This is a genomic window from Methylobacterium sp. NFXW15 (assembly GCF_049887755.1).
Classification (GTDB): Bacteria; Pseudomonadota; Alphaproteobacteria; order Rhizobiales; family Beijerinckiaceae; genus Methylobacterium.
In genome coordinates this window covers 56,989-112,097 of the sequence record NZ_JAGEKG010000007.1, presented here as the reverse complement: position 1 = coordinate 112,097, position 55,109 = coordinate 56,989, and the positions used below count along the sequence as shown (strand labels likewise).

At 67.3% G+C, this 55,109-nt stretch carries 54 protein-coding genes and 1 tRNA gene (2 of these 55 only partly in view); 28 read left to right on the top strand and 27 right to left on the bottom strand.

The window, feature by feature from the left end; translation table 11 throughout:
* Positions 1-237, bottom strand: the 5' end (the start) of a protein-coding gene (locus tag J4O73_RS16870; protein ID WP_426219151.1) for a sigma-70 family RNA polymerase sigma factor. The gene continues 324 nt to the left of window position 1, outside the view; 237 of the gene's 561 nt are visible here — the first part of the coding sequence; the start codon lies at positions 235-237; the stop codon falls past the left edge of the window.
* 477 nt (positions 238-714) lie between these two features.
* On the opposite strand from J4O73_RS16870, the gene J4O73_RS16865 reads away from it, so the two are divergent.
* On the top strand, positions 715-1,524 hold the full coding sequence (locus tag J4O73_RS16865) for a glycosyltransferase family 2 protein (RefSeq protein WP_426219150.1): 810 nt from the start codon (positions 715-717) through the stop codon (positions 1,522-1,524).
* Here the strand turns inward: J4O73_RS16865 and J4O73_RS16860 are convergent.
* From J4O73_RS16860 to J4O73_RS16850, 3 genes are all read right to left on the bottom strand, one after another.
* Positions 1,508-2,302, bottom strand: a complete 795-nt coding sequence (locus J4O73_RS16860; RefSeq protein WP_426219149.1) for a creatininase family protein — start codon at positions 2,300-2,302, stop codon at positions 1,508-1,510. The two genes, J4O73_RS16865 and J4O73_RS16860, sit on opposite strands and share 17 nt — an antisense overlap.
* A 70-nt stretch (positions 2,303-2,372) precedes the next feature.
* Entirely contained in the window at positions 2,373-2,909 is a 537-nt protein-coding gene (locus tag J4O73_RS16855) for a protein phosphatase CheZ (RefSeq protein ID WP_426219147.1), read from the bottom strand.
* A gap of 100 nt (positions 2,910-3,009) precedes the next feature.
* Positions 3,010-3,393 (bottom strand): response regulator, encoded by a 384-nt coding sequence (locus J4O73_RS16850; RefSeq protein WP_426219145.1) that lies wholly within the window; start codon positions 3,391-3,393, stop codon positions 3,010-3,012.
* A gap of 242 nt (positions 3,394-3,635) precedes the next feature.
* Here J4O73_RS16850 and J4O73_RS16845 point away from each other — a divergent pair, with 242 nt between their 5' ends.
* Positions 3,636-4,622, top strand: coding sequence for a bifunctional riboflavin kinase/FAD synthetase (locus tag J4O73_RS16845; protein WP_426219143.1), 987 nt, complete (start codon positions 3,636-3,638; stop codon positions 4,620-4,622).
* A 49-nt stretch (positions 4,623-4,671) separates the two neighbouring features.
* Positions 4,672-4,890, top strand: coding sequence for a DUF2093 domain-containing protein (locus J4O73_RS16840; RefSeq protein WP_378974502.1), 219 nt, complete (start codon positions 4,672-4,674; stop codon positions 4,888-4,890).
* Positions 4,891-5,008: 118 nt separating this feature from the next.
* Here the strand turns inward: J4O73_RS16840 and lpxK are convergent, their stop codons facing one another.
* The 3 genes from lpxK to J4O73_RS16825 are packed head-to-tail and all read right to left on the bottom strand — an operon-like array spanning position 5,009 to position 8,111.
* The gene (lpxK, locus tag J4O73_RS16835; RefSeq protein WP_426219141.1) at positions 5,009-6,004 is read right to left on the bottom strand and encodes a tetraacyldisaccharide 4'-kinase; all 996 of its coding nucleotides are present in this window, start codon (positions 6,002-6,004) and stop codon (positions 5,009-5,011) included.
* Positions 6,004-7,323 (bottom strand): 3-deoxy-D-manno-octulosonic acid transferase, encoded by a 1,320-nt coding sequence (locus tag J4O73_RS16830; RefSeq protein ID WP_426219139.1) that lies wholly within the window; start codon positions 7,321-7,323, stop codon positions 6,004-6,006. Before J4O73_RS16830 ends, lpxK begins: the two co-directional genes overlap by 1 nt.
* Positions 7,320-8,111, bottom strand: a complete 792-nt coding sequence (locus J4O73_RS16825) for a lysophospholipid acyltransferase family protein (RefSeq protein ID WP_426219137.1) — start codon at positions 8,109-8,111, stop codon at positions 7,320-7,322. Before J4O73_RS16825 ends, J4O73_RS16830 begins: the two co-directional genes overlap by 4 nt.
* Positions 8,112-8,322: 211 nt before the next feature.
* Between J4O73_RS16825 and J4O73_RS16820 the strand changes: the two genes are divergently transcribed.
* Complete coding sequence (locus J4O73_RS16820) at positions 8,323-8,859, top strand: VIT family protein (protein WP_426219135.1); 537 nt, start codon at positions 8,323-8,325, stop codon at positions 8,857-8,859.
* 53 nt (positions 8,860-8,912) lie between these two features.
* Positions 8,913-9,842, top strand: coding sequence for a metallophosphoesterase family protein (locus J4O73_RS16815; RefSeq protein ID WP_426219133.1), 930 nt, complete (start codon positions 8,913-8,915; stop codon positions 9,840-9,842).
* Positions 9,843-9,852: 10 nt separating this feature from the next.
* Here J4O73_RS16815 and J4O73_RS16810 read toward each other — a convergent pair whose 3' ends face one another.
* Positions 9,853-10,002 (bottom strand): hypothetical protein, encoded by a 150-nt coding sequence (locus J4O73_RS16810; RefSeq protein ID WP_426219131.1) that lies wholly within the window; start codon positions 10,000-10,002, stop codon positions 9,853-9,855.
* A 316-nt stretch (positions 10,003-10,318) separates the two neighbouring features.
* Here J4O73_RS16810 and J4O73_RS16805 point away from each other — a divergent pair, with 316 nt between their 5' ends.
* Positions 10,319-11,719 carry an amidase family protein gene (locus J4O73_RS16805; protein WP_426219129.1) on the top strand — a complete coding sequence of 467 codons (1,401 nt, stop codon included), beginning with the start codon at positions 10,319-10,321 and terminating at the stop codon, positions 11,717-11,719.
* Here J4O73_RS16805 and J4O73_RS16800 read toward each other — a convergent pair.
* The 5 genes from J4O73_RS16800 to J4O73_RS16780 form a co-directional block, all read right to left on the bottom strand.
* The gene (locus J4O73_RS16800) at positions 11,716-12,843 is read right to left on the bottom strand and encodes a M20/M25/M40 family metallo-hydrolase (RefSeq protein WP_426219128.1); all 1,128 of its coding nucleotides are present in this window, start codon (positions 12,841-12,843) and stop codon (positions 11,716-11,718) included. The genes J4O73_RS16805 and J4O73_RS16800 overlap by 4 nt on opposite strands.
* Complete coding sequence (locus J4O73_RS16795) at positions 12,843-14,312, bottom strand: M81 family metallopeptidase (protein WP_426219127.1); 1,470 nt, start codon at positions 14,310-14,312, stop codon at positions 12,843-12,845. Before J4O73_RS16795 ends, J4O73_RS16800 begins: the two co-directional genes overlap by 1 nt.
* 40 nt (positions 14,313-14,352) lie before the next feature.
* Positions 14,353-16,686: a penicillin acylase family protein gene (locus J4O73_RS16790; protein WP_426219125.1), complete on the bottom strand. Its 2,334-nt coding sequence runs from the start codon at positions 16,684-16,686 to the stop codon at positions 14,353-14,355.
* Positions 16,683-18,227, bottom strand: a complete 1,545-nt coding sequence (locus tag J4O73_RS16785) for an acetolactate synthase large subunit (protein WP_426219400.1) — start codon at positions 18,225-18,227, stop codon at positions 16,683-16,685. The genes J4O73_RS16790 and J4O73_RS16785 overlap by 4 nt, the downstream gene beginning before the upstream one ends.
* A gap of 132 nt (positions 18,228-18,359) precedes the next feature.
* Entirely contained in the window at positions 18,360-19,073 is a 714-nt protein-coding gene (locus J4O73_RS16780; RefSeq protein WP_426219123.1) for a sigma-70 family RNA polymerase sigma factor, read from the bottom strand.
* A gap of 185 nt (positions 19,074-19,258) precedes the next feature.
* Here J4O73_RS16780 and nthA point away from each other — a divergent pair, with 185 nt between their 5' ends.
* From nthA to J4O73_RS16765, 3 genes are read left to right on the top strand one after another with little or no spacing between them, the layout of a single operon-like run.
* Positions 19,259-19,906: a nitrile hydratase subunit alpha gene (gene nthA, locus J4O73_RS16775; RefSeq protein ID WP_426219122.1), complete on the top strand. Its 648-nt coding sequence runs from the start codon at positions 19,259-19,261 to the stop codon at positions 19,904-19,906.
* The gene (gene nthB, locus J4O73_RS16770) at positions 19,903-20,562 is read left to right on the top strand and encodes a nitrile hydratase subunit beta (RefSeq protein WP_426219120.1); all 660 of its coding nucleotides are present in this window, start codon (positions 19,903-19,905) and stop codon (positions 20,560-20,562) included. Before nthA ends, nthB begins: the two co-directional genes overlap by 4 nt.
* Complete coding sequence (locus J4O73_RS16765; protein ID WP_426219119.1) at positions 20,559-20,885, top strand: nitrile hydratase accessory protein; 327 nt, start codon at positions 20,559-20,561, stop codon at positions 20,883-20,885. The genes nthB and J4O73_RS16765 overlap by 4 nt, the downstream gene beginning before the upstream one ends.
* Before the next feature lie 4 nt (positions 20,886-20,889).
* Here J4O73_RS16765 and J4O73_RS16760 read toward each other — a convergent pair whose 3' ends face one another.
* Complete coding sequence (locus J4O73_RS16760; RefSeq protein ID WP_426219117.1) at positions 20,890-21,777, bottom strand: MBL fold metallo-hydrolase; 888 nt, start codon at positions 21,775-21,777, stop codon at positions 20,890-20,892.
* Positions 21,778-21,945: 168 nt separating this feature from the next.
* On the opposite strand from J4O73_RS16760, the gene J4O73_RS16755 reads away from it, so the two are divergent.
* The 4 genes from J4O73_RS16755 to J4O73_RS16740 all read left to right on the top strand — a co-directional run bounded on the left by J4O73_RS16755 (position 21,946) and on the right by J4O73_RS16740 (position 28,911).
* Complete coding sequence (locus J4O73_RS16755) at positions 21,946-22,173, top strand: hypothetical protein (RefSeq protein WP_426219115.1); 228 nt, start codon at positions 21,946-21,948, stop codon at positions 22,171-22,173.
* 82 nt (positions 22,174-22,255) lie between these two features.
* The gene (locus J4O73_RS16750; RefSeq protein ID WP_426219113.1) at positions 22,256-25,678 is read left to right on the top strand and encodes an acyl-[ACP]--phospholipid O-acyltransferase; all 3,423 of its coding nucleotides are present in this window, start codon (positions 22,256-22,258) and stop codon (positions 25,676-25,678) included.
* A 47-nt stretch (positions 25,679-25,725) separates the two neighbouring features.
* Entirely contained in the window at positions 25,726-27,768 is a 2,043-nt protein-coding gene (pbpC, locus tag J4O73_RS16745; protein WP_426219111.1) for a penicillin-binding protein 1C, read from the top strand.
* A gap of 90 nt (positions 27,769-27,858) precedes the next feature.
* A complete protein-coding gene (locus J4O73_RS16740) occupies positions 27,859-28,911 on the top strand; it encodes a cytochrome-c peroxidase (RefSeq protein ID WP_426219398.1) in 1,053 nt (350 codons plus the stop codon).
* 147 nt (positions 28,912-29,058) lie between these two features.
* On the opposite strand, the gene J4O73_RS16735 is transcribed toward J4O73_RS16740, so the two are convergent.
* Positions 29,059-29,220: a hypothetical protein gene (locus J4O73_RS16735; protein ID WP_426219109.1), complete on the bottom strand. Its 162-nt coding sequence runs from the start codon at positions 29,218-29,220 to the stop codon at positions 29,059-29,061.
* A gap of 244 nt (positions 29,221-29,464) precedes the next feature.
* Here J4O73_RS16735 and J4O73_RS16730 point away from each other — a divergent pair, with 244 nt between their 5' ends.
* Entirely contained in the window at positions 29,465-30,517 is a 1,053-nt protein-coding gene (locus tag J4O73_RS16730) for a hypothetical protein (protein ID WP_426219107.1), read from the top strand.
* 7 nt (positions 30,518-30,524) lie between these two features.
* On the opposite strand, the gene J4O73_RS16725 is transcribed toward J4O73_RS16730, so the two are convergent.
* Both J4O73_RS16725 and J4O73_RS16720 read right to left on the bottom strand, forming a co-directional pair.
* Positions 30,525-31,229 carry a MarC family protein gene (locus J4O73_RS16725; protein WP_426219106.1) on the bottom strand — a complete coding sequence of 235 codons (705 nt, stop codon included), beginning with the start codon at positions 31,227-31,229 and terminating at the stop codon, positions 30,525-30,527.
* A gap of 33 nt (positions 31,230-31,262) precedes the next feature.
* Positions 31,263-31,997, bottom strand: coding sequence for a class I SAM-dependent methyltransferase (locus J4O73_RS16720; RefSeq protein ID WP_426219104.1), 735 nt, complete (start codon positions 31,995-31,997; stop codon positions 31,263-31,265).
* Positions 31,998-32,145: 148 nt separating this feature from the next.
* Between J4O73_RS16720 and gloB the strand changes: the two genes are divergently transcribed.
* From gloB to lpdA, 9 genes are all read left to right on the top strand, one after another.
* On the top strand, positions 32,146-32,916 hold the full coding sequence (gloB, locus tag J4O73_RS16715; protein ID WP_426219102.1) for a hydroxyacylglutathione hydrolase: 771 nt from the start codon (positions 32,146-32,148) through the stop codon (positions 32,914-32,916).
* 349 nt (positions 32,917-33,265) lie between these two features.
* A complete protein-coding gene (locus J4O73_RS16710) occupies positions 33,266-33,841 on the top strand; it encodes a TetR family transcriptional regulator (protein WP_313898749.1) in 576 nt (191 codons plus the stop codon).
* A gap of 381 nt (positions 33,842-34,222) precedes the next feature.
* Complete coding sequence (gene mdh, locus J4O73_RS16705) at positions 34,223-35,185, top strand: malate dehydrogenase (RefSeq protein WP_378974455.1); 963 nt, start codon at positions 34,223-34,225, stop codon at positions 35,183-35,185.
* Positions 35,186-35,301: 116 nt separating this feature from the next.
* The gene (sucC, locus tag J4O73_RS16700) at positions 35,302-36,498 is read left to right on the top strand and encodes an ADP-forming succinate--CoA ligase subunit beta (RefSeq protein ID WP_426219100.1); all 1,197 of its coding nucleotides are present in this window, start codon (positions 35,302-35,304) and stop codon (positions 36,496-36,498) included.
* Positions 36,499-36,500: 2 nt separating this feature from the next.
* Positions 36,501-37,385, top strand: a complete 885-nt coding sequence (gene sucD, locus J4O73_RS16695) for a succinate--CoA ligase subunit alpha (RefSeq protein ID WP_426219098.1) — start codon at positions 36,501-36,503, stop codon at positions 37,383-37,385.
* Between the two features lie 147 nt (positions 37,386-37,532).
* The gene (locus J4O73_RS16690) at positions 37,533-40,538 is read left to right on the top strand and encodes a 2-oxoglutarate dehydrogenase E1 component (RefSeq protein WP_426219096.1); all 3,006 of its coding nucleotides are present in this window, start codon (positions 37,533-37,535) and stop codon (positions 40,536-40,538) included.
* A gap of 89 nt (positions 40,539-40,627) precedes the next feature.
* Positions 40,628-41,905 (top strand): 2-oxoglutarate dehydrogenase complex dihydrolipoyllysine-residue succinyltransferase, encoded by a 1,278-nt coding sequence (gene odhB, locus J4O73_RS16685; RefSeq protein WP_426219094.1) that lies wholly within the window; start codon positions 40,628-40,630, stop codon positions 41,903-41,905.
* Positions 41,906-41,937: 32 nt separating this feature from the next.
* Entirely contained in the window at positions 41,938-42,693 is a 756-nt protein-coding gene (locus J4O73_RS16680; protein WP_426219092.1) for an SDR family oxidoreductase, read from the top strand.
* Between the two features lie 61 nt (positions 42,694-42,754).
* Positions 42,755-44,155, top strand: a complete 1,401-nt coding sequence (gene lpdA, locus J4O73_RS16675; protein ID WP_378974442.1) for a dihydrolipoyl dehydrogenase — start codon at positions 42,755-42,757, stop codon at positions 44,153-44,155.
* Between the two features lie 3 nt (positions 44,156-44,158).
* Here the strand turns inward: lpdA and J4O73_RS16670 are convergent, their stop codons facing one another.
* Together J4O73_RS16670 and J4O73_RS16665 are read right to left on the bottom strand one after the other, a co-directional pair.
* Entirely contained in the window at positions 44,159-45,142 is a 984-nt protein-coding gene (locus J4O73_RS16670; protein ID WP_426219090.1) for a tyrosine recombinase XerC, read from the bottom strand.
* Positions 45,143-45,178: 36 nt separating this feature from the next.
* Positions 45,179-45,574: a (R)-mandelonitrile lyase gene (locus J4O73_RS16665; RefSeq protein ID WP_426219088.1), complete on the bottom strand. Its 396-nt coding sequence runs from the start codon at positions 45,572-45,574 to the stop codon at positions 45,179-45,181.
* A 121-nt stretch (positions 45,575-45,695) separates the two neighbouring features.
* Here J4O73_RS16665 and J4O73_RS16660 point away from each other — a divergent pair, with 121 nt between their 5' ends.
* Positions 45,696-46,016 carry a YnfA family protein gene (locus J4O73_RS16660; protein WP_426219087.1) on the top strand — a complete coding sequence of 107 codons (321 nt, stop codon included), beginning with the start codon at positions 45,696-45,698 and terminating at the stop codon, positions 46,014-46,016.
* 2 nt (positions 46,017-46,018) lie between these two features.
* Here J4O73_RS16660 and J4O73_RS16655 read toward each other — a convergent pair whose 3' ends face one another.
* Positions 46,019-46,594 carry a peroxidase-related enzyme gene (locus tag J4O73_RS16655; RefSeq protein WP_426219086.1) on the bottom strand — a complete coding sequence of 192 codons (576 nt, stop codon included), beginning with the start codon at positions 46,592-46,594 and terminating at the stop codon, positions 46,019-46,021.
* A gap of 107 nt (positions 46,595-46,701) precedes the next feature.
* On the opposite strand from J4O73_RS16655, the gene ruvC reads away from it, so the two are divergent.
* Positions 46,702-47,337, top strand: a complete 636-nt coding sequence (ruvC, locus tag J4O73_RS16650) for a crossover junction endodeoxyribonuclease RuvC (RefSeq protein ID WP_426219396.1) — start codon at positions 46,702-46,704, stop codon at positions 47,335-47,337.
* A 20-nt stretch (positions 47,338-47,357) separates the two neighbouring features.
* On the opposite strand, the gene J4O73_RS16645 is transcribed toward ruvC, so the two are convergent.
* Positions 47,358-47,441, bottom strand: a tRNA-Tyr gene (locus tag J4O73_RS16645).
* A 386-nt stretch (positions 47,442-47,827) separates the two neighbouring features.
* Positions 47,828-48,136, bottom strand: a complete 309-nt coding sequence (locus J4O73_RS16640; protein WP_426219084.1) for a hypothetical protein — start codon at positions 48,134-48,136, stop codon at positions 47,828-47,830.
* Positions 48,137-48,186: 50 nt separating this feature from the next.
* Between J4O73_RS16640 and J4O73_RS16635 the strand changes: the two genes are divergently transcribed.
* Positions 48,187-48,588: a DUF3597 domain-containing protein gene (locus tag J4O73_RS16635; RefSeq protein WP_426219082.1), complete on the top strand. Its 402-nt coding sequence runs from the start codon at positions 48,187-48,189 to the stop codon at positions 48,586-48,588.
* Positions 48,589-48,636: 48 nt separating this feature from the next.
* Here the strand turns inward: J4O73_RS16635 and J4O73_RS16630 are convergent, their stop codons facing one another.
* Positions 48,637-49,770, bottom strand: coding sequence for a polyamine ABC transporter substrate-binding protein (locus tag J4O73_RS16630; protein WP_426219080.1), 1,134 nt, complete (start codon positions 49,768-49,770; stop codon positions 48,637-48,639).
* A gap of 2 nt (positions 49,771-49,772) precedes the next feature.
* Entirely contained in the window at positions 49,773-50,129 is a 357-nt protein-coding gene (locus J4O73_RS16625; protein WP_426219078.1) for a RidA family protein, read from the bottom strand.
* A 218-nt stretch (positions 50,130-50,347) separates the two neighbouring features.
* On the opposite strand from J4O73_RS16625, the gene J4O73_RS16620 reads away from it, so the two are divergent.
* Positions 50,348-50,611, top strand: a complete 264-nt coding sequence (locus tag J4O73_RS16620) for a GlsB/YeaQ/YmgE family stress response membrane protein (protein ID WP_426219077.1) — start codon at positions 50,348-50,350, stop codon at positions 50,609-50,611.
* Between the two features lie 64 nt (positions 50,612-50,675).
* Here the strand turns inward: J4O73_RS16620 and J4O73_RS16615 are convergent, their stop codons facing one another.
* The 3 genes from J4O73_RS16615 to rpsO all read right to left on the bottom strand — a co-directional run bounded on the left by J4O73_RS16615 (position 50,676) and on the right by rpsO (position 53,747).
* Positions 50,676-50,897 carry a YgaP-like transmembrane domain gene (locus J4O73_RS16615; RefSeq protein ID WP_378974419.1) on the bottom strand — a complete coding sequence of 74 codons (222 nt, stop codon included), beginning with the start codon at positions 50,895-50,897 and terminating at the stop codon, positions 50,676-50,678.
* A gap of 148 nt (positions 50,898-51,045) precedes the next feature.
* A complete protein-coding gene (gene pnp / locus J4O73_RS16610) occupies positions 51,046-53,274 on the bottom strand; it encodes a polyribonucleotide nucleotidyltransferase (RefSeq protein WP_426219075.1) in 2,229 nt (742 codons plus the stop codon).
* A 203-nt stretch (positions 53,275-53,477) separates the two neighbouring features.
* Positions 53,478-53,747 carry a 30S ribosomal protein S15 gene (gene rpsO / locus J4O73_RS16605; RefSeq protein WP_426219073.1) on the bottom strand — a complete coding sequence of 90 codons (270 nt, stop codon included), beginning with the start codon at positions 53,745-53,747 and terminating at the stop codon, positions 53,478-53,480.
* Positions 53,748-53,992: 245 nt separating this feature from the next.
* Between rpsO and J4O73_RS16600 the strand changes: the two genes are divergently transcribed.
* Positions 53,993-55,109, top strand: partial view of an APC family permease gene (locus J4O73_RS16600; protein WP_426219071.1) — the 5' portion only. It continues 317 nt past the right edge of the window; only the first 1,117 of its 1,434 coding nucleotides appear in the window; the start codon lies at positions 53,993-53,995; the stop codon falls past the right edge of the window.

Genomic DNA, 55,109 nt, shown 5'->3' with positions numbered 1-55,109 from the left:
CGTGATGGCGCGCAGCCACGGCAGGAAGGGCCGTGCGGGGTCGTAGCTCGCCCGCGCGGCGTGGAGGGTCATCAATGTGTCTTGGACTACGTCGTCCACCGCATCGCCGCGCACACCCTGCGAGCGGGCGAACCCCGCGACGACCGGCAGGCACGCCTTAAGCAGCGCGCGATACGCGGCGGCATCGCCCGCCTGCGCTGCGATCATCAGGCTCGCCAAGTCGCCGTCGAGCGCCATTCCGGTGCCGGTCCGCCTCTCCCCCCGTGCGCCTTCTAGCGCAGACGGACGGGCAGGGCGACCAACGGGCACGAAGCTCCCCGGCGCAAGCGCGAATGAGCTAGCCATGGCTCAGCCTTTCCCTGCCGCTGCGGCACATGCCTTTCGCAGCCCGACGCCGCCGCGTGAGGACGACGCTCGATGGTGAGCCGGCCGATCCCGGATGGCGGTGTGGAAGTCTGGCGAAGGCGAGACGGGACTCATGATCGGCACGTTCCGGCGGGACGCAGACCCGCGCCCTCGCAGACCCTTTCGGTCGGCGCAGGCGAAAGTTACCTCGCCCGTCGGCCCGAATACGCAAGCGCACATCACAAGTAGTCAATAATTATATTTGCCGATCTATAGTTGAATAATGCCCAAATCCGAGATTTTCGTGGGAGATCGCTTTCAAAATATAAATACCAGTGAGACATAGGCGGCGTTTCAGGAGTCTTTTGAATGCCAAAGAGCGGGCCAAGCCTCGTCGATGTCATCATGCCTGCGCATAATGCCGCGATAACAATCGAGGCGAGCATCAGAAGCGCACTTGCATCTCCAAGATGTCGGCGCGTGCTGGTGGTCGATGATGCGTCGAGCGATCAAACGGCCGCGCTCGTAGAATCCTTGGCCGCCAGAGCCGATGGCCGAATCGAACTGATCAGGTTGCCGGCCAATAGCGGCCCGGCGCGCGCCAGGAATATCGGTCTTTCCTACGTCGAGGCCGATCTGGTCGCGTTCCTCGATGCCGACGATCTCTACGAACACGAGGCGTTGACCGCGGCTGTCGGCGCCCTCGACGGGATGCCCGATCTCGCGGTGGTCCGCATGGCGCTCAAGCCGATCGGACTCGATCGCGCGTACCTGGCTCGCCCGGACTTCGAAGCCGCGTGGACGCTGGTGACCTTCACGGTGCAGAGCAATGTCGTCATGCGCCGTCAGGTGCTGATCGATGCGGGCGGCTTTCCGGAGGACGAGCTTTTCCGGCGGCGTGGCGGGGAGGACGTTGCGCTGATGCAGGCCATCACGCGGACCTGCCGCATCGGAACGCTCTTCACGGAACCCGGCGTGTTCTATCGGATCAGGCCGGGCTGCGGTGCCCTCAAGCTCCTGCGCAGCGCCTTTTTCGGTGAGCTACCGCCGGGGATCGAGGCCGACTTGGCAGAAGCGGACGCCGTGACCCAAAAGATCATGGACCGGCTGACGCGTACGAGTTCGTTCGCCCGCCCGGACCCCAGCGTGGTCGAGGTGCTGCTTACCTGGGCGTCCTGACGCCCTCTCCGAACCGGCTCACGTCTCGCAGAAGCTCGACGAAGACCGCCGCGCCATGGTCGAGCAAGGCGTGGCCCGCCTCCGCCGTACCGAGCCGGGCATCGCCGATCGCACCCGAGGGATTGAGATCCCCGGCCTTCCAGGCCAACGCCGCCGGACGGCCGGTTCGGAGGACTGTGTACTCCCGCGCCAGCTCGGCACCGCGGGAGGGAAAGTCACCGATGGCGTCCCGACGCACGAGGTCGGGGCGCAGGGCCAGCATCAGAGCGGTTTCGATCCCGCCCGCATGGATGCCATGGGTGATCTCGTTCCGTGGGAACAACCCATCGGGGTAGCCTAGGCGGCTCCACGAAGTCGTCACCGCGACGAGGCCGAGCTTGGCGCGCAAGTCGCCCGCCAGGATGTCGATCAGGGCCGAATTGCCACCGTGACTCGTGACGATGACGAGGCGGCGGCACCCCGCCCGCGCGACGCCCGTGCCGATCTCCGTCCAAGCTGCGAGGGCAGTGGCGGTGGTAAGGCTGAGCGTGCCGGGGAAAGCGTCGTGCTCGTCCGACTTGCCGATCGTCTGCACGGGCAAAATCAGCACGTCGAGGTCGGCGGGCGTCAGCGCTTTCACCCGGTCGAGATAGCCGAGCGCGATGTCGATGTCGGTCGAGAGCGGCAGGTGCGGCCCGTGCTGCTCCGTGGCGGCGACGGGCAGAACCGCCACCGTCCGCGCCATGTCGCGGGCAGCGATCTCGACGGTTGTGAGGTCGGACCAGAGCCGCGCCGCCATGCCTCTTCAATTCCTTCCGCTGCCGGAGAGGAGACGGTTTAGCCGTCCGCTCGTACCGGAGTCGACAGGATCAGGCGAACAGGGCGTCGATGTCGTCCTGGCTGGGCGCGCTTTCGACCGCCTGCGGACCGTTGAGCATCAGCTCGGAGGCACGCTCGCGACGGGCGCGCTCGGTTGGGTCCGAGATGGCGGAATCGCGGGCCCGGACGGCACCGATGAACCGGTCGAGGCGCTGCTCGAAGCTCTGAAGGGCGCTCACGACCTTGGAGATGCGCTGCCCGGTGATGTCCTGGAAGGCGCAGGCCTCGAAGATCGTGCCGATATGCTCTTCCATGGCAGACCGGTATTCTGGACCGTCGGGAAGGCTCAGAATCGATTCTGCGGCATTCATGATCCGGTTGGTCGCACCGGCCGTGGCATTGAGGACGCTGCCGAGCTCCTCATGCGCCATGGGGATGCGGTCGCGGGTCATCTCGTTGGCGCGCAACGCCGAGATCTCGTCACGCATATGCGTGATGTACTCGGCAATCTGTATGAGCTCGGAAACTACCGTCGCCGACTCGAATTCACGAATGTCTGCGGAACGTCTCCGCTGCGCGTCGGACATCTGATCAACCCTCGATGCCGGATGGCCTTGCAGGCCTCGCCCGCCCCCCTTGCTGCGTAGGGGCACGCGGCATTGGTGCCGTCGCGCCCCGATGGACCCGTCAGCTTCCGCAGACGGCTTCGATCTTGGACTTCAGCGTCGCGGCGTTGAACGGCTTGACGATGTAGTTGTTCACGCCCGCCTTCTTGGCGGCGATGACGTTCTCGGTCTTCGACTCGGCGGTGACCATGATGAACGGCGTGGTCCGCAGGTTCTCGTCCGCGCGAACGTGGCGCAGGAGTTCGTAGCCCGTCATGGGCTCCATGTTCCAGTCGGAGATCACAAGGCCGTACTTGCGGCCCTTCATCCGGGCGAGGGCGGCCGTCCCGTCGGAAGCGTCATCGACCTCTTCGAAGCCGAGCTGCTTGAGCAGGTTGCGGATAATGCGGACCATCGTCTGGTAATCGTCGACGACGAGGATCGGCATGCTCAGATCGAGAGCCATGAACCAAATGCTCCGAAGTCATCCGGGAGATTGAAATCCCGGACCTCAAGGATTGATCTGCCCGTTGGGATCATCCAACGGAACCTGTCGAGACCTTAGCGCTGACCATCTTGCAAAGGCGTTAAAGTGGACAAGGACACGTCGCTTGACCGGCCACGCCGGTTTCGGCAGGGTCCGGCCGCGTTGGGGCCGGGTGGCGGCATCCGCCACCGACGCTTCCGAGAGTTTCGACGTCAGCAAAAATGGCCTCAGGCGACGACACGACCGTGCGGCCCTTTCTCATCTGCCGCGCGGACGAGCCCCTGCCGGACGCCCTGCGCGGGGCCGTGGCGGCCATCGGCAATTTCGATGGCGTCCATCGCGGTCACAGGGCATTGGCGGCCGCCGTACGCGAGGAAGCGAGGGCGGGCGGTCATCCTGCCGTGGCGCTGACCTTCGACCCGCATCCGCGTGCCTTCTTCCGACCCGACGCGCCGATGTTTCAGCTGAGTGGCGAACACGCGAAACAGATCGTGTTCGCTAGATGCGGTCTGGATGGGCTGATCGTCCGGCGCTTCGATGCCGACCTCGCCGGAACAAGCGCTCACGCCTTCGTGATCGATTTTCTGCGCGATGGACTCGGCCTGTCGGGCGTCGTCGTCGGGCACGACTTCCATTTCGGCCGCGCGCGCGAGGGTACGCCGTCCCTCCTGCGAGACCTTTGCCGCGAGGCGGGTTTGAGTTGCCGCCTCGTGGAGCCGGTGGCCCTGACGGGGGAGGAAGAGCAAGTGTCCTCGAGCAAGATCCGCATGGCGTTGTCGGAAGGCGACGTGGCGCGGGCGAACGCGCTCCTCGGCTACCGCTGGTTCGTGACCGCCACTGTCCGCCACGGCGACAAGCGTGGGCGAACGCTCGGTTATCCGACCGCGAACCTCATGCTCGCCGATTGCGCCTTGGCGCATGGAATCTACGCGGTGCGGATCCGGCTGCCCGATGGCGCGATCAAGGATGGCGTAGCCAGTTATGGCCGCCGCCCGACCTTCGATGACGGCGCGCCCCTGCTCGAAGTGAATCTGTTCGATTTCTCGGGCGATCTCTACGGCCAGGAACTCGGCGTCGAGTTCCTGGGCTTCATCCGGGGTGAGGAGCGTTTCGCCAGCGCTGAGGATCTGATCGCGCGGATGCATCTCGATGCGGCGGAGGCGAAACGCCTGCTTGCAACCGACGCCGTGCCGTCCATGCTCGCCTGAGACGGTCGGCCCGGTATAGAAGGGCGGAATCATCATCGCGGAGGCGGATGTGCTGGGCCGGTTGGATCGTGGGAATTCGGGTGAGGCGGTCGTCTCCTATGGCGACGGCACCATGCGCGTGGTGAAGCCCGGCAGCTTCGTGCGGTGCGCGGTAACGGGCGATGCCATTCACCTCGACAACCTCCGCTATTGGAGCGTCGCCCGGCAGGAAGCCTATGCCACGCCGGAAGCCCTCATGACCCGCCTCAAGGCTCACGGGCGACCGTAAGCCGGGCGAGTTCGACCACCGTCATCGCCCTTATAATGGCGTTGTTCCGGAATGGCTTAGCGGCTTTTTCTGATTGTGAGCATGCACAAGCGCTCATCTTCAGATTGAGGGCGCAGATTCACGGATAAGTCCCTGACGTCGCTCGCTCCATGATCGCGGTCAGCTGTCGGCGAACCGAATCGGCGTCCTCGAATCGAAGGACGACCTTCAGGACCTCGACCCGCGCGGCGAAGTGGCTCGGCAGGCGGACGGCGTCCTTCTCCGTCGTGATGATCCGGGCACCGAGCCTGTGCGCCTCGTCTGCCAGCGCCGTGAGTTCGGCATCGCGATAGGGGTGATGGTCTGGGAAGGACCGGGTGCCGGCCAGAACGGCGCCCGCCTCGCGCAATGTCGAGAAGAACTTCTCGGGCCGTCCGATTCCGGCGAAGGCGAGCCAGGGTCCCGAGGAAAGGTCGGCTGCGTCCGGGACGAGCCGTGCCCGGTGAACGGGACAACCCCTCGCCATCGCTTCCGACGCGACCGCTTCGCCCGCAGCGCCCTCGCCGACCAGGATCACCCCGCCGATATGGGGCCATTGTCGGCGCAAGGGCACGCGGAGGGGCCCGGCGGGAAAGACCCGTCCATTGCTGACACCCGTGGCGGCATCGACCACGGCGAAGGCGAGGGTTTTGGCAAGGCTTGGGTTCTGCAACCCGTCATCCATTACAATGGCCGTGGCGCCGAGGCTTCGGCACAGCGCCGCCCCGGCCGGGCGGTCGCGGGCGATGACGGCGGGGGCCGCGCGGGCGAGGAGGAGCGGCTCGTCCCCAACGTCGGCCGCCCCGTGGATCGCGGAAACCTGAACCGGACCGGCGAGACGTCCGCCATAGCCCCGGCTGAGGAAAACGGGCGCGGCGCCGAGGTCTCGCATCATCGCGGCGACGGCCAGGGCGGCGGGCGTCTTGCCCGCACCGCCGAGAGTGAAGTTGCCGAGACAGATCACAGGGCAAGGACCTTCGGCGCCAGGCCGGTCCATGCGCCGCGCCCCTGCGGCGCCGTAGAGCGCGGCAAGCGGGGCCAGCAGCCGCGCCGCGGGATGGCCGTGCCCGGCCTGCCAGAAGCCGGGCTCTCGCATCAGGCCCGCGAACGTCCGGCCGCGTGCAGGCCTTGCAACTTCATCTGCGCCACGAAGGGATCGAGCACCGACAAGGTGCGTGCGACGGCGCCCTCGAAAGGCTTGAGCGCCGCCTGCCCCGCCTCGGCCATCGCAGAGAGGCGGGACCGGTCTTCGAGGAGCCGTCCCACATTGTCGGCAAGCTCGGCCCCGTTGGCGACGAGCGCCGCCCCCCCGGCCCGGTCCAGGGCTTCGTAGACCTGTGCGAAATTGCTCGTGTGGGGACCATGCAGCACGGCCGCTTCCAGGCGGACGGGCTCGATCGGGTTCTGGCCACCACGCGGCACGAGCGAGCCGCCGACGAAGACGAGGGGGCTCAGCCGGTAGAACAGGCCGAGTTCGCCGATCGTGTCCGCCACGTACAGATCGACGCTCGGATGCGGGCGGCCTCCCGCCGAGCGACGGGCTGTGCGCAATCCCGCTGCCGCAGCGCAGGCGGCCGCCTCTGCGCCCCGGCCCGGATGGCGGGGCGCGAGCACCGTGAGCAGAGTGGGGAAGCGCGTTCTCAACTCGGCATGGGCGTAGGCGATGGCGGCCTCTTCACCCTCGTGCGTGCTGGCCGCAAGCCAGACGGGGCGCCCGGCCATCATCGGTCGAAGATGGTTGAGCTGCTGCGGATCGGCGGGCGGGATCGGTGCGTCGAACTTCAGGTTTCCCGTCACCGAGACGCGGGGTGCTCCGAGCATGGCGAAACGGGCGCCGTCATCCTCCGTTTGCGCGAGGCAGATTGCGATGCGCGAAAGCAACGCGGCGGCGGTGCGTTTCGACCGCTCCCAGCCGCGGAACGACCGTTCGGACATGCGCCCGTTCACGAGGATCAACGGGATGTCCCGCTCATCGAGGGCGACGATCGTGTTGGGCCAAATCTCCGACTCCGCCACCACGGCGATGTCGGGCTGCCAATGTTCGAGGAATCGTTCGATCCAGCGCGGCGCATCGAGGGGCACGTATTGGTGCACGGCGCCGGGCGGCAGGCGGGAGCCGATGAGATCGGCGGCGGTACGCGTGCCGGTGGTGACCAGCACCGAATAGCGCCGTGCGATCATGCCCTCCACCAGGGCAACGAGGGACAGCACCTCGCCGACGCTCGCCCCATGCATCCAGATCAGCGGGCCGACCGGACGGGCGCGCCCAGGCAGACCCCGGCGCTCGCCGAGGCGGCGCGGGTCCTCTTTGCCGCGCCGGGCGCGCCACGCCAGGAGCCCGGCCACGGCAGGCTCGCCGATCCGCAGGCCGGTCCGGTACAGCCGCAGGGGCAATGTCAGAGCGGGGCGTCTCACGCCACACCCTCCGACAGGGCACCCACAGGGGCTACGGGAGCATCGTAATAAGCGGCGCGGTCATGACGCCCGACCAGGGCGTAGGCGCGAATATGGACCCGGTCCATCTCCGCCTCTAGATGGCGCCGCACGCGCTCGAACTCCTCGCCCTCGCATTCGCGCGGCACGAAGACCGGCTCACCCAGCACGACAGCTCCCTTGCCGAAGGGCAAGGACAGACACGCCTTGTCCCATGAGCCGAACCGGATGTGGCGGCTCGTCACCACGGCCGTTGGGACGATCGGCCGTCCCGCGAAGCGCGCAAGGGTGAGGATGCCCGCATCGCAGCGCCGCGTGATCTTGGGGACGTCGGCGCTGAAAGCCACCGATTCTCCGGCCTTCAGCGCCTTCAGCATGCCTCGCAGACCCTCGGCCCCACCCTTGGACCGGGTATCGGCGGAACGGCGGCGACCCCGGGCGCCGGAGGCGCGCATCACCCGCACGCCGAGGCGTTCGAGGGCGATGGTGTTGATGTCCCCATCCGGGTTGCGGGAGATGATCGTGGCGACCCGGTCGGTCGGCCGCATCATCAGCGACATCTGGATGTGCTGGCCGTGCCACATGCCGAAGATCGCGGGCAAACGCGCATCGAGCCACGGGTCGGCGGCAGAGGGAGGTCCGGCGACGCCGGAGCCGACCTCGAAGGTAAAGCGATTCGTCGCGCGCAGCAGGCGCAGGTAGCCGGCGGCAAGGCGCCCGAGCGCCTGCTTCACGAGCGGCTGTCGAAGAAGACGCTTGAAGAAACTCATCACGGCCCGCGTGTCAGGCCCGGCGGAATAGCCCCGTCAGGCAGCCCGGTTCAAGCCGCCACGATCAGACAATCGGCGCCACGGAGCCCTCAAGGTTCATAGCGCACAGGGCGACGATCAGACTCACAAAGGTGTGTCAGACGCTTGTTTATATCGGTTCCAAACTGTAGATTGGAACCATTCCAGATAGATCCATCAGGAGGGTGTGGGCATGTCCATGGTGATCGACGATGCGGCGACAGCCCTTGCGGAAGCGCGGCGCGACCTCGTCCTGCGCTACGTCCAGCCCGGCCTCGCAGGGCTGATCGACGGCTCGGTCTCGACTCTGGCGCCGATCTTCGCGGCCGCCTTCGCCACCGGACACAATTGGTCGACCTTCCTCGTCGGGCTCGCCGCCTCGGTCGGCGCCGGCATCAGCATGGGCTTCACGGAAGCTCTGTCCGACGACGGCAGCGTGACGGGCCGGGGCAGCCCGCTGGTTCGCGGTATCGTCTGCGGGGTGATGACGACGGTGGGCGGGCTCGGCCACACTTTGCCCTATGCGATCCCCGACACCCTGCCTCCCGGTTGGCCGAACGCATTCTGGCTGGCGACGACGCTCGCCGTGGCGGTGGTGGTGATCGAACTTGCGGTGATCGCGGGCATCCGCACCCGCTACATGGCGACGCCGTTCTGGCGGGCAGCCCTTCAGGTCATGCTCGGCGGTGTGCTCGTCCTCGTGACGGGGATCCTGATCGGCAGCGCTTGACGCGGGCGCGTGCCGCCGCGATGCCGGGGGCGACGTCCGGAGCGCCCCCTCGTTTGACCTTCCGCCTCGCGCATCTCAGCGACCCGCATGTCGGCCCGCTCGGCCGCCCTCGCTTCAGCCAGCTCTTCGGCAAGCGGGCGACCGGCTACGCCAATTGGCGCCGGGGCCGCTCGCGCAGCCACGACATGGCGACCCTGTCGCTCCTCGTCACGGATTTGCGGGCGCAGGGCGCGGCTCACATCGCCTGCACGGGCGACCTCTGCAATATCGGCCTGCCGAGCGAATGGGCGACGGCCCTGTCATTCATGCAGGCCCTCGGGTCGCCGGACGCAGTGAGCCTCGTGCCGGGCAACCACGACGCCTATGTGCGCGGCTCCCTTGAGGGCCTGCTCGAAGCCTGCGGCGCCTTCACATCGGACGATTCAGGGACGCGCGGCCACTTCCCCTACCTCCGGAGGCGGGGGCCGGTGGCGTTGATCGGCCTGTCGAGCGCGATTCCGACCAAGCCGTTCGTGGCGAGTGGACGCCTCGGCCCGCCGCAACTCGCGGCGGCGGAAACCCTGTTGCGCGCGCTTGCGACCGAACCGGGGAGGTCCTGCCGCGTGGTGATGATTCACCATCCGCCCCATCCCGGAGGCGCATCGGCGGGGCGGGAGCTGAAGGATTCGGCGGCTTTCGCCGCGATGATCGGCCGGGTGGGGGCGGACCTGATCCTACACGGCCACAACCACGTTTCGAGCCTCGCCCACATCGCCGGGCCGGGCGGACGGCCGGTCCCGGTGGTGGGGGTGCCCTCCGCGTCGGCGCTGCCAGACGGGCATGGCGCCCTTCCGGCCCGCCGGGCGGGCTATGTGCTCTATGAGATCGAGCGGGCGGGCGAGGGCTTTGCCATCGCGGCCCGGCGGCGCGGCCTCGACGCCGCCGGAACCATGGCCGATCTCGGTCCCCTCGATCTGGTAACGAGCCCGGCCTTGTCGGCCTGAGCCGGGACAATCAGACGACCAGAAGCTCCTGCCTGCGGCTGAGCCTCGCTTCATAGCGTTCCGCCTCGGTGCGGGTCAGGCCGCTGACGAGGGCGAGGGTGCCGCGATAGACCGTGTAGGTGCCGTCGTGAGTCGGCTTGACGCGAATGGCTTCAGACATGGAAACCTGCCTCTTGCTGGAGAAAGCTCTTGCAGGGGTTCTTGAGGCGCCGAACCCCTTCTGGGCCGGCTCTCGGGTCAGATGCACATCACGGTCGCGAGGTTAGGCAAGCGCGGCTTGGACGCAAGGCCGACCTGTGGTGAAGTACCGATGGCGCGAGATGTGCAATGCGGGAAATCGTTGACGGAACGTGCAATCCCGCCTTTGCCCAAATTATCGGCAGGCGTCCTGTATTCTGAATTTAGCCGCTTGATACGGTCTTAGCCGGATCAATACCCCGCGAATCAAGTCCACCCTAAAGTCTTGAGGTCGATCGATGCAGCTCTGGCGCCTCTCCGCGACGGAATTGGCAGCCCGCATCCGGGCGCGGGACGTCTCCGCCCGCGAGGCGGCATCCGACGCCCTCGACCGGCTCTCGTCGGTCAACAGCGCGATCAATGCCGTCGTGGACCACCGTCCGGAGGATGTCCTGGCAGAGGCCGAAGCAGTCGATGCCGCCCTGGCGCGCGGTGATGATCCTGGTCCGCTGGCGGGCGTGCCGGTGACGACCAAGGTCAACGCCGACCAGTCGGGCTTTGCCACCACGAACGGCCTCCGCCTCCAGAAGGATCTCATCGCGAAGGGCGACAGCCCGGTCGTCGCGAATCTTCGCCGGGCAGGGGCCGTCCTCCTCGGGCGCACCAATACCCCGGCCTTTTCTCTCCGGTGGTTCACCACCAACGGACTGCACGGCGAGACGAGGAACCCGCGCGATCCCGCCTTGACGCCGGGGGGCTCGTCCGGTGGTGCGGGCGCCGCCGTGGCGGTGGGCATCGGCGCCATCGCCCACGGCACCGATATCGCGGGATCGGTGCGCTATCCGGCCTATGCCTGCGGCGTCCACGGCCTGCGCCCGAGCTTCGGGCGCATCCCGGCCTGGAACGCCTCGTCGCCCGAAAGGGGAATCGGGCCCCAGCTGATGGCGGTGTCGGGCCCGCTTGCCCGCAGCATCGCCGATATCCGCCTCGGGCTCACCGCGATGGCGGCCCCGGACCCACGTGACCCGTGGTGGGTGCCCGCGCCCCTCGAAGGCCCGTCCGTGCCGCGCCGGGCGGCTTTGTGTCTGCGGCCGGGCGGAATGGCCATCGCCCCCGAGGTTGAGTCCGCCTTGCGCGACGCCGCCCGCCGTCTCGAGGCAGCCGGATGGCACGTCGATGAGATCGCCGACACGCCGTCCCTGCGCGAGGCGAACGAGATCCAGCTCACCCTCTGGCTCGGGGACGGGTTCACCACGGTCCGCGCGGCGGCGGAGCGTGAGGGTGATCCGGCGGCGATCGGGATTCTCGAGGCCTTCCGCAGCCGGGCCGAGGCCCTGGCGCCCGACGCCATCGCCCAGGCGCTGACCCGGCGCGCGACGCTCGTGCGGCAATGGTCGGTCTTCCTCGCGGAGAACCCGGTGCTGCTCGTGCCGGTCTCGGGCGAATTGCCGTTCCCGGACGGGCTCGACCGCACGCCGGAAGGCATCGCCCGTGTGTTCGAGGCTCAGCTTCTCCAGGTTGCCCTGGCACCGCTCGGCATGCCCGCCCTCACGGTCACGACCGGTCTCGTCGGCCGAACGCCGGTCGGCGTCCAGATCGTCGCCGGGCGCTTCCGGGAGGATCTGTGCCTCGCGGCAGGCGAAGCGATCGAGGCGGGCGGCGTTCCGCCCATGCCGGTCGATCCGGCAGGCGCGGCTTAAGCTTCCAACCGCATCAGCAATCCGGCGAAGAGGGACGCCCGGCGGGGCAGGGAGTCGATGAGCACATGCTCATCGAGCGTGTGGAAGCCAGCGCCCAGCACACCGAGGCCATCGAGGGTCGGGATGCCCCTGGCCCCGGTGAAGTTGCCATCCGAGCCGCCGCCCGCGCTGCAATGGGACAGCGCCACGCCCCGTTCGGCCGCGAGGTCTCGTGCCACGGCATAGAGAGCGAGCGTGCCCGCATCGGGCTCCCAGACCGGGCGCGTGACGCCGCGCCTCACGGTGAACCGCACGCCCTCCTCCTCTCCGGATAGGGCGAGCATCTGCTCGACCACCCGGTCGAGGTCGGCTTGGCGCTTGGCCATGCTGAGGGCCTGCCCCCTGCAGACGGTCGGCACGCAATTCACCCATTGGCCGCCGGACACGATGCCGGTCGAGACCGTGCAATCGGCATCCGACAGGGCATCGATGACGAGAACCTTGCGCGCCATGGCGCGGATGGCCGAGCGCCCCTCGCCGGGCGACGTTCCCGCATGGCTCGGTCGGCCGACGGCTTCCAGGTCGAACCGGGCGATGGCGTAGCGGCCCGTCACCACTCCGTCGCCCGGCTGACCGGGCTCGGGCACGAGCACGAAGGCATGCCGGGACGCCTCGGCCTCGATGAGATCGCGGGTGGACGGGCTGCCGATCTCCTCGTCGCTGGTGAACAGCACCGTCACCGGCAGGGGTGTGCGCTGACCGGCCTCGATCAGGGCGCGGATCGCGGCCACCGCGATGACGTTGCCGCCCTTCATATCGAGGATGCCCGGTCCGTAGGCCCGGTTGCCGTCGATCCGCCAGGGAAGCTGCGCCAGCGTGCCGACCGGATGGACCGTATCGAGATGGCCGAGGATGAGGATGCCGGGCTCGTCCCGCCGCGGATGGGGCAGGCGCGCGCGCACGCAATCGCCGAGCCCCATCCGGCCGGGAATCGTCTCGACCTGCGCGCCGAGTAGCGCGAGGTCACGGGCCGCGAGCGCCATCATGCGGTTCACCGCCGACCGGTCGTAGGTCGGGCTCTCGCATTCGACCCATTCGCGCAACGTGGCGAGCAGGGCATCGGTGGAGAAGGACAGGTTGCGCATCAGCGGGCGCTCTCGGCGAAGGGATCGGCCACGCGGGGCCAATAGTTCGGATCGCGCTTCGTGAAGGGCAGCGCGCCGTAATCCGGCGGCACCGCCCCCGGCGCCGCGACGTAGCGGACCTCCGAGGCGATGGGGACGAAGCCCGCATAGAAATGCTGCATCGACTTCACCACCACGATGCGCTTGTCATCCAGGCTGAGGCCGAGGCCGGTGAAGGCATCGGGCGCGAAAGGCTGCTGGCGCTTGTGCGTCAGCACGATATGGATGCCGTCCGCCTCGACCCAGGCTGCTGGGCCGAGATGCGCGCGCCCACCGCTGAGCCCGCCCTGGCTGTGATCGTCGGAGAGCCCCCGCACGGTCACGCGCAGATCGACCGGATCGCCGGAGGTGACGCCGCATTTGCCGCCGATGCGCAGATCGAAGGTCGCGCCGAGCCCCGCCTCGTGGCAGATCCCGACCGCGCCGGGGTCCCAGATCATCCCGAGCGCCGCGCCCTTCACACGGCGGGCGACGAGCCGGGCGAGGATCGCCGTGTTGTCGGAAGGCGCGCCCGCCCCGGCATTGTCGGCGGTGTCGGCTAGAACCATCGGACGGGGATCGTCCGAGGCGAGCGCCGCATCGATCGCGGCGTCGATCGTGTCGAACTGCGTCGCGGTGCTCTCGCGCATCGCCCAGATGTCCGCCGCGAGGTCATCTGCCAGGGCCTGCGCCTTGGCCGCATCGCCATCGGCGACCACGAGCATTTTCGCGCCGACATCGGCCACGTCGGCATAGGGAAAGCCGTGGCCGAAGGAGACGGACAGGATTCCGTCCTTGCCCTCCAGCGAGAGCATCTTGCGCACGAAGCCCGCGATCGGCTCACGGGTCGTCTTCCACATGCTCACCATCCGGCAATCGGCATAGGCCATGACCGGGCGGATGCGCTTCTCCGCTGTCGCGATCACCAGCGGGTAGAGATCGCGGGCGCGGTCCACGATGTCCGTATGCGGGTACTCCTTGTAGATCACCATCACGTCCGAGGAGCGCCGCATCGTCTCGGTGAGGTGGCAGTGAAGATCGATCTCGGCACCGATCGTCACGTCCGGCCCGACCACTTCGCGGACCTTTTCGAGGGTGTCGCCCTCGCAATCGTCGTAGCCCTCGGCGACCATCGCTCCGTGCATGAACAGCAGCACGGCATCGACCGGCATCGCCGCGCGCAGATCGTCGAGCAGCGTGTCGCGCAACTCCTCGTAGACTGCACGCAGGGTGATCCCGCCGGGTTGCGCGAAGGTCGAGAGGCTCTCGATCACCTCATGGCCGTCCCCCTCACCCATCTCTCGCCAGGCCTTGAGGCCGATATTGCTCAGCGCGGGCGGGGCGGTCGTGCCCTCACGACGGGAGTAGTCGGCCAGGAAGGCCGCACGGCCCGTGGGCAGCGGGGCGAAGGTGTTGGTCTCGGTGGCAAGGCCGGCGATGAAAATCTTCAAGGGGCATCCTTCGGGGCTGCGGTGCCTCGGGGCGAGCAAGTCACGCGCCGTTTTCGGGCTCGAGGCGGATCGTGACGACGGTGGCCGCCGCCACCGCCTCGGGCGAATAGGGCATCGGCGCATGGCCCTGCCTCGCCCAGACCTCCGCGAGGTCGCGGTAATGCGGGCTGAGCGGGTTGCCGGATTGGCCGGGCACGTTGACGTAGACCGAACGGTCCCAATCCCCGACATCGACCACCATGCGGAACGAGGCGCCGTTGGTGATGCGGAACGTGTCGGTGCGATACTCCGCATGCATCACGCTGGCCCCGGCGCCGCCAAGCGGGAAGGGACCGACGTTCCACTCCTCCGCGCCGCAAGCCGCGAGGGGATGGGCGAAGAGCGCCCGATGGAGGGTCCCCCAGGCCCAGGTGGTGGGATCGTCGCCCATCAGCGTTCGGCAGGTGGCCCAGGCGGCCGCCAGCGACGGCGGCAGGATCGCGTCCCGGATCGAGGCATCGGCCTCCAGCCGCTCGATGAGGCTCTGGGTGTCACCCGGTGGGATCAGCGCGCGCAGCGTCGCGTCGGGCACGAGAGTCTTGATCGCGGCGGGGCGGAGATGGCGCACCCACAGCACCTCGACGAAGGCGGCGGCGGCGCTGTCGGCGGCGAGTTCGCCATCGAAATCCCGCAGCAGATCCTGCATGGCCGAGATGTCGCCATCGCCTTTCGAAACGGCGCAGGCGAGCCGGGCCACACGTCGTGCGGGTTCCGAGAAGACATCGGCCTGCAAGGCCTGCGAATCCGTCAGGCGATGGCTCGTCTGTCGACCCAGAACCGTTTGGATCCGCCGGGCGCGCCACGGCTCGTGCCATTCGAAACCGACCTTGCGAGTCTCGGCCGGATAGCCGGGCGGCAGGTTCATCTCGTTGGCGGTGGCGAGCCAGCCCTCTGGCGGATCGATGGCGCGGGGCAACTCCTCCGCGTCGAGGAAACCCGCCCAATCGAACCGCCCGTCCCCCGGAACGGGCAGCAGCCCGTCATGGGCCGGCCGGCGCGGGGCCTTGCCCGCCATGAACCACGCGATCCGTCCATTTCGGTCGGCATAGAGCTGGTTCACCGAGGGGGCCGACCAGTACCGCAGCGCCTGCCCGAACGCCTCGGGCGAGGTGGCGTCGAGATAGGCGAGGCTGCCGAGATAGGCCGCGGCACCGGGTGAGGACCAGACCGTCGCCAGGGCGAAGGCGCGCCCCTCATCCTCCGCGATCACCGGGCCCTGGCGGGTGAAGGCGAGAGTGATCGGCTCGTCCGGGCCGCCCCGCACGGAGATCGCCTCGCGCACGCGGCGGATGGACTCGAAACCGTCGCCATGGCGGACGAGATCGGGATCGTCCGGATGCTTCTCGCAGACGAACAGATCTTCCTGATCCATCGGCGCGATGGTCAGGCTGAAGGCGGCGTGTCCGTTATGGCCGATGGAGATGCCGGGGAGGGCGGGCTCGCCCGCGCCGATCACGTCGAGCCCCGGCGCCGTGAGGTGCACGGCGTATCGCAGCGACGGGTTCAGGTAGATCCGGTGCGGGTCGCTCGCCAGGATCGGCCGCCCCGTCGCCGTTCGGCTGGGCCCCACGACCCAGTTGTTGGACCCCTCGCTCGGCTCCGGCCGCGGTGCGCTCTGCTGCCGCCCGACATGGCCATGCGCATCGACCTTCGACCAGGCCCAGGCCTCTTCGCGCGTCGCGGCGAGCCGCTCGGGCGTGAGGTGGACCTGCGCAGTGGCAAGGCGAAACAGGTCGAGGAGATCGTCGGGCCAATCCGACGCGTCCAGTTCTTCCGGCACGACAGGATCGTGGGGCGGGCTCAGTCGCTTGCGCAGGTCGTCCAGGGCATGGTCTCCCCCGCCCGCGAAAATTTTCGCCCGTGCCACTTCTGAAGGCAGGTTCCGCACCAACCCATGGCTGCGGATACGCACGACATCCTCCGGCGCCCAGGGCTTGGGCTTTGTTCCCATCTTCGCGAATTCCGGCGGAAGCAGCTCCGGCCGCCTCTCGGTGAGGGCGATGAAAGCGTTCAACCCACCGACGAAGGCGGAGACAATACCTTTCGTGTCCTGCGGACCGTAGGCAGCCCATTCGGCAGTCATATCGCCCCGGTAGAGGAACAGCCGCGCGGCCCTGTCCTGGGCGATGAAGCCAGGCCCGAAATCCGCCGCCAAAAGCCCGAGCCCACGCTTGCGCCACAGGTCGAGCTGCCACAACCGGTCGCGGGCGGCGTTGAAGCCCTGGACGCGGAAGGCATCGAGGGGGCTGCCCGCGCGGATATGGGCAAGGCCGGTCGCATCGATCCGGATCTCCGCAGGAGCGGACAAGCCGGGCAGCGCGTAGGTCTCGCTCACAGGACGACCTCGATCAGGTACGGGCCCTTCTCGGCGATCCCGTGCTTCAAGGCGTCGATGAAGGCGGGCAGGGTCTCGACGCGGCGTCCATCGACGCCGAAGCCCTGCGCCAGGGACACCCAATCGATCGCCGGATCGTCGAGGCTCAGCATCCCGATGGCCTTCGGGCCGGGATTGTGCGCACCGACATTGGCGAGCTCGCCCCTGAGGATCGCGTAAGCGCGGTTCGACCAGACCACCGTCACCACGTCGAGGCGTTCGCGCGCCTGCGTCCAGAGCGCCTGAACCGTGTAGAGGCCGCTGCCATCGGCCTGGAGGTTGATCACCTTCCGGCCGGGCGACGCGACGGCGGCACCCGTCGCCATCGGGATCCCAACGCCGATGGATCCGCCGCTGAGCTGGAGCCAGGAATGCGGGGCGCTGGCTTTGGTGAGCCCGAAATAGTTGCGGCCGGTGGTGAGGGATTCGTCGCAGATCACGGCGCCTTCCGGGATCAGGGCACCGATCACCGCGCCGATGGCATCCTGATCAAGCTTGTTCGAAGTCGGGATATCCGGCCGGGCTCCGAGGTCGGGCAGGGCAGCTTCCGGCGCATTCACCGCCTCGGCCAGCCGTTCCAGGGCGTCGATCTGGTCCTGCTCGGGCGTCGCAAGAGTGATGGTGCGGCACCCTTCCGGCGCCAGCAGGCTCGGCTTGCCCGGATAGGCGAAGAACCCGACGGGCTGGGTCGCGCCGATCAGGATGATATGGCGAAAGCCCTTCAGAGCCTCGATGGCCTGATCGATCGGATAGGGCAGGCGCTCGATCGGCACCGTGCCGACGCCCCGGTCGATCCGGGCGTTCGAGGTCATGGCGAGGAGCTTCGCACCGGTCTTACGGGCGATACGGTCGGCGATCAGGCGGCCTTCCTTGCGCACGGCCTTGTCGCCGAGATGCAGAAGCACCGGCTCGCCGCTGGACAGCGCCTTCACCGCCTCCGTGATCGCGTCGTCCCCGGCCCTCACGCGCTCGGGGATGGCGGGGACGGGGGCGATGCCGGTGCCGGGATCCCAGGCCGTGTTGGCGGGCAGGATCAGCGTCGCGACGCCGCCCGGCGCCGTGCGGGCCGCAGCGATGGCATCCGCACCATCGCGCCCGATCTCGGCCGAGGAGAGACCGGTGCGCACCCAGGCCGACATAGGCTTGGCCAGCCCTTCGATGTCGGAGGTGAGGGGGGCATCGTACTGGCGATGGTAGGTCGCGTGCTCACCCACGATGTTGACGAGCGGCGAGCGCGCCCGCCGGGCATTGTGCAGGTTGGCGAGACCGTTCGCGAGGCCGGGGCCGAGATGGAGCAGCGTCGAAGCGGGCTTGTCCGCCATGCGGGCGTAGCCGTCCGCCGCGCCCGTGGCGCCGCCCTCGAACAGGCACAGCACGCAGCGCATGCCCTCGACCCGGTCGAGGGCGGCGACGAAGTGCATCTCGGACGTGCCGGGATTGGTGAAACAGACCTCGACCCCGCCCGCGACCAGGGTGCGCACCAGACTCTCGGCGCCGTTCATCGGCGCAGCCGCCGCCTCCGAAGTCGGTTCAGCCACGCCATTCCTCCCTGCACGCCGGATCGGACGCATCGTGGCACGGGTGGGGCGAGGCGCAAGGGGGCGAGGATGCAGGGCTGCTACAGCCCAGCCGCGCTACCTGATCGTCGGACGGGCCTCGCCATCCGAGGCTGAAAGGCCGAGGCCGGCCAGCAGCGCGACCCGCGCGCGGCTCACGCGGCTCTTCACCGTGCCGACCTGACAACCGATCCGTTCCGCCGCCTCCTCATAGGTGAAGCCCTCGGCTCCTACGAGCAGCAGCGCCTCGCGCTGGACGGCGGGCAGCTTGCCGAGGTGCTCGCGGACGGTGGTGAGCGTGCTCACATCCTCCTGATCCGACAGGGCGATGAGGCGCTCGGCATGGACACCATCCGCATCCTCGATCTCGCGCTTGGCCTTGCGAAGCTCGGAGTAGAACTGGTTCCGCAGGATGGTGAACAGCCAAGCGGTGAAGTTCGTGCCCGGCCGAAAGCGATGCTGGTTCGCCCAGGCGCGGGCGAAGGCTTCCTGAACGAGATCGTCGGCACGGCTCGCATCGCCACAGAGGGATAAGGCGAATGTGCGAAGGCCCGGCAGGGCGTTGATGATGTCGGCGCGGAAATCGAAGACCAGCGTGTCGTCGGCCCCCGCGAACAGGGTCTCAAGCCGCGCAACGAGACCCGACAGCCGCTCGGGCAGAGCAGCATCTTGGCTGAGCGCGAAATAGTCCTTCAGCGGCGCGGACAGATGACGCCCCACATCCTGCGTCGCGCGCCTGGCCGACGGCTGGGTGGCAAGCTCTTCCGGCGCATCCGGCGGCTCAGCGATCATCCCGTCTCCCCAAGAGAATACTTCATACTGGAACCGATCTAAGGTGTGGTACGGGCTGCGACATGAACTCTTGCTAAACAGACCCGGACAAAATTGCCGGATCGTCCCTCTGACCGTGTACGGCGACATTCGGGGGTGGCGGCGAAACGTGGGCTTGTGCATCCTGGCCACGTGAGGACAAGCGCATGTCGAACCATCATCACCACGGTCATGACCACGACCACGCCCATGAGGGCAGCGATCTCAGCCCCGTCGAGGCGCGGGTGAAAGCGCTCGAATCGCTCCTCGTGGAGAAGGGCTACGTGCAAACTGCCGCTCTCGATGCACTGGTCGAGATGTACGAAACCAAGGTCGGCCCGCATCTGGGTGCCCGTGTCGTCGCCCGCGCCTGGACCGATCCCGGCTATCGCGCACGGCTGCTCGCCGACGCGACACCGGCCATCGCCGAACTCGGGATCGGCGGGCGGGGCGGCGAGCACATGGTGGTGGTCGAGAACACGCCCGGCACTCACAACATGGTCGTGTGCACCCTTTGCTCCTGCTACCCATGGCCGGTGCTGGGTCTGCCACCGGTCTGGTACAAGGCACCGCCCTACCGCGCGCGCGCGGTCAGCGATCCGCGCGGTGTGCTGGCCGAGTTCGGCGTGAGCCTCCCCGAAACCACACGGATCACCGTGTGGGATTCCACCGCCGAAACACGCTTCATGGTGCTGCCGATGCGCCCCGACGGCACGGAAGGCTATTCCGAGGAGGCCTTGGCCGCTCTCGTCACCCGCGATGCGATGATCGGCACGGGCCTGCCGCTCGCACCCGCTGCGGAGATCCGGGCATGAACGGCGCTCAGGATCTCGGCGGCGCCCACGGCTTCGGACCGGTCGTGCCCGAGCCGAACGAGCCGGTCTTCCATGCCGAGTGGGAGAAGCGCGTGCTGGCTCTCGCGCTGGCCATGGGCTTCACCGGGACATGGAACCTCGATGGTAGCCGCGCCGCGCGGGAATCCCTGCCCCCCGCACAATATCTCTCGTCGAGCTATTACGAGATCTGGCTCGAAGCCCTGGAGAAGCAGATCCTCGCCAACGGCCTCGCCACACCGGACGAAGTCGCAACAGGCATCGCATCCCAGCCGCCCGTCGAAGTGGCTCGCGTGCTGACGGCCGATATTCTGGAGCCCCGCTTCAGGGCAGGTTTCCCGAGCGACCGGACGCCGATGGCCCCCGCCCGTTTCACGCCGGGCGATGAAGTCATCGCGAAGGTGATGCACCCGGTCGGGCACACTCGCCTGCCACGCTACGTCCGGGGGAAGCGGGGACGGGTCGAGGCGGTGCATGGCGCGCACGTCTTCCCCGATACCAACGCCTATAAGCAGGGCGAAAACCCGGCTTGGCTCTATACGGTCGCCTTCGAAGCCGCCGACCTCTGGGGGCCGCAGGCCGATCCAGGCGGGCGCGTCACCATCGCGGCCTTCGAGCCCTATCTGGACCCGGCATGAGCGCGCCGAGCCCGAACGGGCCGTTCTCCGCGCCCTGGGAAGCGCAGGTCTTCGCTCTGGTCGTCTCGCTTCAGGAAGCGGGCCTGTTCACCTGGAGCCAATGGGCCGATGCCCTGGGCCAGACCATTCGTCCCGAGGGCGAAGGTGAGCAGGCCGCCGATTACGGGCGCTGGCTCGTGACGCTGGAACGCCTGCTCGCCGAGCGCGGCGTCGCGGATGGTTCTAGCATCGAGACCCGCACGGCCGCATGGCTGCGAGCGGCGCAGGCCACGCCGCACGGACAGCCGATCCTGTTGGAGAATGATCCGCAGGATCGGCGCTGACCCGTCATTGCGAGCGCGACGGCTGCGCCTTCGTCAATTCCTCAAGCGGGACTGGGTAGGCGTGCGGTCGGCTACCCAGCATGGAATCGATCAGGGCCAGCACTTCGGGGCGGCCGCAATTCGCAGCGGGCTCGAAGGGCGTCCAGGTCTGGGTGAAGTCCAGACGCTCGAACACGTCCCGGTAGCGGCGTAACTCGTTCACGGTCAGCGGCACGCCGCGCACGAACGCCTTGTGGGCCGAGATCGTCCGCGCCCGGCGGAAATCCTCTGGGTCGAGTTCGAACTTCAGGGCGTCGCCGCAGAAGCAGATCTTCCGCTTACGATCGAACAGGACGGCATGGCCGTCGAAATGGCCCGCCGTGCGATGCAGTTCGAGGCCGGGAAGGGGTTCGAGGAAATCGTCGTAGGGCCAGCTCACCTGGAGCGCGGCGCTCCACGTGAAGTCGGCGGCAGGCAGGCACAGTTCTGGATCGAACCGGTCCTGCAACTGGACCAGGGCGCCATAGGAATGCGGATGCGAGGCGGACAGCACCTTCATGCCACCGAGCCGCTCGATCTGGTCGAGGGCGGCTTCGCTGAAGACCGGGCATCCTTCGAAGCCCATGTTCCCCTCGTCCGTTTGGACGAGATAGGCCGATGGGCCGATGCCTGAGACCGGTTCGTTCCAGAAACGCCAGACGCCCGGCTCCAACTCCTGCCAGTGACAGGGAAACGCGTCCTGCGCCTCACGCTCGGTGCGGAAGCGCCAGCCGTCCTGCGGCACTACGTGCCGGGCGTCGAGGCACATCGGGCAGGCGGGCGGCGGCTCGAAATGGCGCTGCCAGAACCCGCAATTGTCGCATGTATACGCGGGCAGCTTCAGGGCGCCCGCGAAGGGCAGGTAACCGGGCATCGCTTCGTGTCCTCCGCCCTCACGCAGCGGTGAAAGCACCGCCTGAAACTGTCCCCGGACGCCACGGTTTCCAGGCTGCCCCGCGACATCGCTGCCTGAAAGACGTGCTCGACGCAGGGCTTGATCGGGCACACAGTGCCCTCTCGGTGCGGATGGGAGACCCCGCCCATGACGACGACTCGCCCGATTCGGCTTCCGCTCCGGTGGCCCGTCGATCCCTGGCCCCGCGCGTCCCTGGCCGAGCGCACGGCGGTCGGCTCGGTCCTCATCCTGTTGCTCGCCGTGCCCTGCGTCGCGGCAGCGCTCGTTCTGGCCGTGACCGCGATTCTCGTTCAGCATGCCTGCCGGTCGTACGATCTGGGGGCCATGGTGCGCGCGCGGCTCGATCGCGGCTGAGGCGAAAACGCCTGCCGGTCCTTGCCGGATTTGACCTTGGCGTAGCGCCTGGGTCAGTCATGGCGCAGGGCCGGAGACCGACATGTTTCGTTCGTTGATGACCGCGCGGCGTTTCGCGCCACTGTTCTGGTGCCAGTTCTTCTCGGCCTTCAACGACAATTTCCTGAAAAACGCACTCGCCTTCCTGATCCTGTTCGGCATCGGGGGTAGCGCGGGCGCGGGCGGCGAGGGCCATGGCGGCGTCCTCGTCACGCTGGCGAGTGCCGTCTTCATCGGGCCGTTCTTCATCCTGTCGGGGCTCGGCGGCCAATGGGCCGACCGCTACGACAAGGCGCTCATGGCCAGGCGGCTCAAGTTCGCGGAGATCTTCGCCGCGGGCTGCGCCGTGCTGGGTTTCCTGCTCCATTCCGTGCCGGTGCTGTTCGTCGCGCTCGGCCTGTTCGGGACGATCGCGGCCCTGTTCGGCCCGATCAAATACGGCATCCTGCCGGACCACCTGCGCCGGGAGGAGCTCCCCGCCGGCAACGCCCTGGTCGAAGCCGCAACCTTCCTCGCCATCCTCCTCGGTACTATCGCGGCGGGCACCGCGTCGGCCATGGGTGGATCGGGCGCGCTATTCGCCGCCCTGGTCATGGCCTTCGCCGTTCTGTGCTGGCTGTCGGCGCGGATGATCCCCGAGACGGGGGAGGGCGCCCCGGATCTCAAGGTCGATGCCAACGTCGCCCGCTCGACCTTCTCTTTGCTTCGCGACCTGTGGGTCGACACGAGGCTCTGGCGCGGCTCGCTGATCGTGAGCTGGTTCTGGCTCGTCGGCGTGGTGGTACTGTCGCTGCTGCCGGTGATGGTGCGCACCGCCTTCAACGGCAGCGAGACGGTCATCACCCTCCTGCTCGCGACCTTCTCGGTCGGCATCGCCCTGGGCTCCGGCCTTGCCTCCTGGCTCGCCAGCGGGCGTATCGTCCTGCTGCCGACCCCAGTCGGAGCGCTGCTGATGGCCCTGTTCGGCTTCGACCTCGCCTGGACGATCTCGCACCTTCCCGCGCCGCCCTCCGAGATGATCGGCCCGGTCGCGTTCATCGGCACCGGCCATGGCCTGCGCACGATGATCGACTTCCTCGGCCTCGCCATGGCGGGCGGGCTCTACATCGTGCCGTCCTTCGCCGCCGTGCAGGCCTGGACCGAGAAATCCATGCGCGCCCGCATCATCGGGGCGGTGAACGTGATCACCGCCGCCTTCATGGTGGGCGGCACCCTGGCGCTGGCGGCGCTGCAGGCCGCAGGCCTCTCCATGGCGAGCCTGCTGGCGGTGGTGGCCGTGCTGAATCTCGTCGTCGGCGCCGTGGTCCTCGTCACCCTGCCGACGAGCCCGTTCAGGGATGCCCTGTCGATCCTGTTCCGCGCCTTCTACCGGCTTGAGGTGCGCGGCCTCGACAACATCGACAAGGCGGGTCCGAACTGCATCGTGGCCCTCAACCACGTGTCCTTCCTCGATGCGCCGCTCGCCCTGTCGCTCCTCGATCAGGAGCCGGTCTTCGCCATCGACAGCGGCATCGCCAAGCGCTGGTGGGTGCGGCCGTTCCTGAAGATGACCAAGGCGATGCCGCTCGATCCGACGCGGCCGCTCGCCACCCGCACCCTGATCAACGCGGTGCGATCCGGCGAGACGCTGATCATCTTCCCCGAGGGTCGGCTCACCGTCACCGGTAGCCTGATGAAGGTCTATGACGGGGCCGGGCTCATCGGCGACAAGTCGGGCGCCATGGTGGTGCCGGTGAAGATCGACGGGCTGGAGCAGACCGTTTTCTCGCGCCTGTCCCGGAGCCAAGTGCGCCGCCGCTGGTGGCCGAAGGTGATTGTCACCGTCATGCCACCCGTGCGGCTTACGGTGGATCCGGCGCTGAAGGGTAAGGCCCGGCGGCAGGCCGCGGGTGCGGAGCTCTACGACGCCATGTCCGAGTTGCTGTTCCGCACGGCCGAGATCGACCGCGGGGTGATGGCCGCGCTGATCGATGCGGGCGAGCGCCATGGCTGGCGCCGCAACGCCCTCGAAGACCCGGTGACCGGCCGCCTGAGCTACGGGCGCCTCGTGATGGGCGCCAACATCCTCGGCCGCAAGCTGATGGCCTACGCTCCGGAGGGGGGCCATATCGGCCTGATGCTTCCGAACGCCAACGGCGCGGCGGTGACCTTCTTTGCCCTGGCCTCGGCGGGCCGGGTGCCGGCCATGATCAACTTCTCGGCGGGCGCCGCCAACGTGCTGTCCGCCTGCGCGACGGCGGAGGTAAGCACGGTACTGACGTCGCGTGCCTTCATCGAGAAGGGCCGCCTCGGCTCCCTCGTGGAGGCGATGAAAGGCAAGGTGACGCTGGTCTATCTCGAAGATCTGCGCGCCACGATCACCCTGGCCGACAAGATCCGCGGCTTCCTCAGCCCCCGGAAGCCGCTGGTGAAGCGGCGGGGCGAGGACCCAGCGGCGGTCCTGTTCACCTCGGGCAGCGAGGGCGCACCCAAGGGTGTCGTGCTCGCCAACCGCTGCATGCTCGCCAACGTGGCGCAGGTGGCCGCGCGGATCGATTTCGGTCCGACGGACAAGGTGTTCAACGTCCTTCCGATGTTCCACGCGTTCGGGCTCACCGCCGGGACGGTGCTGCCGCTGGTCTCGGGCGTGCCGGTCTATCTCTATCCCTCGCCGCTGCATTACCGGATCGTGCCGGAGCTCGTTTACGGCTCGAACAGCACGGTGCTCTTCGGAACGGACACGTTCCTCACGGGCTATGCCCGCGCCGCACACGCCTACGATCTGCGCTCGCTGCGCTACGTCGTGGCCGGAGCCGAGGCGGTGAAAGACACGACCCGCCGGACCTGGCTGGAGAAGTTCGGCCTGCGCATCCTCGAAGGTTACGGCGTCACCGAATGTGGGCCCGTGCTCGCCCTCAACACGCCGATGTTCAACCGCTTCGGCACGGTCGGCCGTCTCCTGCCCGGCATCGAGGCGAAGCTCGAGCCGGTGCCGGGCATCGACGAGGGCGGGCGCCTTTCGGTGCGCGGCCCCAACGTGATGCTCGGCTACCTGATGACCGATGCCCCCGGCCACCTGAAGCCGCCGCCTGACGGCTGGCACGATACCGGCGACATCGTGAGCATCGACACGGAGGGCTTCGTCACCATCCGTGGCCGGGCGAAGCGCTTTGCCAAGGTGGCCGGCGAGATGGTCTCGCTGGCGGCCATCGAGAAGCTCGCCAACGAACTCTGGCCCGACCGGTTGAGCGCCGCCGCCGCCGTACCGGACGCGCGCAAGGGCGAGCGGCTGGTGCTGTTCACCCAGGCCAAGGACGCGAACCGCGCCGCTTTCCAGAGTTTCGCCAAGGGCAAGGGCGCCTCCGACGTCTCGATCCCCGCCGAGGTGGTGGTCTTGGAGGACATTCCCCTGCTCGGCGCGGGCAAGGTCGATCTCGTGGCGGTTTCCAAGCTCGCCCGCGAGCGCGCCGACGCAGAGGCCGCTTGAGCGGGGCGGCCTGAGGGGGCATCCTCCGGCCGGACGGGGAGGGCGGCATGCGGAAGGGCGGGTGGCTGATCCTTATCCGGGTCTGCGTCGCGCTTCCCGTGACCGCTCTGCTGGCCCTGCTGATCCTGGCGGCTTCGCTACCGCCCCTCGATCTCCATGCGGCGCAGGCCCGCTCGGTGGTCGTCCTCGACCGGTCGGGCGATCTGCTCCGGCCCTTCGCGACGCAGGATGGACGCTGGCGCCTGCCGGTGAGCGCCGCCACGGTCGATCCGCGCTATCTCGCCATGCTCCGGGCCTACGAGGACCGGCGCTTCGATAGCCATATCGGGATCGATCCGCTTGCCGTCCTGCGGGCTGCGTCCCAAGGGCTGCGCCATGGGCGCATCGTATCGGGTGGCTCGACGCTCTCGATGCAAGTCGCCCGTCTCGTAGAGCCACGGGCGCGGCGCTCGGCCTCCGCGAAGCTGCGGCAAGCGCTCCGGGCCGTGAGCCTGGAGCGTCAGCTCGGCAAGGGGGGCGTGCTCGATCTCTACCTCGCCCTGGCGCCCTTTGGCGGATCGCTGGAAGGGGTAAGGGCCGCGAGCCTCGCCTATTTCGGCCGCGAGCCCGCCCGCCTCACCCCCGCGCAGGCGGCCCTCCTCGTCGCCCTGCCGCAATCCCCCGAGACCCGGCGTCCCGACCGTTTCCCCGAGCGGGCGCGAGCGGCGCGTAACCGGGTGATCGACATCGCCCTGTCGCGCGGTCTGCTGCGTGACGACGAGGCCGCACAGGCCAGGGCCGAACCGGTTCCGGCCGCCCGCCGACCCTTCCCGATGCTGGCCGCCCACGCCGCCGAGGAGGCGGTGGGCGCCGAGCCCGCGAACCCGGTGATCCGCCTCAGCCTCGATGGCCGCCTGCAAGCGAGCCTCGAAGCCCTCGCGGCCGAGCGCGCCGCCTCGGCGGGGCCCGTCCTCTCGACGGCGATCGTGGTGATCGACAATCGCGACGGGCGGCTCCTCGCCCAGGTCGGCAGCGCGGGCTATCTCGACTCCAGCCGCCGGGGGGCCATCGACATGACCCGCGCCGTGCGCTCGCCCGGATCGGCGCTGAAGCCCTTCGTCTACGCCATGGCCTTCGAGGCCGGGCTCGCCCATCCCGAGACGCTGATCGAGGACCGGCCGTCGCGATTCTCCGCGAGCTACGCGCCCGAGAATTTCGACATGACCTTCCAGGGCACCGTCACAGCCCGGCGGGCGCTGCAACTGTCGCTCAACGTGCCCGCCGTCGCATTGATGGAGGCGGTGGGTCCGGCGCGCTTCGTCGCGCATCTGCGCGCGGCGGGAGCCGACCTGCGCCTGCCACGCGATGCGGCGCCAGGCCTTCCGGTGGCGCTCGGAGGGCTCGGCCTCACCCTCACCGACCTCGCCCGGCTCTATGCGGGCCTTGCCCGCGACGGGCAGATGCCGCCCCCGGCCGGGGGTAAGCGCATCGCAGGGGATGTGGCCGCGTGGTACGTGACCGACATCCTGCGCGGGACCCCGCCGCCCGACAACGCATTGCCCAACCGCATCGCCTACAAGACCGGCACATCCTTCGGTTACCGGGATGCCTGGGCCGTGGGATACGATCGCCGCGTCACGGTCGCGGTTTGGGCCGGTCGTGCCGATGGCGCCCCGGTGCCCGGTCTCGTCGGGCGGATCGTCTCCGCGCCGATCCTGTTCGATGCCTTCGCGCGCCACGGGGGCGATCCCGTTTTCGGGCCGCGCCCCGCCGACGCCTTAACCGCCGCCAACGCGGCCCTGCCACCGCCCCTGCGCCGCCTGAACCGCGACGAGCCGCCGGACGGAACGCCAGTCCTGCGGATCGCCTATCCGCCGGATGGGGCGCGGGTCGATCTCGGCTTAGCCGCCCCTGCGGGCGGGGCGGGGGAGGGGATGATCCTGAAAGCGTCGGGCGGCGTGCCGCCCCTCACCTGGATGATCGACGGGCAACCGGTCTCACGAACGATCCGGCGGCAATCGGCCTGGGTGCCGGAGGGTGCGGGCTTCGTGAGAATTTCCGTCCTCGACGCGACCGGGGCCAGTGACAGCGTCGCCGTTCGGATCGAGTAAGGGGCAAGTTCATCGTCCCAAGTCGTTCTGTATGAACTATTTTAACAGGTATACCGTTTTTCAATAGTTTGCTCGTAAACCACTCATGTGATGGTTTCGAGGCTACGAATTTTTGGTGTCGCCACGGCGACGCTTACTGCTTTGGCAGGTGTCGCTGGTTACGCCGGAACTGCGGCGGACGGGCATCGCGCCGCTTGGCGCCTCGACTATGTCCGCCCGACGACGATCCCCTTCCCCGAAACCAATCCTTATTCGCCCGCCAAGGCGGAACTCGGCCGCAAGCTCTTCTTCGATCCGATCCTTTCGGGCGACGGCAGCCGCGCCTGCGTGACGTGCCATAGCCCGGACCTGGCCTGGGCCGATGGCCGCGCCCGCGCCTCCACCCGCATGGGTGGAGACATGGACCTGCACACGCCGACACTCCTGAACGTCGCGTGGCAGGATGGTCCGCTCGGCTGGGACGGCAAGTTTGCCGTTTTGGAGAAGGTCGCCCGCGCGCCGATCTCCGCACCGGGCAACATGAATCTCAAGATGCCCGATGCCGTGTCTCGACTCTCGGCCGACGAGAGCTACCGCGAGAGCTTCGCCGCCGCGTTCGGCGATCCTGCCGTCAGCGAGGATCGGCTCGAAGCCGCCCTCGCGACGTACCAGCGCCTGATCGTCGCCGGAAAGGCACCCTTCGACCGCTGGATCGACGGGGATGAGGGGGCGATCTCCGAGGCCGCCAAGCGCGGGTTCGAGGTATTCAACGGCAAGGGCGGCTGCGCCGGTTGCCATTCCGGCTGGTCGTTCACGGACAATTCCTTCCACGACATCGGTACCGCCACGGGCAACGATCTCGGCCGGGGCCGCCTGATGCCGCGCTCGGTCGCCCTGCAATACGCCTTCAAGACGCCGACGCTGCGAGAGATCGAGAAGCGCACGGCCTACATGCACGACGGGTCTTTGCCGACGCTGGAAGCGGTTATCGACCTCTATGACAAAGGCGGGATCGACCGCCCGAGCCGGTCGCGACAGATCAAGCCTTTAGACCTGAGCGCGCGGGAGAAGGCGGACCTGCTGGCTTTCCTGGCGACGCTGTCCACCGAAGGCGACCGCGAAGAGACCGCAGCGGTATTCCCCGCAAGCGCGCCGTCGCCGTAGGCCAGGAAGCCTCTTCGCCCTTCATCGGTAGAAGGAAGCCATCGATCGTTCGCCCCTTGGTGAGGGGTCGAAAGGCTATGGATGGCCTCGCTCCGCTCGCGCTGACGAATGTGAGGTGTCCTTCGGACGAACGCCCGAACGTCGCATTCAGTGGAAGACGGGCAGGCCCGAGCCGAGCAGGACGAGACCCGATACGAGGAAGAGTCCGCCCGAGGTCTCGAAGGCCTTCGCGCGCAGACCGGCGGTGGGAGCACGGGCCGCGAGGGCGACGCCCAGGCAGAGGCTGACGGCGCTCGCCAATCCGACCATGAATGAACTCTCCGACAAGGCTCTCCGGGCGCGCCCGGTGGCCATCACGGCCACGCTAAACGCCAACCCTTAACCCGAAGCTTCCGGGACCGTTCCTGATCGGCGGGCTGAGTGGAAAAAGCTCAGCTCGGGGAATCCACAGCGTTAACCTTTTACGGAGAGCCATTAAGATTCACTTACCGGGGCGGACGCGATTTGATTTAAAAAGCTTTCACAAAGCAGCGCCGCCGCGGGCGAGGGTCTTATGAAGTCCCCAAGGAAGACGTTTTCCGGTTCACTTCAAACCTTGGCCTTGGCGTTACCGTTGACCCTGTTCGCGTCGAACGAGGCCAGCGCTCATGTGAAATGGTTTTGTGCCTACGACGTATCCGGCCAGCCTCGTGGCCTGGAAAACGTCCTGTGCCTCAATTTCGAATGGCTGGTCGGCCTCGCGCTGGTCTGCCTGATGTTCGGCTGCCTCGCCGAAGGCACACCGCTCGGCACCGCATTGATGAACGCCCTCGACCGGGTGCTGGGTCGCATCCGCACCGATACCGAGCTTCTTGTGCGCGCGACGGTCGGATTCTTCTTCGTGTCGCTCTGGGGGCTCGGGGGCATCATCCTGACGCCGGAACTGAAGACCGACCTCGAGTGGATCTCCTGGCTTCAGCTCGGTCTTGCCGTCTGCCTGATCTGGCGGCGGACCATGCCGATCACCGGGCTCGGGATCGTGTTCCTCTTCGCCTATGCGGTCTCGCAATACGGCATCTTCCACCTGGCCGATTACCCGGTCTTCCTCGGCGTCGCCGCCTACCTGATCCTGCGCAGCCTCGACCTGACGCCTTACGGGATCCGCGCGCTCGACATCGTGCGCTGGACGGCCGCCGTGACCCTGATGTGGGCCTCCGTCGAGAAGTGGGCGTATCCGCATTGGACCGACCCGCTCATCGCCGCCAACCCGTCCATGACCATGGGCGCCAGCCCCGAATTGTTCATGCAGGCCGCCGGCGTCATCGAGTTCACCCTCGCCTTCGCCCTCATCTGGACGCCGCTGGTCCGCCGGACCTCTGCACTGATCCTGGCGGGCGTATTCGTCTCGGCCATCTTCGAGTTCGGCAAGATCGACGCGATCGGCCATTCCGGCATCATCGTGGTGCTGCTCGGCATCGCCGCCGACGATGTGCGGGTGAAGGTCCGGGTCCGCGACACGGTACTCGCCCCGGCCTGGTACGCGGCCTCGCTCGCGGGCTTCCTGCTCCTCTACTATCTCGGCCACGCCGCGATCTATGGCGGCTTGGCGGAACTGCCGGTGATCTGACCTCGGCTCAGGGACGGTGGAACGAGGCCACGGCGTCGTTCACACCGGTCAGCAGGATCTGGCATCCGACGCAGAGCAGAAGGAATGCGAAGAGCCGCCCGAGCACCCGCGCACGGGCGGGGCCGATCAGGGCGACCACCCGGTCGGCCGAGCCGTAGACCAGAACGACGATGAGGGCGACGCTGAGGGCCGCCGCCGACACACTGGCATAGAACCCGATCCGGTCGGCCAGGGCCTCGGGCCGGCTGGAACCCAGGGTGATCGCCACGGCAATGGTGCCGGGTCCGACAGTGAAGGGCAGCGTCAGCGGGAAGAAGGCGATCTCGTTGAGATTGCCGGACAGGGTTTCCGCCGGGGGCTCCTGCATCCGCTTCTCCCGCGAGCCGGAGGCTTCGGCCTGCTTGCGCGCCTCGCGGGCCTCCGGCCGGTTGAGTTGCGTCCAGGCGGCGGACATCACGACGAGTCCGCCCGCGATCCGCAGTGCAGCGAGGCTCACACCGAAGAAGTTCAGGATCGGCGTACCTGCCCAGAGCGCGCCGAGCATGATCACCGCCGCGTAGGTGCCGATCCGGCGGGAGAGTACGACTCGCTCGGCATGGCTGAACTGGCTCGTGACCTGCGCGAAGATGAGCGCCCCGCCGATCGGATTCACGATGGCGATGAGGCCGGAAAGGGCCAGCAGGAATTGCTGGATCGTGATCTCGACGGTCAAACCGGGCTCCCCCGCATGTCGGCGGGCGATGCTCTAACCCGGCGCAGGCGCGGGGACGAGTACGCGGGCCGGTGCGAGGCGGCGGGACCGGCGCACCTGGGCGACAGGGATCGGCCGGTACAGCTGCTTCGTCGCGTCGATCACGTGCAGGCCCGCAAAGGGCAGGGCCAGTGTCGTGCCGCAGGCTTCCCAGATCGCCCCCGTCCGCAGGAGCACGCGCGAGCGCACCGGCGGCATGTAGAGGGTCTCGGCCCACCCTTCCGGCGAGAAAAGGGTGTCCCGCATCAATCGTCCGAGCTGAGAGCGGCTGTAAGGCTGGCCATGGCCGAAGGGCGTCGCCTCGCGCCGCGCCCAGATTCCCCGGCGGTTGGGAACCACGAGCACCATGCGGCCGCCGGGCGTCAGGGTCCGCCACACCTCCTGCAGCAATTCGGTCGGGCTCTCGACCGATTCGAGGGCGTGGACGAGGATCACCCGGTCGATGGCCGCCTCGGGAAGGGGCATCATCGTCGGGTCGGTGAGGGCGGTGCAGGAACGACCACTGCCTGGCCAGTTCACCACGCCCTGCGAGGCGGGCATGAAGGCGAGCGTCCGCTCCGCGATGCAGTGGACGGGGGCGAGGTAGGGGGTGGCATAACCGATCCCGAGCACGCGCAGTCCCGAGACCGATCCGAGGAAGCCATGCACCGAGCGGCCGACGACCCGCCGGGTCGTGGCGCCGAGGGGCGTAGCGTAGAAGGCCCTCAGGCCGTTGACGTCGAGACGCATGGACTCATTACGCGCGGCTGGCTGTCATCGGGCCATCAATGGTGGCGGTGCGCGTCCGCCGCAAGTCATCCCGGAACCGCACCTCGCGAAAGCCTGTTTTTCCAACCGCAGCCTTAGGCTAGCTTCATCACGGGCCAGGGACCGCGACGTGGACGCACAGATCAAGACCTTCCTCTGCCGCTCGGACAATATCGGGGTCCTGATCCGCGACCCCGGAACGGGCGCCTGCGCCGCCATCGACATCCCCGAGGCGGCCCCCGTCCTGAAGGCTCTGGAGGACACGGGCTGGCGCCTCACCGACATCCTCGTCACCCACCGGCACGGCGATCACATCGCGGGGATCGAGGAAGTGAAGGGCAAAACCGGCGCCCGTGTCACCGCGCCGCGCAAGGCGGGCGATGCGATCCCCGCCGTCGACATTGCGGTGGGCGAGGGCGACACGGTGACGGTCGGAGACCTCGTCGCCCAGGTCTGGGAGACGCCCGGCCACTGCAACGACCACATCACCTATTGGTTCGAAGACGCGAAGATCATCTGCGCCGGGGATACATTGTTTACCCTCGGCTGCGGGCGGGTGCTCGAGGGTCCTCCCGAAGTCCTGTGGCGCTCACTACAGCGCTTCACCGATCTGCCGGATGAGACACAGGTCTTCAGTGGGCATGACTACGTACTCTCGAATGGCAAGTTCGCCCTGGCAGCAGATCCCGACAACGAAGCTCTGCGCGCCCGTGTCGCGGAAGCGGAAACCGCGCGACGGGACGGGTCATTCCTGATCCCTTCGACACTCGGTCAGGAGAGGCGGACAAATCCGTTCCTCAGGAGTGGCACCTCAGAACTGGCGAAGGGAGTCAATCTCCCTGCTGGAAGCTCCTCTGAAAAGGTGTTCGTTACTCTAAGATCGTGGAAGGATCGGTTCTGAGAGTGATACGATCGGAAAATTTTGTTGCGTTCTCAAATCATTTTGAACATACGACAGGTAAGCGGCAACGAAGCCGCATGAGCACGCGGGCTCCCGGGGGGACACCGCTTTTTCAACCGGAAGCGCGTTCGCGCTTCTTTCGGAACGATGGGGGTCCGCCTCGCCCTACCACCTGTCCTCCTCTCGCCTTCCCCTTCCGTTCCTGCGGCCGGAGATCGACTCGTCCAAGGATGACGAAACCGAGCTCAAGGTGGCGCTGAATGGGATCGAAGGTGGCGCCCCCGCCAAGTCGTCAGACGATGCGGAATCGGGCAGCACCCCGAAGGCACGGACTCCCGTCTCGGCCGATATTCGCCTTCTGGGCATCGCCACCGAGCATTTGGCCCGTCTGGGGCCCAAGCGTGTCACCGTCGTCGCCGTGGCCGCCGAAGCGGGCATGACGCACGCGAACGTCTACCGCTATTTCCCCTCCAAGGACGCCCTGCTCGATGCCGTGGCGGGCCGCTGGCTACGGGATGTGGAAACCCGCCTCGCCGGCATCGCCGACGCGCCGGATCCCGCCGACGATAAGATCGAACGGCTGCTCGTCGCCCTTGCGGCCCTTCAGCGGGACGCACTCGCCAACGAGCCGAACCTCTTCGCTGTCCATCTGGACGCCACTGTCGCCGCGCGGCCCATCGCCCGGCGCCACCGGGTCCGCCTGCGCAGCTTGGTCGAGCGGGTTGTCGAAGAGGGGATCACATCCGGCATCTTCTCGGCGCGGGACCGGGAGCGGGCCATCGCTTACATCTTCGATGCAAGCTACCGGTTCACTCATCCGCTCGCGATCCAACATGATGCCGATGTGCCTCGAGACCTGATCGAGGCCCGCTTCGGGGCGGTGATCCACGCAATCCAGAGGGTCCTGCGAGCAGGCGTCCTCTGAGACGAGACAGGGCGGGGCACGCGGAAATCGCGGCCCCGCCTTTTTCTTTCTGGTCCGTGATTCCCTGATCGGAGTTCGGGACGAGGTCAGCATGAAACCGTGAAATGACAGGTTTGGAAATCTGTCATTCTGGCTTTCCCGGTCGCTGCACCGCACCTAAAACCTTCGCATCACAGCGATTTCCGGCTCGACACGATGCCGTGGTGGAGGGACTGTCGGCGCCTTCCGGCCTTTAGGCCAAGCCCCATCGGGTTGAAGCGTCAGTGCTTTTCGGCCACACAGCCGCGCAGATTTTCGGTCGCGAACGACCCGGCGCAACGCACGCTGGAGCAGGCCACCAACGCGCCCGGGAAGCAAGGTTTCTCAGGAGGCAGAACCGACATGGCACGCAGCAAGATCGCCCTCATCGGTGCCGGCCAAATCGGCGGAACGCTGGCCCTTCTGGCCGGACTCAAGGAACTGGGCGATATCGTGCTGTTCGACATCGTCGACGGCGTGCCGCAGGGTAAGGCGCTCGATATCGCCGAAGCCGCCCCGGTCGAGGGCTTCGATGCCAAGCTCGCTGGCGCCAGCGACTATTCGGCGATCGCCGGAGCCGACGTCGTGATCGTCACCGCCGGCGTGCCGCGCAAGCCCGGCATGAGCCGCGACGATCTGATCGGTATCAACCTCAAGGTCATGCAGTCGGTCGGCGAGGGCATCAAGGCGCATGCGCCGGACGCCTTCGTGATCTGCATCACCAACCCGCTCGACGCGATGGTGTGGGCGCTTCAGAAGTTCTCCGGCCTGCCGAAGAACAAGATCGTCGGCATGGCCGGCGTGCTCGACTCCGCCCGCTTCCGCCACTTCCTGGCCGAAGAGTTCAAGGTCTCGGTCGAAGACGTCACCGCTTTCGTGCTCGGCGGCCACGGCGACGACATGGTTCCGCTCGTGCGCTACTCCACCATCGCGGGCGTGCCGCTCCCCGACATGATCAAGCTCGGCTGGTCGACCCAGGAGAAGCTCGACGCCATGGTCGAGCGGACCCGCAAGGGCGGCGGCGAGATCGTCAACCTGCTCAAGACCGGCTCGGCCTTCTACGCTCCGGCCTCCTCGGCCATCGCGATGGCCGAAAGCTACCTGCGCGACAAGCGCCGCGTGCTGCCCTGCGCCGCCCATCTCGACGGCCAGTACGGCATCGACGGCCTGTTCATCGGCGTGCCGGTGGTGATCGGCGCCAACGGCGTCGAGAAGGTGCTCGAAGTCGAGTTCAACGGCGACGAGAAGGCGATGTTCGAGAAGTCCGTCAACTCGGTGAAGGGCCTGATCGAGGCCTGCAAGACCGTCGACGGCTCGCTGGCGTAAGTCACGGCGCGAAGAGCGCTAAGGGAGAGGCGGGGGAAGGCACAGGCCTCCACCGCTTCTCCTGAGCGCACTTCGTCATTCGCCACTCCCTCTTCGCTCCTCTGAATGAGGCTCCGATGAACATCCACGAATACCAGGCCAAAGCGGTCCTGCGGGAGTTCGGCCTGCCGGTGTCCCGCGGCGTCGCCATCTTCAATCCGTCCGAGGCCGAGGCTGCGGCCAAGGAATTGGGCGGCCCGGTTTGGGTCGTGAAGAGCCAGATCCATGCCGGTGGTCGCGGCAAGGGCACCTTCGTCGGTGCTCCCGAGGGCGCCAAGGGCGGCGTGCGCGTCACCAAGTCGATCGACGAAGTGAAGCAGTACGCGGGCGAGATGCTCGGCCAGACCCTCGTCACCATCCAGACCGGCCCCGCCGGCAAGCAGGTGAACCGTCTCTACATCGAGGAAGGCGCGCAGATCGCCGCCGAGTTCTACCTGTCGATGCTCGTCGATCGCGAGACCGGCGGCATTGCCTTCGTGGTCTCCACCGAGGGCGGCATGGACATCGAGGCGGTCGCCCACGACACGCCCGAGAAAATCCACACCATCCCGGTCGATCCGGCGACCGGCATCATGCCCCATCACGGCCGCGCGGTGGCCAAGGCGCTCGGCCTGACCGGCGCCCAGGCGAAGGAAGCCGGGGACCTGACCACCAAGCTCTACCAGGCGTTCACCGCCAAGGACATGAGCATGCTGGAGATCAACCCGCTGGTGCTCACCGGCGACGGCCACCTCAAGTGCCTCGACGCCAAGATCTCGTTCGATTCGAACGCCCTCTACCGTCACCCGGACATCGTCGCCCTGCGTGACGAGACCGAGGAGGACGCCAAGGAGATCGAGGCCTCCAAGTATGACCTCGCCTATATCGCCCTCGATGGCACCATCGGCTGCATGGTGAACGGCGCGGGTCTGGCCATGGCCACCCTCGACATCATCAAGCTCTACGGCGAGAGCCCGGCGAACTTCCTCGACGTGGGCGGCGGCGCTTCCGAAGAGAAGGTGACGGCGGCGTTCAAGATCATCACCGCCGATCCGCAGGTGAAGGGCATCCTCGTCAACATCTTCGGCGGGATCATGAAGTGCGACGTGATCGCCAACGGCGTGATCGCGGCGGTGAAGGCGGTGGGCCTGCAGGTTCCGCTGGTGGTGCGCCTGGAAGGCACCAACGTCGAGCAGGGCAAGGAGATCATCCGCGCCTCCGGCCTCAACGTGATCCCGGCCGACGACCTGGATGACGCCGCCCAGAAGATCGTCGCCGCCGTGAAGGGAGCCTGATCATGTCGGTGATGATCGACGCGAACACCAAGGTCATCTGCCAGGGCTTCACCGGCAAGAACGGGACCTTCCACTCCGAGCAGGCCATCGCCTACGGGACGAAGATGGTCGGCGGCACCTCGCCCGGTAAGGGCGGCTCCACGCATCTCGGCCTGCCGGTGTTCGACACCGTGGCCCAGGCGCGCGAAGCCACGGGCGCCGACGCCTCCGTCGTCTACGTGCCGCCGCCCGGCGCAGCGGACGCGATCTGCGAAGCCATCGCGGCCGAGATCCCGCTGATCGTCTGCATCACCGAGGGCATTCCGGTGCTCGACATGGTGCGCGTGAAGCGGGCGCTGATCGGCTCCAAGTCGCGCCTCGTCGGCCCGAACTGCCCCGGTATCGTCACGGCGGGCGAGTCGAAGATCGGCATCATGCCGGCGAACATCTTCCGTCCCGGCTCGGTCGGCATCGTCTCGCGCTCCGGCACGTTGACCTACGAGGCGGTGTTCCAGACCACGACGGCGGGCCTCGGCCAGACGACGGCGGTCGGCATCGGCGGCGACCCGGTGAAGGGCACCGAATTCATCGACGTGCTCGAACTGTTCCTGGCCGACGACAAGACCGAGTCGATCGTCATGATCGGCGAGATCGGCGGCTCGGCTGAGGAAGAAGCGGCGCAGTTCCTGAAGGACGAAGCCAAGCGCGGCCGCAAGAAGCCGATGGTCGGCTTCATCGCCGGCCGCACGGCGCCGCCTGGCCGCCGCATGGGCCATGCCGGCGCGATCATCTCGGGCGGCAAGGGCGGCGCCGAGGATAAGATCGCGGCGATGGAGTCGGCAGGCATTCGTGTCTCCCCGTCTCCGGCGCGCCTCGGCTCGACGCTGGTCGAAGTCCTGAAGGGCTGACCGGCCCCGGCGGCCGTGGGCCGACGGGCACAATCAATCGGGTGAGGGGCGCGAGGGCGCCCTTCACCGCTTTCTGACACCGGCCCGGCCGGTGCCGCCGAGCGGGCGGGCTCCAGCCCCCGCCGCGAGCGACAGGATGGACGCACCATGGCACGCCAGGACGTGAACGAAGCGCTCCTCGAAACCTCGTTCCTGTACGGCGCGAACGCCGCCTACATCGAGGAATTGCAGGCCGCCTACGCGCGCAATCCGCACTCCGTCGATCCCGAGTGGCAGAGCTTCTTCAAGGCGCTCGGCGAAGACGAGACCCTGGTCGAGAAGAATGCAGCGGGCGCCTCGTGGGAGCGGCCGAACTGGCCGGTGCCGCTGAATGGCGAGTTGGTCTCGGCCATGGACGGCAATTGGGCCGCCCTCGAAAAGGCCGTCGGCGACAAGATCGTCGCCAAGGAGAAGAAGGGCGAAGCGCTTCCCGGCAAGCCGGTCGACGGCGCCGTCCCCGGCGGCGTGCTGGCCACGACCGGCGTCTCTGTCGAGCAGGCGACGAAGGATTCGGTGCGAGCGATCATGCTGATCCGCTCCTACCGCATGCGCGGCCACCTCCATGCCAAGCTCGACCCGCTGGGGCTGGCCCCGCGCGGCGACCACGAGGAATTGCACCCGCAGCATTATGGCTTCACCGAAGCCGACTACGACCGCCCGATCTTCCTCGACAACGTGCTCGGCCTGCAATTCGGGACGATCCGCGAGATCGTGGACATCCTAGAGCGCACTTACTGCCAGACGCTCGGCGTCGAGTTCATGCACATCTCCGATCCGGCCGAGAAGGCGTGGATCCAGGAGCGCATCGAGGGCAAGGACAAGGAAATCTCCTTCACCCCCGAAGGCCGCCGCGCGATCCTGAACAAGCTGATCGAGGCCGAGGGCTTCGAGAAGTTCCTCGACCTGAAGTACACCGGCACCAAGCGTTTCGGCCTCGACGGCGGAGAGGCGATGATTCCGGCCCTCGAGCAGATCATCAAGCGCGGGGGCGCCCTGGGCGTGCGCGAAATCGTGCTCGGCATGGCCCACCGTGGTCGTCTGAACACCCTCACCACCGTGATGGCCAAGCCCTTCCGGGCCGTGTTCCACGAGTTCAAGGGTGGCTCGTCCTCCCCGGCGGAGGTCGAAGGCTCGGGCGACGTGAAGTACCACCTCGGTGCCTCGTCCGACCGCTCTTTCGACGGCAACAACGTCCACCTGTCGCTGACCGCCAACCCGTCTCACTTGGAGATCGTGGATCCGGTGGTGCTAGGGAAGGTTCGCGCCAAGCAGGACCAGTGGGCCAAGCCGAACGTCGAGCGCCGCACCGTGCTGCCGCTGCTGATCCACGGCGACGCCGCCTTCGCCGGACAGGGCGTGGTGGCCGAGTGCCTGGGCCTCTCCGGCCTGAAGGGCCACCGCACCGGCGGCTCGGTGCACTTCATCATCAACAACCAGATCGGGTTCACCACCGATCCGCGCTTCTCGCGCTCCTCTCCCTACCCGTCCGACGTGGCGAAGATGGTCGAAGCGCCGATCTTCCATTGCTGCGGCGACGACCCGGAGGCCGTGACCTTCGCGGCCAAGATCGCGGTCGAGTACCGGCAGAAGTTCGGCAAGCCGGTCGTCATCGACATGCTGTGCTACCGCCGCTTCGGCCACAACGAAGGCGACGAGCCCGCCTTCACCCAGCCGAAGATGTACCAGCGGATCCGTAAGCATCCGACGGTGCTGGAGACCTACGCCCGCAAGCTCGTGGAGAACGGCACGCTCAGCCAGGAAGCGCTCGACGCCCGCAAGGCCGAGTTCCGGAGCATGCTGGACAGCGAGTTCGACATTGCCACCAACTACAAGGCCAACAAGGCCGACTGGCTGGACGGGCGCTGGTCGAACATGAAGGCCGTCCACGAGGATGTGGACGATCCGCGCCGCGGCCGCACCGCCGTACCCGCCGAGACGTTGCAGGAGATCGCCCGCAAGATCACGTCGGCGCCCCCCGGCTTCCACCTGCACCGCACGATCCAGCGCTTCATGGACAACCGCGCCAAGGCGGTCGAAACCGGCGCAGGCATCGATTGGGCGACGGCCGAGGCCCTGGCCTTCGGCGCGACGCTCCTCGACGGCAACCGGGTCCGCCTGTCGGGCCAGGATGTCGAGCGCGGCACCTTCTCGCAGCGCCACGCGGTGGTGATCGATCAGGAGAACGAGCAGCGCTTCACGCCGCTCAACAACATCCGCGACGGTCAGGCTCAGATCGAGATCATCAACTCGATGCTCTCGGAAGAGGCCGTGCTCGGCTTCGAATACGGCTACTCCCTGGCCGAGCCGAACGCCCTGACCCTGTGGGAAGCACAGTTCGGTGACTTCGCCAACGGCGCGCAGGTGGTGTTCGATCAGTTCATCGCGAGCGGAGAGCGCAAGTGGCTGCGCATGTCCGGTCTCGTGCTGCTGTTGCCGCACGGCTACGAGGGGCAGGGGCCGGAGCACTCCTCCGCTCGCCTGGAGCGGTATCTGCAGGCCTGCGCCGAGGACAACATCCAGGTCGCCAACTGCACGACGCCCGCGAACTACTTCCACATCCTGCGGCGCCAGCTGAAGCGCGACTTCCGCAAGCCGCTGATCCTGATGACGCCGAAGTCGCTGCTTCGCCACAAGCGCGCCGTCTCGACGCTGAACGACATCGCCGAGGGTTCGACCTTCCACCGTGTCCTCTGGGACGACGCGGAGAGCGAGGGCAGCGAGTACAAGCTCGTCCGCGACGACAAGGTCCGCCGCGTCGTGCTGTGTTCGGGCAAGGTCTATTACGACCTGCTGGAGGAGCGCGAGAAGCGCGGCATCACCGACGTGTACCTGATGCGCGTGGAACAGCTCTATCCGTTCCCGCTCAAGGCGCTGGCGCATGAGATGGCCCGCTTCCGCAACGCGGACGTGGTGTGGTGCCAGGAAGAGCCCAAGAACATGGGCGCGTGGTCCTTCGTCGAGCCCTATCTCGAATGGGTGCTGGGCCAGGCCAACTCCCCCGTGTCGCGCGCCCGCTATGTCGGCCGTCCGGCCTCCGCCTCCACGGCGGTGGGTTTGATGTCGAAGCACCAGGCGCAGCTTCAGGCGTTCCTCAACGAGGCGCTGGCCGTCTGAATTCCGTGACACTCCGGCGGTCGCAGCGCGCGGCCGCCGCACCATTCCAGGGTCCTTGTTCGGACCCGCCGACCTGACAGAGCGAGACCATGGCAACCGACATCCTCGTCCCGACGCTCGGGGAATCCGTGAGCGAGGCCACGATCGGCCGCTGGTTCAAGAAGCCCGGCGATACGGTGGCGGCCGACGAGCCGTTGCTGGAGCTCGAGACCGATAAGGTCACCCTCGAAGTGAACGCCCCCACTGCGGGCGAACTCGGCGAGATCCTCGTGAAGGACGGCGAGACCGTCGAGCCGGGCGCGATCCTCGGCTCGATCGTCGAGGGCTCTGGCGCCCCGAAGAAAGCCGAGCCGAAGGCTGCCGCGAAGGAGGCCCCGAAGGCCGCCGAGACCAAGGCCGAGAAGGCCCCCGAAGCCAATGCCGGCTACGGCAACCACGATGCGAGCGCCCCGGCGCAGCAGCGTCCGGTGGGCGATAACGGCCCTGCCGTCGCCAAGCTCGCCCGCGAATCCGGCGTGGACCCGTCGCAGGTTGGCGGCTCCGGCAAGGACGGCCGGGTGACCAAGGGCGACATGCTCGGTGCCATCGCCAAGGGCGCCAGTGCACCGGCTCCGGCCAAGGAGGCCCGCCCAACCATGCCGCGCGCTCCGTCCGCCCCGGACGATGCCTCCCGCGAGGAGCGCGTGCGGATGACGAAGCTCCGCCAGACCATCGCGCGCCGCCTGAAGGACGCGCAGGACACGGCGGCGATGCTGACGACGTTCAACGACGTCGACATGTCGGCCGTCATGGCGATGCGCAGCCAGTACAAGGACATCTTCGAGAAGAAGCACGGCACGAAGCTCGGCTTCATGGGCTTCTTCACCAAGGCGGTGATCGGCGCCCTGAAGGACGTTCCGGCGGTCAACGCCGAGATCGACGGGCAGGATCTCGTCTACAAGAACTATTACCACATCGGCATCGCCGTCGGGACCGATAAGGGCCTCGTCGTGCCGGTGGTCCGCGATGCCGACGACCTGTCTATTGCCGGGATCGAGAAGAAGATCTCCGGGTTCGGCAAGAAGGCTCGCGACGGCAAGCTCTCCATCGAAGAGATGCAGGGCGGCACCTTCACGATCACCAACGGCGGCATCTACGGTTCGCTGATGTCGACGCCGATCCTCAACGCGCCTCAGTCGGGCATCCTCGGGATGCACCGGATCGAGGAGCGGCCGGTCGTGCGCAACGGCAAGATCGAAGCCCGGCCGATGATGTACCTCGCCCTGTCCTACGATCACCGGATCGTGGACGGGAAGGAGGCCGTCACCTTCCTCGTACGGGTGAAGGAAGCTCTGGAGGATCCGGCACGCCTCGTGCTGGATCTCTGAGGATCCTGGTTCAATCAGTGAGGAGCGGAGACGTGAGCGGAGCATCCACCCCCGTCGCCGTCGTCACCGGCGGCAGCCGCGGCATCGGCCGCGCGGTGTCCCTGATGTTGGCGGAGCGCGGTTACGCGATCTGCCTCAGCTACGTTTCCGATGCCGGCTCAGCCCAGGCGGTGGTCGATGCGATCACCGCCAAGGGCGGCCGAGCGGTCGCAGTGCGTAGCGATGTCGGCGTCGAGGCGGATGTGCTGGCCCTTTTCGAGGCCGCCGACCGGCTCGGCCCTCTCAAGGCTCTCATCAACAATGCGGGCGTGGTCGATGTCGCAGCCCGCGTCTCCGACATGAGCGCCGAGCGGCTTCAGCGCATGATGACCACGAACGTCGTCGGCAGCTTCCTCTGTGCCCGCGAGGCGGTGCGACGCATGTCCACCAAGCAGGGTGGACAGGGCGGCTCGATCGTCAATCTGTCCTCGGTCGCGGCCCGCCTCGGCGGCCCTGGCCAATACGTCGATTACGCCGCCTCGAAGGGCGCCATCGACACCCTCACGACCGGCCTCTCCCGCGAGGTCGCGGCGGAAGGCATCCGTGTCAACGCCGTGTCACCGGGCATCATCGATACGGAGATCCATGCCAGCGGCGGTCAGCCCGACAGGGTGGCGCGCCTGGGGCCGGATCAGCCGATGGGCCGTGCCGGTACCGCCGAGGAGGTGGCGGCGCCGATCGTGTGGCTGCTCTCGGAAGAGGCCGCCTACATGACGGGCGCCAACCTTCTCGTCTCCGGCGGTCGCTGACCGCCCCCACTGTTCGCGAACACCCTCCGGCCCCGGGCCGGACCGAAGGAAACGAACCATCATGTCCTACGATCTCGTCGTCATCGGCACCGGCCCCGGCGGTTACGTCTGCGCGATCCGCGCGGCGCAGCTTGGCCTGAGGACCGCCGTCGTCGAGAAGCGCGCCACCCATGGCGGCACCTGCCTCAATGTCGGTTGCATTCCGTCGAAGGCCCTGCTCCACGCCTCCGAAGCCTTCGAGGAGGCGAGCAAGCATTTCCCCGATCTCGGCATCGATGTCGGCACGCCCAAGCTCGATCTGAAGAAGATGATGAGCTTCAAGGCCGAGGGCGTTGCGGGCAACACCAAGGGCGTCGAGTTCCTGCTGAAGAAGAACAAGGTCGATACGTTCCACGGAACCGGCCGCATCGCCGGGGCTGGCCGGGTCGAGGTGCTGTCCGAGGATGGCGGCAACCAGATGCTGGAGACGAAGAACATCGTCATCGCCACCGGCTCGGATGTGGCGAACCTGCCGGGCATCACCGTGGACGAGAAGGTCGTGGTTTCCTCGACCGGCGCTCTCGACCTCGACAAGGTTCCGAAGAAGCTCCTCGTGATCGGCGCAGGCGTGATCGGCCTCGAGCTCGGCTCGGTCTGGCGGCGCCTCGGCGCCGAGGTGACGGTGGTCGAATATCTCGACCGGATCCTGCCGGGCATGGACGGCGAGGTCGGCAAGCAGTTCCAGCGCATCCTGGCCAAGCAGGGCATGGAATTCCGGCTTTCCACGAAGGTGACCGGCGTCGAAGTCGGCAAGAAGGGCGCGACCGTCACGGTGCAGCCTGCCGCCGGTGGCGAGGGCGAGACCCTTCAGGCCGATGTCGTGCTCGTGTGCATCGGGCGCACCCCCTACACCGAGGGCCTGGGCCTGGAGACCGTCGGCGTCCAGAAGGACGAGAAGGGCCGCATCCACGTCGATTCGCATTTCGCGACCAACGTCACCGGCATCTACGCCATCGGCGACGTGATCGCCGGGCCGATGCTGGCCCACAAGGCCGAGGATGAGGGCGTTGCCGTCGCCGAAATCCTGGCCGGGCAGTCGGGCCACGTGAATTACGAGGTGATCCCGAACGTCGTCTACACCTTCCCGGAAGTGGCCTCAGTCGGCCGCACCGAGGAGGAGTTGAAGAAGGACGGCATCGCCTACAACGCGGGCAAGTTCCCCTTCACCGCCAATGGCCGCGCCAAGGCGAACGGCACCACGGACGGCTTCGTGAAGGTGCTGGCCGACGCGCAGAGCGACCGCGTGCTCGGTGTCCACATCGTCGGCGCGGATGCGGGCAACCTCATCGCCGAGGTCGCGGTGGCCATGGAGTTCGGCGCCTCCTCGGAAGACATCGCCCGCACCTGCCACGCTCACCCGACCCTCACCGAGGCGGTGAAGGAAGCGGCGCTCGCGGTAAGCAAGCGCGCCATCCACGTCTGAGGATCAGGCGCGCATCCTCGCCCGGGGATGGGCTGCCTCGTAGGCGCTCATCAGCCGGGCGGCATCGACCTGCGTGTAGAGCTGCGTCGTCGACAGCGACGCGTGGCCGAGCAATTCCTGGATTGCCCTCAGCTCGCCCTGACGAGCGAGCAGATGGGTCGCGAAGGAATGGCGCAGGGCGTGCGGCGTAGCCCCGTCAGGCAGGCCGAGCGCCCCCCGCAGACGGGCGACGGCGTATTGGATGATCCGCGGCGAGAGCGGACCGCCGCGTGCCCCGACGAAGAGCGGCCCTTCGGGCGGCAGGGGCAGGGGACAGGCGGCGAGGTAAGCGGCGATTGCCTCCGCGACCACTGGCAGGATCGGCACCATCCGCTCCTTGCCGCCCTTGCCGAGCACGGTGACTTGATCCGTCCCCGGAACCGGGGCGTCGATCTTGCGCAAGCCCAGAGCCTCCGAGATGCGAAGACCCGCCCCGTAGAGCAGGGCGAGCACCGCCGCATCGCGAGCCAGGACCCACGGCTCCCTGTCTTCCCCCGCGCGAATCCCCACATCCGTCAGCGCAACCGCCGCCGTGACGGGGAGAGGGCGCGGCAGGCGGCGAGGCACCTTCGGCGAGCGCACCGCCGCCAGCGCCGAGACCGCGCCATGCCCCTCCCGTTCGAGATGGCGGGCGAAGGAGCGCAGGCCCGCCAGCATGCGCATGAGGGAGCGCCCAGAAATCCCCTCGGCGCGGCGAACGGCCATGAAGGCACGGAGATCCCGCACCTTCAGCTCGGTCAGCATGGCGATGGTCGGCTCGCCCCGCCGACCTGCGAGATGGACGAGGAACTGCCGCAGGTCGCGCGCATAGGCCTCGACCGTGTTGGGGGACATCCGCCTCTCGCGAGCCAGGGCGTCGGTCCAGCCCTCGACCGCCGCGCGCAGGAGGGAATCCCCCGGCGGCAGCAGGGAGGCGGCGATGGCGGCAAGGTCGGGCTCGGAGCGCATGGCGCCATCAGAGCGCGAGCACGTTAACGCCCCGCTTCAGCGCCTGTAATCCGCGTCCGTCACCTTCTCCAGCCAGACGACCGACGAGCCGTAGAAAGCCTCTTGCACCGTCACATGGCTCATCGACGCGGTCGCGCTCGCCCCATGCCAGTGCTTCTCACCGGGGTTGAACCACACCACGTCTCCAGGCCGGATCTCTTCGACAGGGCCCCCGAGCGTTTGCGCCCAGCCGACACCATCCGTAACAATCAGCGCCTGCCCGAGCGGATGCGTATGCCACGCCGTCCGGGCGCCGGGCGCGAATGTGACCCACGAACCGCACGCGCATGAAGAATCCGTCGGCCCGAAGAGCGGATCGATTTTCACGCTGCCCGTAAACCACTCGAGCGCCCCCTCCTGGCATGGCCGAGAGCCGCTACGTCTAATCTCCACGAGAGAACCTCCTGATTATAGAGCAGGATACTGGGAGGCATTCGTTTCGCGTCGAGGAGCGGCGCCGAAAAATAGCGACATATACAATATAAACTTTCGCGTTTTATGAGGTGATGTCGCTTTGACGCTCATCGTCTATAGCTTGGCGGCCGTCGCGGAGATCGCGGGCTGTTTCGCGTTCTGGGCATGGCTACGCCTCGGCCGGTCGGCCTTGTGGGCGGTTCCCGGTGTGGTGTCGCTCATCGCCTTCGCCACCCTCCTGACCCTCGTCGAGAGCGAGGCCGCCGGCCGCGCCTTCGCGGCCTATGGCGGCATCTACATCGCCGCCTCGCTCGCCTGGATGTGGGGGATGGAGGGCGTGCGCCCGGACCTTCGCGACGGTCTAGGCGCCTCGATCTGCCTTCTCGGCGTGGGCCTCATCCTGTTGGGCCGGACGCGCTGACCTCAGCCCCGGCCCATCCCGAAGAACTCCGGATTGGGCCGCAGGTCCGCCGCGCTGGCGAGACGGTTCGAGAGAGCGAAGAGGCCGGTGATGGAGGCCACGTCCCAGATCTCGTCTTCGCTGAGGCCCGCTTCCACCAAGGCCGCGTGATCGGCGGCGCCGACCGAGCCGGGATCCAGGGCGAGCTTCACCGCGAAATCGAGCATCGCCTTCTGCCGTGGCGTGATCGCGGCCTTGGCGTAGTTCGTGGCGACCTCGTCCGCGAGCAGCGGATCCTTCGCCCGGATCCGCAGGATCGCCCCATGGGCGACCACACAATAGAGGCAACGATTGGCGGCGCTCGTCGCCACCACGATCATCTCGCGCTCCGCCTTGGTGAGGCCACCGGCTCGTTCCATCAGAGCATCGTGATAGGCAAAGAAGGCGCGAAACTCTTCAGGCCTGTGGGCCAGCGCCAGGAAGACGTTCGGCACGAAACCCGCCTTCTCCTGAACCTGTTCGATCCGCGCACGCAGATCGTCGGGCATGTCGGCGAGCGTGGGCACCGGAAAACGGCTGATCGGATCCTGGCGATGCATCGGCGTCCTCGTCTGGCTCGGGCGCGGCCTTCGCGGTACGAAACCGGGCCGGCTTTCGTCCTGATATCGGGCTCAAGGGCCCTCAAGCGAGCACCATGAGCAGCACCATGAAGTCCGGTCCGAATGCGACGGTGCGGATCCTCGGAATCGATCCCGGCCTGCGCCGTACCGGCTGGGGGCTGATCACCGCCCGGGGAACGAGCCTGACTTACCACGATTGTGGCGTCGTCACCTCCGACGGCGAGTTGCCGCTGGCGCTGCGCCTGCGCGAATTGTTCGAGGGCCTCACCCGGATCTGCGAGGCGCTGCAGCCCGACGAGGTCGCCGTGGAGGAAACCTTCGTCAACAAGGACGCGCAGGCGACGCTCAAGCTCGGCCATGCCCGCGCCGTCGCGCTTTTGGTCCCCGCGCTCGCGCGGAAGCCTGTATTCGAATACGCCGCCAACCTGATCAAGAAGACCGTGGCGGGCTCCGGCCACGCCGACAAGACGCAGATCCAGGCCATGGTGCGCTTCCTGCTGCCCAAGGCGGAATTCCGGGTGGCGGACGCCGCCGACGCGCTGGCCATCGCCGTGACCCATGCAAGTCACCGCGAGTCCCACGCTCTCAAAGCGAAGCACCTGACGGGCCGGGCCCCGCGCACCCTCTCGGGCGTGGCGCAGGCTGGCCAGACGCTGGAAGGGAAGGGCTACTCAGCCGCCGCCGCGGCCCGGATTGAGGCCGCGCTGGCGAAGGTGCGCTGATAGTGATGAGGTTGGGATCTTGGTGGGGGAAGTAGGACTCGAACCTACGAAGCTTACGCAGCGGATTTACAGTCCGCCCCCTTTGCCGCTCGGGACATTCCCCCAAGGTCGGTGACGCCCGCTGGGCGTCCCGCGCCGCCCTTATGATCAGGGGGTGGCTCCGTGTCAACGCTTCTCGCGCGCAACCTGCGCCGTTCTTTTCGAGCCCTCTGAAAACGGTGAGAACACCTCGCTTTGGCACGAAGGCCTACAGCAGCGGGATCACGGTGGAAGGTTGTGCGCGATCCGAAGATCGATTCACAGTAGCGACCACGCCCTACATACAGTCCTTATGGAAATGCATCCTATCTACTCTCAGGTCCACCAAACCTCTACTAAGGGCCCAGCTAGGCTTGCGGAACAAGTCACGAAAAACGATCATATCTTGTTTTAGTTTTTCGCTTGGTTCGTCTGATCGTATTGAATCATACGCAGTCTGCTTCGAAATACGTCAGTAGTGGGAATATTGCGTATAACCGTATTCTTTGTGCAGAAATCTCTTCGCGAATTCCGAAGTCTCACCTATGTATGAGCCGTGCGAATTCACAGCCTGCTCGAAGATCTCCTGATCGTGATCTGTGTCGGAAGCCTTTTGGGCGGCGTGGTTCTCGCCGCATTGTCCCTGAGGGACCGTGAGCGTGCGTACTTGTTCGAACGCTGGAGCGGGATCTGCCTCGTCCTCGGCCTCTGTCTTCTGGGCGTAAGCTTGCGCCTCGCGCGGTGAAGCGTCTGATTGTGGAACGCCATCGCGATGCGACATGTTGTCGGTGCGTTGCGCTTCACTAGACGCAGCGCAGACGGAGCAGACCTATGAGCCTACTCGGCAACATCGTCAGCAAGATCCTCCACCCGTTCGGTGGCGGAGAGGCAGAGGCGGCGTCATCGGCGACGACGTCCAGCTCGAGCCAGACCAGCACGCCAGCCCCCACCGGCAGCGCGGGTGGCAGCGGCGAGCCTGTGGATGTCGAGGCGGTGCTGACCGGGCTCGCCGAAAAGAACCCGCAGAAGCTCGATTGGCGCCACTCCATCGTGGACCTGATGAAGCTCCTGAACCTCGATTCGGGTCTCGCCTCGCGTAAGCAGCTCGCCGACGAGTTGCACTACACGGGCGACAAGGAGGATTCCGCCTCTATGAACATCTGGCTGCACAAGCAGGTGATGCAGAAGCTGGCCGAGAACGGCGGCAAGGTTCCGGACGACCTGAAGCACTAGTTTTGAAAGCCCTCCCTTGATCCTTGGATCAGTGGAGGGCGCCTCCACTCAGCGTCCTGTGCGGACCCGTGTCCAGAGCCGGGTGATGAAGCGCTGCGTGCGCTCATCCCAGGCGGTGTTCACCGAGAGGCGCTGCATCGTCGCCTCGTCGGGGTAGATGCCCGGATTGTTCAGGATTTCGGGCTTCACGAAGGCCTTCGCAGCGAGGTTGCCGCTGGCATAGGACACGAAGTTCGTGTTCGCCGCCGCCACATCCGGCCGCATCATGTAGTCGAGGAAAGCCAGCGCTTCCTCCGGATGCGGGGCGTCCTTCGGAATGGCGAAGGAATCGAACCACATCAGCGATCCCTCCTTGGGGACCACATAGGTGACGTCGATGCCGTTATTGGCCTCGTCGGCCCGCTTCTTCGCCTGAAGCACATCGCCCGAATAGCCGACCGCCATACAGATGTCGCCATTGGCCAGCGCCTGGATATACTCCGACGAGTGAAACTTCCGTACGCTGCCACGCACCTTGTAGAGGGCGTCGGTGACGAGGGTCATGTCGTCCCAGCGCTTGCTGTCGGCCTTAGCGCCGAAGAAGGGCAGCATGCTTGGGATGAGATCTTCGGGGCTGTCCAGCATCATCAGCCCGCATTCCTTCAGCTTGGCGGCCGAGGACGGGTTGAGCACGACGCTCCAGGAGTTGATCGGCACGTTGGGGCCGAGCTTCTCCTTCACCAGCGCGGCGTTGTAGCCGATGCCCGTGGTACCCCACATGTAGTCGATGGCGTAGACGTTGCCGGGATCGTAGCCCGCCAGCCGGGACGTGATGTCCGGCCAAAGATTGCCGAGGTTCTTCAGCTTCGCCTTGTCGAGCGGCCGGAACGCTCCGGCCCGGATCAGACGCTGGAGATACGGCCCCGAGGGTACGACGATATCGTAGCCCGAGCGCCCGGCGAGCAGCCGCGTCTCCAGGATCTCGTTGTTGTCGTAGGTGTCGTAGACGACCTTGATGCCCGTCTCCCGCGTGAAGGCATCGAGCACCTGCGGGTCGATATAGTCCGACCAGTTGTAGATGTTGACGACCTTCTCGGTCGCCGGGCGCGCGGCTCCGGCGAACAGGGCGGTGCCGAGCGCCGCCACGAGGCAGGCGCCGAGGGCGGCAGCGAGCCGCCCCCGTCCCGGGAGACGGAGCGCCACGTTCAGGCCGTCCGAGCGGCGACGACGACGATCTCGACGAGGTATTCCGGCGCGGCGAGCTTAGCCTCCACCGTGGCGCGGGCCGGGGGGTTTTCCTTGGAGACCCAGGCGTCCCAGGCGGCGTTCATCTCGGAGAAGGTTGCAATGTCGGCGAGGTAGATCGTCGTGGAGAGAAGATGCTCCTTGTCGGTGCCCGCTGCCGCCAGCAGCCGGTCGATCTGGTCGAGGATGTTCTGGGTCTGCGCCGTGACACCCATGCCCACGGGCTCATCGGCCACTTGGCCCGCGAGGTAGACGGTGTCGCCGTACACCACACCCTGGGACATCCGCGCCCCGGGCTCGATCCGCCTGATGGCCATGTGCTTGAACTCCGTCCGTTCCACTTGATCCGCCCGAGCAACGAGCCCGGCGGCGCCGTATCTGCCGCCGAGGACAGGTCGGCGTAAAGGGCATTGGCGCTCAACAGTGTCGCAGACGGGAACCACCAAAAAAATCGGTGTCTCGATGATGGGATGCGGCAACCCGTTCCAAAATCCAAACGTTTGGAGGGCGTCAGTAGCCCAATGCGGGGAGAAACATGGGCATTCTTGGGACCATCATCATCGGCTTCCTGGCCGGCGTGATCGCAAAGTTCATCATGCCCGGTCCGAATGAGCCTGCGGGCTTCATCTTGACCACCATTCTGGGCATCGTCGGCGCCTTCGTCGCAACCTTCATCGGTCAGGCGGTCGGTTGGTACGGGCCGAATCAAGGTGCGGGCTTCATCGGCGCCATCGTCGGCGCAGTGATCGTGCTCGCCATCTACGGCTTCGTCGCCAGCCGCCGTACCACGACCTACTAAGACGCTCGCCGCAGCGGGCTTGAAGTGAAGGGGGCCCCCAAACGGGCGCCCCCTTTTTTCGTGCCTAGAATTCGTTCGCCGCTGCCTTCAGGGCGCAGTGGCCGGTGGCGCCGCGCATGGCGAGGCCCACACCGACCACCAGAGCCGCGAGGCTCAGCCACTTGTTCGGACGCGGCTGCGCCGCCGCAGCCGCGATGCCGAGGCCCAGCGCCACCGAGACAGCCCGCTCCGTAGTGGTCAGGTTCGGCTCGCCGCTGAAGATGTCGTGAATCATGTCGTTGGCCATCAGGCTCCTCCGCTTCCGGGTCGCGGGTCGAACGCGGAGGCAGCCCCGGCGTTCCTTGCGGTGCGGTGTTGGCATGCCCGCAAAAAAGAAGCGCGGCCCTGGGGGGACCGCGCTCCGTCGTCACGTCAATTCGTGATGGTGAAGGCGATCACTCGCCCGCGTCGCGGCGGCGCTCGCCCCGGTGACGGCCACCCTCGCGGCCCTCGCGGGGCTCACGCGGCTCGTCGCCACGCTCGGACCGCTCGGCGTCGCGCTGCGCCTTGATCTTGTCGGTGATGTCCTCGCCGGTCTGCTGATCGACGACCTTCATCGACAGGCGGATCTTGCCGCGATCGTCCTGACCAAGGAACTTCACCTTCACCTTGTCGCCTTCCTTGACGACATCCGTCACCTTGGCGACGCGGTTGGCAGCGAGCTCCGAGATGTGGACGAGGCCGTCCTTGGCGCCGAAGAAGTTCACGAAGGCGCCGAACTCCATGCACTTCACGATGGTGCCATCGTAGATCGTGCCGGCCTCGGGCTCCGCGACGATCGAGCGGATCCAGTTATAGGCCGCCTTGATCGCCTTGCCGTCGGACGAGGCGATCTTCACGACGCCCGTATCCTCGATGTTGATCTTGGCGCCGGTCTTCTCGACGATCTCGCGGATCACCTTGCCGCCGGTGCCGATCACGTCGCGGATCTTGTCGGTCGGGATCTGCATGGTCTCGATGCGCGGCGCGTACTCGCCGAGCTCCGGACGGGCAGCGGTGAGGGCATTCGCCATCTCGCCGAGAATGTGGGCGCGCCCGTCCTTGGCCTGATCGAGGGCGACCCGCATGATCTCTTCGGTGATGCCCGCGATCTTGATGTCCATCTGGAGCGAGGTGATGCCCTCGTCCGTACCGGCCACCTTGAAGTCCATGTCGCCGAGGTGATCCTCGTCGCCGAGGATGTCGGACAGGACCGCGAAGCGCTCACCTTCGAGGATGAGGCCCATGGCGATGCCCGCCACCGGACGGCGCAGCGGCACGCCCGCATCCATCAGCGACAGCGAACCGCCGCAGACCGAAGCCATGGAGGACGAACCGTTCGACTCGGTGATCTCGGACACGACGCGGATCGTGTACGGGAACTCGTGAGCCGGCGGCAGAACCGGACGGATCGCGCGCCAGGCGAGCTTGCCGTGGCCGATCTCGCGGCGGCCCGGAGAGCCCATGCGGCCGGTCTCACCCACCGAATAGGGAGGGAAGTTGTAGTGAAGCAGGAAGCGCTCCTTGTAGGTGCCTTCCAGCGCGTCGATGAACTGCTCGTCCTCACCGGTGCCGAGGGTGGCGACCACGAGGGCCTGCGTCTCACCGCGGGTGAAGAGCGAGGAGCCGTGGGCGCGGGGCAGCACGCCGACCTCGGAGAGGATCGGGCGAACGGTCTTCACGTCGCGGCCGTCGATGCGCGAGCCGGTGTCGAGGATGTTCCAGCGAACCACCTTCGACTGGGCCTCCTTGAAGGCGGCCTTGACCTTCTCGGCCGGGAACTTCTCGCCACCCTCGGGGCAGAGAGCGGCCATCACCTTCGCCTTCACGGCGTCGACGGCAGCGTAACGCTCCTGCTTGACGGTCTTGGTGTAGGCGGCGCGGAGTTCGGCCTCACACACCTCGAGCACGGCCTTCTCGACGTCGGCGTTCTCCGGCGGGGAGAAATCGCGCGGCTCCTTGGCGGCCTTCTCAGCGAGGCGGATGATCGCCTCGATGACCGGCTGGAAGTGCTTGTGGCCGAACATCACGGCGCCGAGCATCACGTCTTCCGAGAGCTCCTTGGCCTCGGACTCGACCATCAGCACGGCGTCCTGGGTGCCGGCGACGACGAGGTCGAGAGAGGATTCTTCCTTGGTCTCGGTGACGAGCGGGTTCAGCTTGTAGCCGCCGTTGACATAGCCCACGCGCGCCGCGCCGATCGGGCCCATGAACGGCACGCCGGACAGCGTCAGGGCCGCGGAGGCCGCGACCATGGCGACGATGTCGGGATCGTTCTCGAGGTCGTGGGTCAACACGGTGACCGTGACCTGGGTATCGTTGCGCCAGCCATCGACGAAGAGGGGGCGGATCGGACGGTCGATCAGACGGGAGACCAGGGTCTCCTTCTCGGAGGGACGACCCTCGCGCTTGAAGTAGCCGCCCGGGATGCGGCCGGCGGCATAGGCGCGCTCTTGGTAGTTCACGGTGAGCGGGAGGAAGTCGATCCCGGCCTTGGGCTCCTTGGCGCCCACGACGCAGGCGAGCACCGAGGTCTCGCCATAGGTGGCGACAACGGCGCCGTCGGCCTGCCGGGCCACCTTGCCCGTCTCCAGGACGAGCTTGCGGTCGCCCCAAATCAGCTCTTCGCGTTGAACGTCGAACATATTCTTATCCTTGCCTTCATGCGGCGGGCACGAAACCCGGCACGGCGGGGGCAAGACGACAGGGCGCTTCACGAAGCGCCCTGCGATCCTGCCCCGACTTCATGCCTCGAAGCGGCCCGTGTGGCGTGCCCGAACCCCATGTCCGGACCTGCCGAAAGTGGAACGCGGCCCCGGAGCCCGGAGCCGCGTGAAATCGTCCGAGATTAGCGGCGGATGCCGAGCTTCTCGATGAGCGCGCGGTAGCGCGGCTCGTCCTTGCGCTTCAGGTAATCCAGAAGCGAACGGCGCTGGGAAACCAGCTTCAGGAGACCACGGCGGGAATGGTTATCCTTGCTGTGGGTCTTGAAGTGGCCGGTCAGGTTGGCGATCCGCTCGGAGAGGATGGCGACCTGCACCTCGGGGGAGCCGGTATCCTTCGCATCCTTGCGGTGCTGCTTGATGAGCGCGGTCTTGCGCTCTGCCGTGATCGACATCGCGTGCCTTTCGGGTGTTTCAGTACAGAAGAGCGCCCTAATAGAGCGCCGATGCCTGCGGAACGGCCTGTGCCGGGATGTCGTCCAGCACGGTCTGCCGAAAGCGGTTCAAGCCCCGCCCGCTACCGGGTCGAGGCCAGCGCGATCCATACACGAAACCAAGCCCGTTGCCACCCCCGGCGCGGGACTTGCCCCGGCGGCACCGCCACAGGCTTATGATCGCCGGATAAGGGGAAGACACGCGCATGACAGCACCGTCGGGGGCACCGGCCGCCTCTCCCCGAAGCCTGGAACGCGCGCTCACGGCACCGGGCCTCGTCTGCATCGGGCTCGGCGGCACGATCGGCGCGGGCATCTTCGTACTCACCGGAACGGCGGCGGCGAATTATGCGGGCCCCGCGCTGCTCCTGTCCTTCCTGATCGGCGGACTGGTCAGCGGCCTCGTGGGTCTCTGCTACGCCGAATTGGCGGCCATGATCCCGGAGGCGGGGTCTACCTACGCCTACACCCGCGTGAGTTTCGGCTTGCTCCCGGCCTGGATCATCGGGTGGGATCTCGTTCTCGAATTCGCCTTCGCCGCCGCGACGGTGGCCGCCGGATGGTCCGGCTATGCGCAATCGCTGATGGCCGATTTCGGCTGGCGCCTTCCTCCGTTCCTCTCCGCTGCGCCGGGGGCGGGGGGTTACGTCGATCTGCCCGCCGTCATCGTGGTGCTGGGGCTGACGGTCCTGCTGACGCGCAACGTCCGCGAGGCCTCCGGCGTCAACGCCGCCTTGGTCGCCCTGAAGGTCGCGATCATCATCGCCTTCGTCGGCTTCGGCGCCATAGCGCGGAAGCCGGAGCTCTGGCACCCGTTCGTGCCGGCAAATACGGGTGAGTTCGGCCATTTCGGCGTGAGCGGTGTCTTCCGCGGGGCGGCCGTCGTGTTCTTCGCCTTCATCGGGTTCGAGACCGTCTCGACGGCGGTGGGCGAGTGCCGCGATCCGCAATCCGATGCGCCCAAGGGGGTGATCGGCTCGCTGCTCCTCAGTACGGTCCTCTACGTCGCCGTCGCCGCCGTGCTGACCGGCCTCGTGCCCTATCGCGATCTCAACGTGCCGGATCCGATCGCGAAGGCGGTCGACGTGATCGGCTTTCCCAGCTTCGCGATCATCGTCAAGATCGGTGCGCTGGTCGGGCTCACCACGTCTACGCTCACCGCCCTCTACGGCCAGGGGCGGATCTTCTACGCCATGGCCCGCGACGGGCTTTTGCCCCGCGCCTTCGCCCATGTCGATCCCGAGACCCATGCGCCCGCGCGCGGCCAACTCGTCATCGGTCTCGTCACCGCCGCTGTCGCGGGGTTGGTCCCCATCGACGTGT

What these genes read in the sequence shown, in the direction of transcription:
- J4O73_RS16755 (WP_426219115.1), top strand. Translation starts at nt 21,946, where the DNA reads ATGACGACGACTCGCCCGATTCGGCTTCCGCTCCGGTGGCCCGTCGAT.
- J4O73_RS16720 (WP_426219104.1), bottom strand. Translation starts at nt 31,997, where the DNA reads ATGCGTCTCGACGTCAACGGCCTGAGGGCCTTCTACGCTACGCCCCTC.
- J4O73_RS16860 (WP_426219149.1), bottom strand. Translation starts at nt 2,302, where the DNA reads ATGGCGGCGCGGCTCTGGTCCGACCTCACAACCGTCGAGATCGCTGCC.
- nthB (WP_426219120.1), top strand. Translation starts at nt 19,903, where the DNA reads ATGAACGGCGCTCAGGATCTCGGCGGCGCCCACGGCTTCGGACCGGTC.
- J4O73_RS16640 (WP_426219084.1), bottom strand. Translation starts at nt 48,136, where the DNA reads ATGTCGCATCGCGATGGCGTTCCACAATCAGACGCTTCACCGCGCGAG.
- J4O73_RS16850 (WP_426219145.1), bottom strand. Translation starts at nt 3,393, where the DNA reads ATGGCTCTCGATCTGAGCATGCCGATCCTCGTCGTCGACGATTACCAG.
- nthA (WP_426219122.1), top strand. Translation starts at nt 19,259, where the DNA reads ATGTCGAACCATCATCACCACGGTCATGACCACGACCACGCCCATGAG.
- ruvC (WP_426219396.1), top strand. Translation starts at nt 46,702, where the DNA reads ATGAAGTCCGGTCCGAATGCGACGGTGCGGATCCTCGGAATCGATCCC.
- J4O73_RS16785 (WP_426219400.1), bottom strand. Translation starts at nt 18,227, where the DNA reads ATGAACGGCGCCGAGAGTCTGGTGCGCACCCTGGTCGCGGGCGGGGTC.
- mdh (WP_378974455.1), top strand. Translation starts at nt 34,223, where the DNA reads ATGGCACGCAGCAAGATCGCCCTCATCGGTGCCGGCCAAATCGGCGGA.
- J4O73_RS16825 (WP_426219137.1), bottom strand. Translation starts at nt 8,111, where the DNA reads ATGAGTTTCTTCAAGCGTCTTCTTCGACAGCCGCTCGTGAAGCAGGCG.
- J4O73_RS16810 (WP_426219131.1), bottom strand. Translation starts at nt 10,002, where the DNA reads ATGTCTGAAGCCATTCGCGTCAAGCCGACTCACGACGGCACCTACACG.
- odhB (WP_426219094.1), top strand. Translation starts at nt 40,628, where the DNA reads ATGGCAACCGACATCCTCGTCCCGACGCTCGGGGAATCCGTGAGCGAG.
- J4O73_RS16740 (WP_426219398.1), top strand. Translation starts at nt 27,859, where the DNA reads ATGGTTTCGAGGCTACGAATTTTTGGTGTCGCCACGGCGACGCTTACT.
- J4O73_RS16655 (WP_426219086.1), bottom strand. Translation starts at nt 46,594, where the DNA reads ATGCATCGCCAGGATCCGATCAGCCGTTTTCCGGTGCCCACGCTCGCC.
- J4O73_RS16615 (WP_378974419.1), bottom strand. Translation starts at nt 50,897, where the DNA reads ATGGCCAACGACATGATTCACGACATCTTCAGCGGCGAGCCGAACCTG.
- J4O73_RS16735 (WP_426219109.1), bottom strand. Translation starts at nt 29,220, where the DNA reads ATGGTCGGATTGGCGAGCGCCGTCAGCCTCTGCCTGGGCGTCGCCCTC.
- J4O73_RS16625 (WP_426219078.1), bottom strand. Translation starts at nt 50,129, where the DNA reads ATGGCCATCAGGCGGATCGAGCCCGGGGCGCGGATGTCCCAGGGTGTG.
- J4O73_RS16620 (WP_426219077.1), top strand. Translation starts at nt 50,348, where the DNA reads ATGGGCATTCTTGGGACCATCATCATCGGCTTCCTGGCCGGCGTGATC.
- pbpC (WP_426219111.1), top strand. Translation starts at nt 25,726, where the DNA reads ATGCGGAAGGGCGGGTGGCTGATCCTTATCCGGGTCTGCGTCGCGCTT.
- J4O73_RS16780 (WP_426219123.1), bottom strand. Translation starts at nt 19,073, where the DNA reads ATGATCGCTGAGCCGCCGGATGCGCCGGAAGAGCTTGCCACCCAGCCG.
- pnp (WP_426219075.1), bottom strand. Translation starts at nt 53,274, where the DNA reads ATGTTCGACGTTCAACGCGAAGAGCTGATTTGGGGCGACCGCAAGCTC.
- J4O73_RS16855 (WP_426219147.1), bottom strand. Translation starts at nt 2,909, where the DNA reads ATGTCCGACGCGCAGCGGAGACGTTCCGCAGACATTCGTGAATTCGAG.
- J4O73_RS16765 (WP_426219119.1), top strand. Translation starts at nt 20,559, where the DNA reads ATGAGCGCGCCGAGCCCGAACGGGCCGTTCTCCGCGCCCTGGGAAGCG.
- J4O73_RS16635 (WP_426219082.1), top strand. Translation starts at nt 48,187, where the DNA reads ATGAGCCTACTCGGCAACATCGTCAGCAAGATCCTCCACCCGTTCGGT.
- J4O73_RS16670 (WP_426219090.1), bottom strand. Translation starts at nt 45,142, where the DNA reads ATGCGCTCCGAGCCCGACCTTGCCGCCATCGCCGCCTCCCTGCTGCCG.
- J4O73_RS16820 (WP_426219135.1), top strand. Translation starts at nt 8,323, where the DNA reads ATGTCCATGGTGATCGACGATGCGGCGACAGCCCTTGCGGAAGCGCGG.
- J4O73_RS16800 (WP_426219128.1), bottom strand. Translation starts at nt 12,843, where the DNA reads ATGCGCAACCTGTCCTTCTCCACCGATGCCCTGCTCGCCACGTTGCGC.
- J4O73_RS16865 (WP_426219150.1), top strand. Translation starts at nt 715, where the DNA reads ATGCCAAAGAGCGGGCCAAGCCTCGTCGATGTCATCATGCCTGCGCAT.
- J4O73_RS16805 (WP_426219129.1), top strand. Translation starts at nt 10,319, where the DNA reads ATGCAGCTCTGGCGCCTCTCCGCGACGGAATTGGCAGCCCGCATCCGG.
- sucD (WP_426219098.1), top strand. Translation starts at nt 36,501, where the DNA reads ATGTCGGTGATGATCGACGCGAACACCAAGGTCATCTGCCAGGGCTTC.
- J4O73_RS16760 (WP_426219117.1), bottom strand. Translation starts at nt 21,777, where the DNA reads ATGCCCGGTTACCTGCCCTTCGCGGGCGCCCTGAAGCTGCCCGCGTAT.
- J4O73_RS16750 (WP_426219113.1), top strand. Translation starts at nt 22,256, where the DNA reads ATGTTTCGTTCGTTGATGACCGCGCGGCGTTTCGCGCCACTGTTCTGG.
- J4O73_RS16690 (WP_426219096.1), top strand. Translation starts at nt 37,533, where the DNA reads ATGGCACGCCAGGACGTGAACGAAGCGCTCCTCGAAACCTCGTTCCTG.
- rpsO (WP_426219073.1), bottom strand. Translation starts at nt 53,747, where the DNA reads ATGTCGATCACGGCAGAGCGCAAGACCGCGCTCATCAAGCAGCACCGC.
- J4O73_RS16730 (WP_426219107.1), top strand. Translation starts at nt 29,465, where the DNA reads ATGAAGTCCCCAAGGAAGACGTTTTCCGGTTCACTTCAAACCTTGGCC.
- lpxK (WP_426219141.1), bottom strand. Translation starts at nt 6,004, where the DNA reads ATGCGAGAGCCCGGCTTCTGGCAGGCCGGGCACGGCCATCCCGCGGCG.
- J4O73_RS16845 (WP_426219143.1), top strand. Translation starts at nt 3,636, where the DNA reads ATGGCCTCAGGCGACGACACGACCGTGCGGCCCTTTCTCATCTGCCGC.
- sucC (WP_426219100.1), top strand. Translation starts at nt 35,302, where the DNA reads ATGAACATCCACGAATACCAGGCCAAAGCGGTCCTGCGGGAGTTCGGC.
- lpdA (WP_378974442.1), top strand. Translation starts at nt 42,755, where the DNA reads ATGTCCTACGATCTCGTCGTCATCGGCACCGGCCCCGGCGGTTACGTC.